The sequence below is a fragment of the Gluconobacter sphaericus NBRC 12467 genome (assembly GCF_006539125.1).
In the GTDB taxonomy this organism is placed as follows: Bacteria; Pseudomonadota; Alphaproteobacteria; order Acetobacterales; family Acetobacteraceae; genus Gluconobacter; species Gluconobacter sphaericus.
In genome coordinates, this window is record NZ_BJMK01000006.1 from 1 (window position 1) to 56379 (window position 56379).

56 protein-coding genes and 1 pseudogene (1 of these 57 only partly in view) are annotated in these 56379 nt (G+C 59.4%); 33 read left to right on the forward strand and 24 right to left on the reverse strand.

The features are described 5' to 3' along the window. From GSP01_RS05845 to GSP01_RS05855, 3 genes and pseudogenes are all read right to left on the reverse strand, one after another. Window positions 1–574: MIP/aquaporin family protein (locus GSP01_RS05845; protein ID WP_141351676.1), on the reverse strand; the 574-nt coding region annotated here is incomplete at its 3' end. A gap of 36 nt (window positions 575–610) precedes the next feature. Further along, window positions 611–2191: a glycerol-3-phosphate dehydrogenase gene (gene glpD, locus GSP01_RS05850; RefSeq protein ID WP_141351679.1), complete on the reverse strand. Its 1581-nt coding sequence runs from the start codon at window positions 2189–2191 to the stop codon at window positions 611–613. A 118-nt stretch (window positions 2192–2309) separates the two neighbouring features. Next, window positions 2310–3097: pseudogene (locus tag GSP01_RS05855) on the reverse strand (DeoR/GlpR family DNA-binding transcription regulator). A 238-nt stretch (window positions 3098–3335) separates the two neighbouring features. Here GSP01_RS05855 and GSP01_RS05860 point away from each other — a divergent pair. After that, window positions 3336–3758, forward strand: coding sequence for an RcnB family protein (locus tag GSP01_RS05860; protein ID WP_141351681.1), 423 nt, complete (start codon window positions 3336–3338; stop codon window positions 3756–3758). Between the two features lie 103 nt (window positions 3759–3861). On the opposite strand, the gene GSP01_RS05865 is transcribed toward GSP01_RS05860, so the two are convergent. Continuing rightward, window positions 3862–4806, reverse strand: coding sequence for a ribokinase (locus tag GSP01_RS05865; RefSeq protein WP_141351683.1), 945 nt, complete (start codon window positions 4804–4806; stop codon window positions 3862–3864). A gap of 85 nt (window positions 4807–4891) precedes the next feature. Next, entirely contained in the window at window positions 4892–5446 is a 555-nt protein-coding gene (locus GSP01_RS05870) for a YceI family protein (protein WP_141351685.1), read from the reverse strand. A 161-nt stretch (window positions 5447–5607) separates the two neighbouring features. On the opposite strand from GSP01_RS05870, the gene GSP01_RS05875 reads away from it, so the two are divergent. Genes GSP01_RS05875 through GSP01_RS05890 form a run of 4 tightly spaced genes read left to right on the forward strand, consistent with a single transcriptional unit; the run spans window position 5608 to window position 10367 of the window. Further along, window positions 5608–5883 (forward strand): YtcA family lipoprotein, encoded by a 276-nt coding sequence (locus GSP01_RS05875; RefSeq protein ID WP_141351687.1) that lies wholly within the window; start codon window positions 5608–5610, stop codon window positions 5881–5883. Window positions 5884–5885: 2 nt separating this feature from the next. Next, window positions 5886–6935, forward strand: coding sequence for a multidrug transporter subunit MdtN (gene mdtN / locus GSP01_RS05880; protein WP_141351689.1), 1050 nt, complete (start codon window positions 5886–5888; stop codon window positions 6933–6935). A gap of 37 nt (window positions 6936–6972) precedes the next feature. Beyond that, window positions 6973–8748, forward strand: coding sequence for an FUSC family protein (locus GSP01_RS05885; protein WP_373320078.1), 1776 nt, complete (start codon window positions 6973–6975; stop codon window positions 8746–8748). Beyond that, window positions 8745–10367: a TolC family protein gene (locus GSP01_RS05890; protein WP_141351691.1), complete on the forward strand. Its 1623-nt coding sequence runs from the start codon at window positions 8745–8747 to the stop codon at window positions 10365–10367. The genes GSP01_RS05885 and GSP01_RS05890 overlap by 4 nt, the downstream gene beginning before the upstream one ends. 103 nt (window positions 10368–10470) lie before the next feature. Here GSP01_RS05890 and GSP01_RS15425 read toward each other — a convergent pair whose 3' ends face one another. Continuing rightward, the gene (locus GSP01_RS15425) at window positions 10471–10569 is read right to left on the reverse strand and encodes a con-10 family general stress protein (protein WP_141351928.1); all 99 of its coding nucleotides are present in this window, start codon (window positions 10567–10569) and stop codon (window positions 10471–10473) included. Between the two features lie 265 nt (window positions 10570–10834). Here GSP01_RS15425 and GSP01_RS14695 point away from each other — a divergent pair, with 265 nt between their 5' ends. The 3 genes from GSP01_RS14695 to GSP01_RS05900 all read left to right on the forward strand — a co-directional run bounded on the left by GSP01_RS14695 (window position 10835) and on the right by GSP01_RS05900 (window position 13581). Further along, window positions 10835–10990: a hypothetical protein gene (locus GSP01_RS14695; RefSeq protein ID WP_167495480.1), complete on the forward strand. Its 156-nt coding sequence runs from the start codon at window positions 10835–10837 to the stop codon at window positions 10988–10990. A 127-nt stretch (window positions 10991–11117) separates the two neighbouring features. Then, window positions 11118–11525, forward strand: coding sequence for a hypothetical protein (locus tag GSP01_RS15095; RefSeq protein WP_228123642.1), 408 nt, complete (start codon window positions 11118–11120; stop codon window positions 11523–11525). Further along, on the forward strand, window positions 11428–13581 hold the full coding sequence (locus GSP01_RS05900) for a TonB-dependent receptor (protein WP_228123643.1): 2154 nt from the start codon (window positions 11428–11430) through the stop codon (window positions 13579–13581). Before GSP01_RS15095 ends, GSP01_RS05900 begins: the two co-directional genes overlap by 98 nt. Window positions 13582–13600: 19 nt before the next feature. On the opposite strand, the gene GSP01_RS05905 is transcribed toward GSP01_RS05900, so the two are convergent. Together GSP01_RS05905 and GSP01_RS05910 are read right to left on the reverse strand one after the other, a co-directional pair. Continuing rightward, window positions 13601–14230 carry a TetR family transcriptional regulator gene (locus GSP01_RS05905; RefSeq protein ID WP_141351695.1) on the reverse strand — a complete coding sequence of 210 codons (630 nt, stop codon included), beginning with the start codon at window positions 14228–14230 and terminating at the stop codon, window positions 13601–13603. After that, window positions 14220–14693 (reverse strand): hypothetical protein, encoded by a 474-nt coding sequence (locus tag GSP01_RS05910; RefSeq protein WP_141351697.1) that lies wholly within the window; start codon window positions 14691–14693, stop codon window positions 14220–14222. Before GSP01_RS05910 ends, GSP01_RS05905 begins: the two co-directional genes overlap by 11 nt. A 129-nt stretch (window positions 14694–14822) precedes the next feature. On the opposite strand from GSP01_RS05910, the gene metH reads away from it, so the two are divergent. From metH to GSP01_RS05940, 6 genes are all read left to right on the forward strand, one after another. After that, window positions 14823–18329: a methionine synthase gene (metH, locus tag GSP01_RS05915; protein WP_141351699.1), complete on the forward strand. Its 3507-nt coding sequence runs from the start codon at window positions 14823–14825 to the stop codon at window positions 18327–18329. A 39-nt stretch (window positions 18330–18368) separates the two neighbouring features. Continuing rightward, entirely contained in the window at window positions 18369–19247 is an 879-nt protein-coding gene (purU, locus tag GSP01_RS05920; protein WP_141351701.1) for a formyltetrahydrofolate deformylase, read from the forward strand. Between the two features lie 101 nt (window positions 19248–19348). Next, window positions 19349–19795, forward strand: a complete 447-nt coding sequence (locus tag GSP01_RS05925) for a hypothetical protein (RefSeq protein ID WP_141351703.1) — start codon at window positions 19349–19351, stop codon at window positions 19793–19795. Window positions 19796–19938: 143 nt separating this feature from the next. Next, window positions 19939–21357 (forward strand): FAD-binding oxidoreductase, encoded by a 1419-nt coding sequence (locus GSP01_RS05930; protein WP_141351705.1) that lies wholly within the window; start codon window positions 19939–19941, stop codon window positions 21355–21357. Between the two features lie 56 nt (window positions 21358–21413). Further along, window positions 21414–22913, forward strand: coding sequence for a malate dehydrogenase (quinone) (gene mqo / locus GSP01_RS05935; protein ID WP_141351707.1), 1500 nt, complete (start codon window positions 21414–21416; stop codon window positions 22911–22913). Between the two features lie 121 nt (window positions 22914–23034). Continuing rightward, entirely contained in the window at window positions 23035–23853 is an 819-nt protein-coding gene (locus tag GSP01_RS05940) for a DeoR/GlpR family DNA-binding transcription regulator (RefSeq protein ID WP_141351709.1), read from the forward strand. 12 nt (window positions 23854–23865) lie between these two features. On the opposite strand, the gene mntR is transcribed toward GSP01_RS05940, so the two are convergent. Beyond that, on the reverse strand, window positions 23866–24357 hold the full coding sequence (gene mntR, locus GSP01_RS05945) for a manganese-binding transcriptional regulator MntR (RefSeq protein ID WP_141351711.1): 492 nt from the start codon (window positions 24355–24357) through the stop codon (window positions 23866–23868). 169 nt (window positions 24358–24526) lie between these two features. Here mntR and GSP01_RS05950 point away from each other — a divergent pair, with 169 nt between their 5' ends. Further along, window positions 24527–25861 carry an Nramp family divalent metal transporter gene (locus GSP01_RS05950; protein ID WP_141351713.1) on the forward strand — a complete coding sequence of 445 codons (1335 nt, stop codon included), beginning with the start codon at window positions 24527–24529 and terminating at the stop codon, window positions 25859–25861. 3 nt (window positions 25862–25864) lie between these two features. On the opposite strand, the gene GSP01_RS05955 is transcribed toward GSP01_RS05950, so the two are convergent. The 3 genes from GSP01_RS05955 to GSP01_RS05965 all read right to left on the reverse strand — a co-directional run bounded on the left by GSP01_RS05955 (window position 25865) and on the right by GSP01_RS05965 (window position 28755). Beyond that, window positions 25865–26821 (reverse strand): glutaminase, encoded by a 957-nt coding sequence (locus GSP01_RS05955; RefSeq protein WP_141351715.1) that lies wholly within the window; start codon window positions 26819–26821, stop codon window positions 25865–25867. Between the two features lie 153 nt (window positions 26822–26974). After that, window positions 26975–28396 carry a siroheme synthase CysG gene (gene cysG, locus GSP01_RS05960; protein WP_141351717.1) on the reverse strand — a complete coding sequence of 474 codons (1422 nt, stop codon included), beginning with the start codon at window positions 28394–28396 and terminating at the stop codon, window positions 26975–26977. A 140-nt stretch (window positions 28397–28536) separates the two neighbouring features. After that, on the reverse strand, window positions 28537–28755 hold the full coding sequence (locus GSP01_RS05965; protein WP_176582809.1) for a hypothetical protein: 219 nt from the start codon (window positions 28753–28755) through the stop codon (window positions 28537–28539). A 208-nt stretch (window positions 28756–28963) separates the two neighbouring features. Between GSP01_RS05965 and GSP01_RS15100 the strand changes: the two genes are divergently transcribed. From GSP01_RS15100 to GSP01_RS05975, 3 genes are all read left to right on the forward strand, one after another. Next, entirely contained in the window at window positions 28964–29089 is a 126-nt protein-coding gene (locus GSP01_RS15100; RefSeq protein WP_255320869.1) for a hypothetical protein, read from the forward strand. A 48-nt stretch (window positions 29090–29137) separates the two neighbouring features. Continuing rightward, window positions 29138–29725, forward strand: a complete 588-nt coding sequence (locus GSP01_RS05970; RefSeq protein WP_141351721.1) for an HD domain-containing protein — start codon at window positions 29138–29140, stop codon at window positions 29723–29725. Window positions 29726–29921: 196 nt separating this feature from the next. After that, a complete protein-coding gene (locus GSP01_RS05975; protein ID WP_141351723.1) occupies window positions 29922–30140 on the forward strand; it encodes a hypothetical protein in 219 nt (72 codons plus the stop codon). A 316-nt stretch (window positions 30141–30456) separates the two neighbouring features. On the opposite strand, the gene alr is transcribed toward GSP01_RS05975, so the two are convergent. Next, a complete protein-coding gene (gene alr / locus GSP01_RS05980) occupies window positions 30457–31560 on the reverse strand; it encodes an alanine racemase (protein ID WP_141351725.1) in 1104 nt (367 codons plus the stop codon). A 297-nt stretch (window positions 31561–31857) separates the two neighbouring features. Here alr and GSP01_RS05985 point away from each other — a divergent pair, with 297 nt between their 5' ends. The 5 genes from GSP01_RS05985 (at window position 31858) to spt (ending at window position 37680) form a co-directional block, all read left to right on the forward strand. Further along, window positions 31858–33168 carry a lipopolysaccharide biosynthesis protein gene (locus GSP01_RS05985; protein WP_228123644.1) on the forward strand — a complete coding sequence of 437 codons (1311 nt, stop codon included), beginning with the start codon at window positions 31858–31860 and terminating at the stop codon, window positions 33166–33168. Then, a complete protein-coding gene (locus tag GSP01_RS05990; RefSeq protein ID WP_141351729.1) occupies window positions 33165–34295 on the forward strand; it encodes a sensor domain-containing protein in 1131 nt (376 codons plus the stop codon). The genes GSP01_RS05985 and GSP01_RS05990 overlap by 4 nt, the downstream gene beginning before the upstream one ends. A 31-nt stretch (window positions 34296–34326) precedes the next feature. Beyond that, window positions 34327–36105 (forward strand): fatty acyl-AMP ligase, encoded by a 1779-nt coding sequence (locus tag GSP01_RS05995; protein ID WP_141351731.1) that lies wholly within the window; start codon window positions 34327–34329, stop codon window positions 36103–36105. Window positions 36106–36235: 130 nt separating this feature from the next. Further along, window positions 36236–36490, forward strand: a complete 255-nt coding sequence (locus tag GSP01_RS06000; RefSeq protein ID WP_141351733.1) for an acyl carrier protein — start codon at window positions 36236–36238, stop codon at window positions 36488–36490. Beyond that, window positions 36487–37680 carry a serine palmitoyltransferase gene (spt, locus tag GSP01_RS06005; protein ID WP_141351734.1) on the forward strand — a complete coding sequence of 398 codons (1194 nt, stop codon included), beginning with the start codon at window positions 36487–36489 and terminating at the stop codon, window positions 37678–37680. Before GSP01_RS06000 ends, spt begins: the two co-directional genes overlap by 4 nt. 41 nt (window positions 37681–37721) lie before the next feature. On the opposite strand, the gene GSP01_RS06010 is transcribed toward spt, so the two are convergent. Continuing rightward, complete coding sequence (locus GSP01_RS06010; protein WP_141351736.1) at window positions 37722–38660, reverse strand: hypothetical protein; 939 nt, start codon at window positions 38658–38660, stop codon at window positions 37722–37724. Beyond that, a complete protein-coding gene (locus tag GSP01_RS06015; RefSeq protein ID WP_141351738.1) occupies window positions 38653–39600 on the reverse strand; it encodes a diacylglycerol/lipid kinase family protein in 948 nt (315 codons plus the stop codon). Before GSP01_RS06015 ends, GSP01_RS06010 begins: the two co-directional genes overlap by 8 nt. Before the next feature lie 139 nt (window positions 39601–39739). On the opposite strand from GSP01_RS06015, the gene GSP01_RS06020 reads away from it, so the two are divergent. From GSP01_RS06020 to GSP01_RS06045, 6 genes are read left to right on the forward strand one after another with little or no spacing between them, the layout of a single operon-like run. Next, window positions 39740–40693 carry a metallophosphoesterase family protein gene (locus GSP01_RS06020; protein ID WP_141351740.1) on the forward strand — a complete coding sequence of 318 codons (954 nt, stop codon included), beginning with the start codon at window positions 39740–39742 and terminating at the stop codon, window positions 40691–40693. Then, window positions 40690–41844, forward strand: a complete 1155-nt coding sequence (locus tag GSP01_RS06025; RefSeq protein WP_141351742.1) for an LptF/LptG family permease — start codon at window positions 40690–40692, stop codon at window positions 41842–41844. Before GSP01_RS06020 ends, GSP01_RS06025 begins: the two co-directional genes overlap by 4 nt. Beyond that, the gene (locus GSP01_RS06030) at window positions 41841–42950 is read left to right on the forward strand and encodes an LptF/LptG family permease (RefSeq protein ID WP_174787555.1); all 1110 of its coding nucleotides are present in this window, start codon (window positions 41841–41843) and stop codon (window positions 42948–42950) included. The genes GSP01_RS06025 and GSP01_RS06030 overlap by 4 nt, the downstream gene beginning before the upstream one ends. Continuing rightward, on the forward strand, window positions 42947–43747 hold the full coding sequence (locus GSP01_RS06035) for a sterol desaturase family protein (protein ID WP_141351744.1): 801 nt from the start codon (window positions 42947–42949) through the stop codon (window positions 43745–43747). Before GSP01_RS06030 ends, GSP01_RS06035 begins: the two co-directional genes overlap by 4 nt. After that, window positions 43744–44499 carry a nucleotidyltransferase family protein gene (locus GSP01_RS06040; RefSeq protein ID WP_141351747.1) on the forward strand — a complete coding sequence of 252 codons (756 nt, stop codon included), beginning with the start codon at window positions 43744–43746 and terminating at the stop codon, window positions 44497–44499. The genes GSP01_RS06035 and GSP01_RS06040 overlap by 4 nt, the downstream gene beginning before the upstream one ends. After that, on the forward strand, window positions 44496–45566 hold the full coding sequence (locus GSP01_RS06045) for a glycosyltransferase (RefSeq protein ID WP_141351749.1): 1071 nt from the start codon (window positions 44496–44498) through the stop codon (window positions 45564–45566). The genes GSP01_RS06040 and GSP01_RS06045 overlap by 4 nt, the downstream gene beginning before the upstream one ends. 20 nt (window positions 45567–45586) lie before the next feature. On the opposite strand, the gene GSP01_RS06050 is transcribed toward GSP01_RS06045, so the two are convergent. Then, window positions 45587–46477 carry a glucosamine inositolphosphorylceramide transferase family protein gene (locus GSP01_RS06050; RefSeq protein WP_141351751.1) on the reverse strand — a complete coding sequence of 297 codons (891 nt, stop codon included), beginning with the start codon at window positions 46475–46477 and terminating at the stop codon, window positions 45587–45589. An 81-nt stretch (window positions 46478–46558) separates the two neighbouring features. Between GSP01_RS06050 and GSP01_RS06055 the strand changes: the two genes are divergently transcribed. From GSP01_RS06055 to GSP01_RS06065, 3 genes are all read left to right on the forward strand, one after another. Then, a complete protein-coding gene (locus GSP01_RS06055; RefSeq protein ID WP_141351753.1) occupies window positions 46559–47098 on the forward strand; it encodes an MmcB family DNA repair protein in 540 nt (179 codons plus the stop codon). Window positions 47099–47107: 9 nt separating this feature from the next. Further along, complete coding sequence (locus GSP01_RS06060; RefSeq protein WP_141351755.1) at window positions 47108–47896, forward strand: inositol monophosphatase family protein; 789 nt, start codon at window positions 47108–47110, stop codon at window positions 47894–47896. Window positions 47897–47984: 88 nt separating this feature from the next. Beyond that, window positions 47985–48869 (forward strand): lipid-binding SYLF domain-containing protein, encoded by an 885-nt coding sequence (locus tag GSP01_RS06065; RefSeq protein ID WP_141351758.1) that lies wholly within the window; start codon window positions 47985–47987, stop codon window positions 48867–48869. Window positions 48870–48903: 34 nt separating this feature from the next. Here the strand turns inward: GSP01_RS06065 and mltG are convergent, their stop codons facing one another. The 7 genes from mltG to GSP01_RS06100 form a co-directional block, all read right to left on the reverse strand. Beyond that, window positions 48904–49953 (reverse strand): endolytic transglycosylase MltG, encoded by a 1050-nt coding sequence (mltG, locus tag GSP01_RS06070; protein ID WP_141351760.1) that lies wholly within the window; start codon window positions 49951–49953, stop codon window positions 48904–48906. Between the two features lie 17 nt (window positions 49954–49970). Continuing rightward, entirely contained in the window at window positions 49971–51257 is a 1287-nt protein-coding gene (gene fabF / locus GSP01_RS06075) for a beta-ketoacyl-ACP synthase II (RefSeq protein WP_141351765.1), read from the reverse strand. A gap of 134 nt (window positions 51258–51391) precedes the next feature. After that, the gene (locus GSP01_RS06080; protein WP_011253554.1) at window positions 51392–51631 is read right to left on the reverse strand and encodes an acyl carrier protein; all 240 of its coding nucleotides are present in this window, start codon (window positions 51629–51631) and stop codon (window positions 51392–51394) included. A 222-nt stretch (window positions 51632–51853) separates the two neighbouring features. Further along, window positions 51854–52594: a 3-oxoacyl-[acyl-carrier-protein] reductase gene (gene fabG / locus GSP01_RS06085; protein ID WP_141351767.1), complete on the reverse strand. Its 741-nt coding sequence runs from the start codon at window positions 52592–52594 to the stop codon at window positions 51854–51856. 12 nt (window positions 52595–52606) lie between these two features. Further along, window positions 52607–53551, reverse strand: coding sequence for an ACP S-malonyltransferase (gene fabD, locus GSP01_RS06090; RefSeq protein WP_141351769.1), 945 nt, complete (start codon window positions 53549–53551; stop codon window positions 52607–52609). A gap of 72 nt (window positions 53552–53623) precedes the next feature. Then, the gene (locus GSP01_RS06095) at window positions 53624–54370 is read right to left on the reverse strand and encodes a hypothetical protein (protein WP_141351771.1); all 747 of its coding nucleotides are present in this window, start codon (window positions 54368–54370) and stop codon (window positions 53624–53626) included. A 41-nt stretch (window positions 54371–54411) separates the two neighbouring features. Then, the gene (locus GSP01_RS06100) at window positions 54412–55290 is read right to left on the reverse strand and encodes a class I SAM-dependent methyltransferase (protein ID WP_141351774.1); all 879 of its coding nucleotides are present in this window, start codon (window positions 55288–55290) and stop codon (window positions 54412–54414) included. Window positions 55291–55631: 341 nt separating this feature from the next. Between GSP01_RS06100 and GSP01_RS06105 the strand changes: the two genes are divergently transcribed. Continuing rightward, window positions 55632–55787: a hypothetical protein gene (locus GSP01_RS06105; RefSeq protein ID WP_174787556.1), complete on the forward strand. Its 156-nt coding sequence runs from the start codon at window positions 55632–55634 to the stop codon at window positions 55785–55787. 97 nt (window positions 55788–55884) lie between these two features. On the opposite strand, the gene GSP01_RS06110 is transcribed toward GSP01_RS06105, so the two are convergent. Beyond that, window positions 55885–56379, reverse strand: partial view of a glycine betaine ABC transporter substrate-binding protein gene (locus GSP01_RS06110; protein ID WP_141351777.1) — the 3' portion only. It continues 231 nt past the right edge of the window; only the last 495 of its 726 coding nucleotides appear in the window; its start codon lies off the right edge, out of view — the gene reads right to left on this strand; it ends in the stop codon at window positions 55885–55887.

Here is a 56379-nt window from a genome sequence, read left to right on the forward strand (position 1 = left end):
AAATCGCGACCAGAAGACCAATGATGAGCGCGCTGGAGTTCGCCTGTGGCGCCTGCGTATTGTACTGGCAGGTAATCGCGAAGATCCCGAAGACCAAAGCTGCTGTCAGAACCAGTTCGTCCCAGAACGCATGCGCCACCGTCACGAAATCACCCGGATGAGTGAAGAACACGCCAGCCGAGCCACCATCGACGGCGCGCGTCAGGTTATGCGTTATGTTGAAGTGGTCGATAACCGGCACGTAAAGCGAGTACACCAGCGCGGCACCAGCAAATCCACCGAGCACTTGAGCGCTCATGTAAGGAATCACTTTCTTCCACGAGAAACCACGGAACATGGCTAGCGAAAGGGTGACCGCCGGGTTTGCATGAGTACCGCTGATCGCGCCGGTGGCATAGATCGCCACCGTCACGCCCAGACCCCAGACAATGCACACGCCCCAGTAGGCCGATTTGTACGGACTGGGATCGTAGAGCGAATACATTGCCGCAACCCCATCTCCGAAGAGGATGATGATTGCGACGGCGAAGAACTCCGAAAGGAGTTCACCAAGGTAACGCCTGTTTTCTGACATGACTGGCATCCGCCATGAAAAAGGAAGCGATAAGACTCAGGCGACGTTCTGACGTGCGACCTGACCTGGGTTAGAAAGAGAGGTGACATCCCCTTTCAGACGACCGTCTATATAGGTCTGAAGGGCTGCGCGATCGGCATCACTAACAAACAGACCAAGCCGCGAGCGGCGCCACAGGATGTCCTCAGCAGTACGGGCCCATTCGTTGCCGATGAGATAGTCCACTTCACGGGCACTGAGCGTGTCGCCGAACATCTGCCCCATCTCTTCAGGCGTGGACGTAGCGATAATATAGGCGCGCAGGCCGTAATTGCGCATCAGGCGCCAGGACGTGCGTTCGGACAGATGCGGCGCGTGAGCCCGGAAACGGCTGAGCTGGGCGTCGAAATCCTTCGGCGCGAACTCGCCGCCCGGAAGCGGTGTGCCGTCCGTCCAGCCCGGATTGCGTAGGACCGGAAGATGGGGCGCGAGCTTCTCAACTGCGTGTTCGGCCAGCTTGCGGAAGGTTGTGATCTTTCCACCAAAGACCGACAGGATCGGCGCGGCAGTCGCATCCACATCCAGAACGTAATCGCGTGTGACAGCCGAAGCATTGCCCGAATTGTCATCATAAAGCGGACGTACGCCCGCATACGTCCAAACGACATCTTCAGGACGGATAGTCTTCGTGAAATAGCGATTCACGCTCTCGCACAGATAAGTAATTTCGTCAGGCGAAATCTCGACATGACCCGGATCCTGCTCCCACGGAACATCCGTGGTGCCAATCAGGGTAAAATCCTGTTCGTAAGGGATGGCAAAGACGATCCGCTTGTCCGGGTTCTGGAAAATGTAAGCCTGCGAACCTTCGAAAACGCGCGGAACCACGATGTGGCTGCCCTTGACCAGACGCACGCGATTGCGGCTCGGCACATTCAGGCGATCCTTCAGCAGTTCCGCAACCCACGGACCTGCCGCATTAACGAGAACCTTGGCCTGAACCGTGCTCTGCTCACCCGTGCGGGTGTTTTCAAGCGTGGCGGTCCAACCCTGCGGTCCACGCACGGCTTTGACGAGGCGGGTCCGCGTTTCGATCTTCGCGCCAACGCGGACGGCGTCCATGGCATTGAGAACCACGAGCCGGCTGTCCTGCACCCAGCCATCCGAATATTCGAACCCACGCACATATTCCGAACGCAACGACTTCCCTGCGAGAGCTGTTCGCAGGTTCAGCGCCTTCGTTCGCGGCAACGTCATGTTCGGGCACAGATGATCGTACAGGAACAATCCCGTCCGCAGCAGCCAGGCCGGCCGCAGCATTTTGGAATGCGGCAGCACGAAGCGCATCGGCCAGATGATGTGCGGTGCGATCTTCAGCAGACGCTCGCGCTCCATCAGCGCCTCACGGACCAGCCGGAATTCATAATATTCGAGATAACGCAGGCCGCCGTGAATCAGCTTGGTGCTTGCGGAGGACGTATGGCTGGCAAGGTCATCCTGCTCGACGAGAAGCACACTTGCCCCCCTGCCCGCGGCATCCCTCGCAATTCCACAGCCGTTGATCCCGCCGCCCACAACCAGCAGGTCGTAAGACGCGGATGCGCCGGCTGGGGATGAAACCTCGTGAATCGATGACATCACACTCTCCTGTCATCACGCTCCAAAACGAGCGGTCGATGTTCGTTTTGGAGCATGTTGAACGATAAAGAAAGTATTTTATGTGATTCGTAACGCAATAGTGTGGAGCTAAAAGGAATTAGACGTTATTTTCAGCCACATGGAGCGTGACACCTGCCGCGTCCAGATAGCGCTGAAACGCCTCGGAGACCGGCCGGTCGGTAATCAGGTCGTCAATATCCTCAAGATTACCAACCCTCCCCATCGGGCGGCGACTGAACTTGGTGTGATCGGCCAAAAGCAGGACGCGGCGCGAATGCCGGATGATGGTCCGCGCGCACTGGATCTCGCTCAAATCGAAATCCAGCAGAGTTCCGCCTTCCTCGATTCCGCTGATCCCGATCACGCCGAATTCCGTGCGAAACGACGAAAGCGTCTCAATGGCGGTCGCCCCAAGAATGGCCCCGTCCCGTGGTCGCAACTGTCCGCCGGCAAGAACGGTATGAAAATCTGCCCGCCCCGAAACCAGCGATGCGACATGCAGATTGTTCGTCACAATCCGCAGATCTCTATGATTTGTCAGCGCGCGGGCGAAGGCTTCCGTCGTAGTGCCAATATTGATGAACAGCGAAGACCGGTCTGGAATCAGGGCGGCAGCATAACGCCCGATTGCAGTCTTTGACGCAGAATTCAGAATCTGACGCGCGTCATAATCCAGGTTCTCAACCGTCGAAACTGGTGTCGCACCGCCATGATGCCGGGACAGAAGACCCAACCCGGCGAGATAGGTCACATCCCGGCGAATGGTCTGGACCGCCACACCGAAATGCTGGGCCATGTCCTCATTGGCCATATATAACCCTGGCTACGAACCAGACGCACGATCTGCTCCTGTCGGGGGCTTGTCTGAAGGGTCTCATGAGACATGGTGCGCTCCGGACAGCGAATGTGAGAAAACGAACATAAGCGCACATTGTATCACACAGAAACCCGATGAAGACCCTCCCGCCTTTTCATCATACAAAAAAAGCCTGAGCTCTTCCGGGCCGTCATATCGCCCGGTCCAGAAGCCATATTCCAGCCATGCTTGAAGGGCTTTATGATAGCTCAGAGCATGCCCCGGCCATTTCACCCGGGAGATCATGACTGGGTTTGAAGGTGCGTTATGAAGACAAGACTCTTTGCGGGACTGATGGCGACCTGCTTCCTCGCCGCGACTCCTCTCGCCTCTGCTGATCCGCGTAGCGGTGGCCCGGGTGGCCCAGGCGGCCGTCATGGAGATTTCCGTGGTGGTGGCCATGGAGGCGGACAAAACCGCATCTGGCGTCGTGGCGACCGTTATGACGGTCCGCGTGGTGACCGCTGGGCCGTGAACAACTGGCGCAGTTATCGTGGCCTTTATGCTCCGCCCCGCGGCTATTACTGGATGCGCTACGGCAACCAGTTCCTGCTGACGGCCCTGGCAACCGGCCTCATCGCCGGCGTCGTAACGGCCAACAGCGGAGTGATGCAGCCGGGCGTTCCCGTAGCACCCCCGCCGCCCCCGCCAGGTACCGTAGCTCCGGGATATGGTCCCGGACCATACTGATCACGCCCCGTTCCCGATAAAAAAAGCAGGACTCCCACGGGGTCCTGCTTTTTTTGTGCCGAAGCACCTCCACCAAAAAACAGACGGCGCAAGCAGGGTTTTTTCAAACCCGGATCAGAGCTTCAACCTCATTCCATTCCGGCGCAGCATCGGCCGCGCCACGACGTGTCGTAGCGAGAGCTCCGCAGGCGGACGCAATCCGTGCAGCATCGGGCAGACTTTCTCCACTGGCCAATGCCACGGCCAACCCAGCGTTGAAGCAGTCTCCGGCCGCCACGGTATCGATCGGAACAACCCGGAATGGCGGTAGATGACCTGATCCGGTCCCATCATGCCAAAACACGCCCTTCGCCCCCATCTTCACCAAAACCGCCCGAACACCTTTCGCCAGCAGAATTTCCGCAGCCTTGCGCGCCTCTTCCACTGTTGTGGGACGGATGCCGGTCAGGCTAAAGGTTTCGCTTTCATTGGGCGTGAGAATATCGATCTCGGACCACAGCGCTTCGGGCAGTCCATGCTCCGGCGCAGGAGCCGGGTCCAGCACGACAAGGCCACCCGCGCTCCGGGTCCGACGCGCCGCAGCCAAAACGGCAGACTGGGGGATTTCAAGCTGAAGCAGCAGGACTTTCGCCCGATCTAGCCAGGGCGCCGCGGCCACGATATCCGTTTCATCCACCGCCATGTTCGCGCCACCCGCAACAGTGATGCAGTTTTCGGCCGCGGCATCTATCCCGATCAGGGCAATCCCCGTCGGGTGGTCCGCATCATCCCGCAGGGGCGACAGATCCACCCCGAACCCCGCAAGACTGGCCTGGGCCTGAGCCCCGAACGCATCGCACCCCACACGCCCTGCCAATGCAACGTCCACGTCGAATGCCTGCGCCAGTCTCGCCGCCGCGGCAGCCTGGTTGCTCCCCTTGCCGCCCAGACCGATCGCATAGCTATCGGCATGAACGGTCTCGCCCGGACGCGGAAGCCGCTGACACCGGGCCGTCAGATCAATATTGATGCTACCGAAGGAAAGAATCAGGGGCGTCCGCAAGGTCATGTCCAAAGGGCCAGAAGCTGGAGAAACAGGGATTTTTCCAATCCTGCTTATCGAATGGTCCGCAGCCCTTCAAGCATGACGCAGATTACTTCATGAGGATCACGGTCTCGACACGGACCATGGGATCCACCGAATGAAGAAGCGTGCTCATACCCCATTGCCGCTGATCAAAACTACCATGACTGACAATGCGCATCAGGGTATTGCCCTGGAACTGAAGCTCCGTCGTCAAAAGCAGCGGGTGCGTCTGTCCGCGCATCGTCAGTTTTCCCGCAAGCTCCATCCGGAGTTGCCCCCTGACGACCCTAGGACGGCAGTCTCCCACATATTTCATGACGGGATGGGCATCGCTGTCGAGCATAATTCCCGAAAGCATGACCTGCTTCAGAACAGCACTACCGACCTTGAGGGAACCGACATTCATGGTCATATCCACATGGCAGCTCTGTTGGTCCAGATCGTAAGTCAGTGCTCCGGAGACGTCTCCAAAGTTTCCATCAATATCCGTCAGGGCCGAGCGCGCATGCAGAAGAGCCTGAGTATTGACCGGCGACAGGACAAGGTCCTGCCGGGCCGCGAAAGCCGGCCCACTTGCCAGCAGCCCCAAAAGAAACATTGCAGAGAAAAACCTGTCCGTCATTGTTCCACACCATTGTCTTCACAGTATCCTGTCTACTGAAACTTCCGCGCGACACTCCGGTTTTCTTTTCCGACTCCCCCTCCGCTGAACTGTGGTTTTCGGAAAAGGATGTGATAGGCTCCGAATCCCTGTTATGGCCGCGCGAAAGTTTTCATTCCCTCATGCGACCTACCCGCCTTAGCCCCTGCCTTTCCGGCCTCGTCTTTCTGGCAACAGCGGGATGTTCTCTTCGTGGCGCTCCGTCCTTTCCAATTGCCGGCGCCTATTTTCCGGACTGGATGGTCTGCGGACTCGTTGGTGTCGCCACATCCATTGGGCTGCGAGTCCTCTTTCTGCTGACGGGGCTCGATGCCCTGCTCAGTTTCCGTCTCTTCACCTATGTCGCCCTGGGCGTCATCGCCGCACTGAGCGTGTGGACCCTGGTATTCGGACCCTGACCGTGCAGCGCATTCAAGCCTCCAGCAAAAAGCCGATCGGCATTGTCATAGTGGTTGTCTGCGTGGGGGTGGCCGTCCTGTTCGGCGTTCACGTCTCCCACGAAGACAGCACCCACCCCTCCTCCGACAGCGGAAGCATCGACGCGGAAATGGTGCATGTCGCCTCAACCGTAGGCGGGCGGCTCAGGGAACTGGACGTTTCAGTCAACCAACATGTCCACAAAGGCGACGTGCTGTACCAGCTGGATCCTGAACCCTACGAACTGATCGTCCGGCAGGCGCAGGCCAATCTGGATCTGGCCAGCGCGGAAGTCGAAAACCAGACACGCCTGCTGAGCATCAAGACATCCAATGCTGCTACTGCCGACGATCAGGTCGTCCGGGCCCAGACCAACCGTGATCTTGCAGCCCGCACGGTGCAGCGGCTTCAGCCTCTGGCAGGGAAATCCTACATCCCCTGGCAGCAGTATGATCAGGCCCGTGTTGCTCTGCATGATGCCGAAGTTTCTCTGGCCCAGTCCCGCAACCAGTCGGCTGCCGCGACCACCGCAATCGGGGATCTGAAAAGCTCGATCGCCGCGCGCGATGCGAGTCAGGCGGCACTCGATCATGCACGTTATGAACTGCGACAGACCACGGTGATCGCTCCGGTTGACGGTTACGTCACCAGCCTGCGGGTTAAACCGGGCGAAGTCCTGGCGCCGTCGCAGGTCCTGTTCACGCTGATTGCGGATGATGAATGGTACGCAACAGCCAATATCCGCGAGATCAATCTCAACGCCGTGCAGATTGGGGACTGCGTGACGGTCCATTCCATGATCGACCGGCGCACACCGCTTCGGGGACGTGTCGAGAGCATTGGATGGGGTGTGCTCTCGGCGGATTCCGCTGGAATTGCGCGCTCCCTGCCCATCGTGCCACGACAGATGGACTGGGTGCATGTCGCGCAGCGTTTCCCGGTTCGAATCCGACTGGAAAAGGCAAATCCCCTTCTGCTGCGGCTTGGCGCCACCGCGACGGTTGAGATCCGGCATGGCGCTGCCTGTCCCTGAAACCGCCCATTCAATGGAGGACCCACGTCCGGACCTGATGCGCCCCGGGCTGAGTCTTTCGCGCATCTGGCATCTGGTATGCAATCCCGCTCCGGGACGCATGGGCTATGCGCTTTGCATGGCGGCCGGATGTACAACGACGGTGCTGGTTGGGGAAATCTGGCAGGTTCCAGAACTCTCCGTCCCGGCCCTCACGACGATGGCACTGTGGCAAAAAGACCGCGTTACCAATGCGCTTACCGGCGTAGGGGTAAATATCGCGATTCTGATCCTGCTGGCCATCATCTACGGGCTGATCCGCCTGACGCTGGATCATCCGATGGGACTGGTGATCGTCATCGCCCTGCTATCCTTCATGTTTTTCTTTCTGGGCTCGGCCAGCAAGCTTAAGCCTGTGGCCTATATGCTTGGGCTGGTCACGGTGTACGGCCTGATTGCGATCGACGAGGTCCCGGTCGGCGAAGTCGTGACGCGCGCGCTGCTTTATACGGACCTGTTTCTCGCGGTTCCAGGCGCGGTCATGGTCGTGCTTGGCCTGCTGATCTGCCCGTCACCGCGCCGGATCCTGACTGATAGCATTGCCGCGCGTCTTCGCATGGCATGCCGTCTCCTGAGCAATCCGGACGAGCGCATCCGCGAACAGGCTACGGACATGCTACGCGCCGGCACGGCAGACATGATGAAATCGGCGAAAATGGCCGGGCTGGAAAAAATCTGGTCCCCCCACGATCTGGCTTGCCTCAGACAGGCCGCCAATAGCAGCGTGGCCGTCCTCGCCCTGGCCGACGAAGCCAGCCGAAGCGGCCTATCGCAGCCCGATGCCGCCTGCCTGATCCAGCCCCTTGAAGACATGGCCGTTATTTTCACGGATGGGGACTATCCGGCCGCCATAGAGCGCCCCGCCATCAGCAAGGCATCCCTCACCGCCTGCGCTCTCGCGGATCTGCTGCCGGATTTTGCTACGCCTCCTGCGGATGATGCAAAAGCACCCCCACAGGAGAAAAAATCCGGATTCCTGGCCGATGATGCCTTCAGCAATCCGGACCATGTCCGCTTTGCCGTCAAAGGCACGGCGGCGGTCATGCTAAGCTATCTGACTTTCAAGGTTTTGGACTGGCCGGGCATTCATACCTGCATCATCACCTGCTTTATCGTCGCCCTTCCGACGATGGGGGAAATGATCTCCAAGCTGACCCTTCGCATTTCAGGTGCTCTCGTGGGGGGCGCGCTCGGGATTTCTGCCATCGTTTTCGTCATGCCACACCTGAATGGCATCACTGGATTTCTGGTGCTGGTCTTCTTGGTTTCCCTGATCGCAGCCTGGGTCAAGACCGGCGATGAACGCATTGCCTATGCCGGTTTCCAGATCGGGCTGGCTTTCTACTTAACGGACCTGAAAGGCTACGGCCCCACCGCCGACATGGCGACTGCCCGGGACCGGATCGTGGGAATCATGCTGGGGAATTTCATCACTTACGCCATGTTCACGAGCTTCTGGCCCGCCAGCGCCTTCGACAGGATTGGAGAGGGATTACGCAAGCTTGTGGAAGCTCTGAACGGACAGGCAAACGCCTCAACGCCACAGGCCCGATCAGAAGCCGTCGCTCGTACTCAGTCCGCCCTTCTGGAAAGCGAACGCACACTGGAATATGCCATGTCAGAACCCGTTCATATGCGCGCCGACCTACCCCGGCTTGAAGCAACGCGCCGCGCGCTCGACGACGCCGCAGAACTTTCAGAAGAACTGCTCGTCACGCCTGACCGAGCCGATGTTTCTGGCCGCATGGCACGACTGGAACAGATTGCCCGATGACCCGCCCTGTCCGTCCTTTTCCAGGCCTGATCCGGGTCACACTGTATTCGGCCCCTCTGCTACTTTCGGCCTGCGCCACACAGGCTCTGGACAGCGCGCCCGCAGCACCCGACCGACCGTGGCAGCCCAATATCGCGGCCAATGGTGAAATTCTGCCCGGCAAACACAATCCGCATGCCCTGAACCTACCGGCCGGATACACCTTGCCATCAAATACGCAAATCCGCGTGCGTCCCCCTGCCCCGAAAATTACGGTGCAGAACGGGCATGCCTATTCGCTGGCGGAACTGATCGATATTGCGCAGTCCGCTAATCCGGAAACACGCCGGGCCTGGAACCTTGCCCGGGATTCTGCTCTGGCAGTTGGCATTGCCCGTAGCGCCTACCTGCCCCGCCTGACCGCAACCGTGGTGGGCGGCTATAGTCACAGTCGCAATGACGGCGCAAACCCGACAATCAGCAATGCAGGCGCGGCCGAAGGGATCGTCAATTCGGGCCTGAGCGGGCTGGAAAATGCGCTGGGCGGCGTGCGCAACAACACTTCGGGCGCAGGTGAAGTTCAGACGCTTGGCATGGAGTGGCTGCTGTTCGATTTCGGTAAGCGCGAAGCCGTCATCGAGGCCACGAAACAGGCACAGATCGCCAGCAACGTTCTGTTTACCGCCGCCCATCAGAAGATCATCTACGGCGTGACAACGGCCTATTACACCCACGCTGCCGCCGCAGGCCGGGTGCGGCTCCTGCGTCAGGCGCGGGACAATGCGCGTTTTGTGGAAGCCTCCGCGGAAGCCCGACTGCATCAGGGCCAGGGTACGATCGTCGATGTCTCACAGGCACGGCAGGCGACGGCCCAGACGGAACTACGGCTCGTCCAGGCTGAAGGTGACGAGGAAAATACCCGGCTGGAATTACTCAACGCCATCGGCATTTCTCCTGCCACGAATCTGGAAACGCTGGATATTTCCGGCCGCCCCCTCGCTTTGGATGACATGCGCCTGACAGATGCGTTCGTACAGCAGGCTGTCTCGCGCAGGCCGGACGTTCTGGCCGCCTATGCCAATGCCAAGGCCGCAAAAAGTCGGGTTCAGGCAGCGCGCAGCGAGTTCCTGCCGAAAATCTTCATGACGGGCAACGTAGCCTACACCACCGGACGTCTGGCGCTGTCTTCCATTCCCGGCGTGGGGAGCGAGGCGCCGCCGACGCTCAACCTGTCCAGCAATGCCTTCAGCAGCCTGATCCTCGGCGGCATTACCGTACCAATCTTTGACGGCGGAACCCGGGCCGCCCTTCTGAAACAGGCACAGGACCAGTCTGACAGTGCGGATGCGACCCTGCGGCAGACTGTGGACAGTTCAGTCAAGCAGATCGTCGCTGCGGAAAATGCCCTCCGCACCAGCCTGAGCGCCTATGCCGCATCTGGCAGGCTCGAAACGGCCGCGCGCACCAGTTTTGAGGCCTCGTCCGCCGCCTATCGCAGCGGCGTAGGCTCCCTGACCCAGACCAGCATTGCCCAGAACGGCTATCTGGACGCGACCCTCAGTCATTCGGATGCCTATTATGCCGCGCTGATTGCGGCGGCCGGACTGGCCTTCGGGACGGGATCGCTCAGCAGGGAGTAAGGCTCCAACGCACAAAGCCTGCCGGGGGGGGGTAGCCCCACGGCAGATTTTTCCGCCGTCGCGCAGAGAGACAGAGTTGCTTCCTACCTGAACGCAGGTCGGTTCAAGACTTATGAGAAGCCTGTCCGCCCTTACGACCGGCTTCCGAGGTCCTTTTATAATTACTTAAATATAAAAAATAATATTTATTATGGATTAATATTTAAAATATCAAACCAACAACAAACAACTCATTTAAATGAAGTATTTATTTTCGTCACTCCTAATAACCACCTCTTTACCTTACTTCCCGAACGTCCTATGATCTCCTTCCACCTGCGTCTAGCCGTCAATATGGATGGTGTCCTAGCCAATGCAGCCTCTGCACAACGTGCTCAGTTCCGCAAAACCGCGGCTATGAGTGGAGCGATGTCGAACTGCGCGGACGCCGCTTCAGGGATCTTGTGTTTCCTAAAGACTATGCGGTCATGGGAACCGTGCTGCATCAGGGAGATTTCTTTGCTTCACTCATCGGCATGCCCGGCGCAAAGGATGCCATTTCTATCCTGTGTGAGACCTACAAAATGTTCATCACAACCGCCGCCATGGAATATTCGACGTCCTGTACGACCAAATTCGCCTGACTGAAGGAATACTCTTCCTGCATTTTACCGCTGAACATCGTTTTGTACGGCGGCAAGAGCATTCTGGCCGGCCGATGCGGCGATCAATAATAACCAGCGCCACTTCAGGCGGTTTTACGGTCAGAGCATGCTTTTCACTGCCTTTCACAACGCACTAAAAACCAGAAGCCCGCGCACGGATAACTGGCAGGATGTTCTGAAGAGCATGGATCGGATTGATGAAGACCGAAAAAATCGGCCACATCTGTGTCTTTCAGGAAACAGCCAGGGACAAAGCGCATTAGATGAAGCACTGAAGCAGGCGAATCATTTTGACACTGAGTGCCAAAATGTAGAGAGGGGAGTCCAGCTACACGATATAGATCGATCGGGACTGACCGCTTATGAAATCCGCACGCCTGCTGCTTTGTCTCTTCTCCGGATCTGTATTGAGCAGTATGCCAGCCTTTGCAGCGGAGACACAACCGGCTTCCAAGCAAAAAGCGGCAAATTCCGCTATACCGACCAAAGCCGCCCCTGCCGCCCCGAAAGCTGAGAACATCACGGTTCATAGCCGCAACGGCACCGGTACAGCCGCCGATTACCGAACCAAGAACGTAGCACTCGGACCGCTTGGAACGCGCTCTGTTCTTGATACACCCATGTCCATCATGGTTGTTCCACATGATGTGCTGGTGAACCAGCAGGCGCGCAACATCAACGATCTCGTGGCCTACGTCCCGTCCGCACAGCTTGAGATGCGCGGCGATCCAAACACCAGCCGTCCGCAATCCCGCGGTTTTGAAGGTGATGTGATTTCCAACACCCGCATGGACGGGCTGAACATGGTCATTACCACACCTTATGCGGCCGAGCAGTTCGACAGCCTTCAGGTTCTCAACGGTCTGGCGGGCGCGCTTTACGGCCCCCAGAACCCGGCCGGCACATTCGATTTCACGCTCAAGCGCCCCACGGACCGCATGACCGAGCGCTTCGTCGTAGGTACGGATTCCATTGGGGCGCCCATGGAAAGCGCCGATGTCTCCGGGCGAGTCGGCAAAAACAAGTGGTTCGGCTATCGCCTGAACCTGCTGAACCAGAACGGCGAAGGCTATGTCGAAGGCTCGCATCTACGGCGTGATCTCGTCAGCGGCGATTTCGACATTCACCTGTCGCCCAAGACCGTTATCCAGATCGATGCCAGCCAGTACACCTATGCCGAACGCGGCTATCCGGGTGGTTTTGCCTACAGCACTGCGATCCAGCTGCCCCAGGCACCGGATCTGAGTCAAAAGGGTTATGGCCAGCCGCAGGCGGGCTACAACATGGAAACCGATACGGCCATGGCCAAGATCATCCATAACTTCAACGACAACTGGAGCCTCAAGCTCGGCGGCCTTTGGCAGAACGCCGCACGTAACGTGTTCAGCACGTCCAACCAGCTGCTCAATTCCGCAGGTCTGTACAAACAGACGATCTCCGCGGCCCTTACGGCTAATGATTTCGTCGCGGGCAGCAACATGGCCTACCTGAACGGCAAGTTCCGCACCGGTCCCCTGCGCCACCAGATCGAGGTTGGCACAAACGGCTACATGATGGGGAACTACAACCCCACCTCCTCCACCGGAACCCTGACTTTGGGTGAGGCCACGATCGGTCATCCCAAGAGCTTCGCCAGCGCGCAGCCTTATTATTCCGGTCGGTACAAATCCGCCGACACGATGAACCAGTCGCTTCTCGCAGGCGATACCATTTCGCTTGGAAAACACTGGTCGATCATGGGCTCTCTCGCCTGGACCTGGCTGAGCACGAACAACTATGCCAAGACGGGCACCAAGACGTCCAGCTACACCCGCTCAGCGGCATTCAGCCCGATGACGAGCCTTCTCTATAAGCCGACTGACAACCAGACCATCTATTTCACCTGGGGCAAATCGCTGCAGGCCGGTACCATCGCACCTGCCGGATCGGTCAACGTCAATGAAGTGACGGCGCCGCTGCGTTCGGAAGAATATGAAGTTGGCTACAAGATCCTGATCGCCAAGCGCATGCAGGTGAACATCGCCGGCTTCCGCATGTCTCGTCCGTACGGCTTCACAGACCCCGTCACGAAGGTCTATGCCAATTACGGTCTGCAGCGGAACTACGGTGTCGAGTTCCAGGCTTCCGGCAACATCACCGACGATCTGACCTTCCTCGGTGGTATGACCTGGCTGGATGCGCAGATGCTGGGTACGGGATCATCACTGACGACCAACAAGCAGGTCGTGGGCGTACCACCGCTGATGGCGAACGCACTGCTGGATTACCGCCTGCCGTTTCTTAAAGGTGCCGCAGTCAACGCCAATGTCCATTACATGGGCCGCCGTGCCGCCAACGTGTACAACACGACCTTCGCGCCGTCCTATGTCACGCTGGATCTGGGTGCACGTTATGCAACCCATGCTTACGGCCAGCCCCTGGTGTTCCGTTTCGGCGTGAACAACGTGACGAACCAGAGCTACTGGGCATCCGTCTATCCTTCGAGCATCAATGGTGTAAGCACGGCCACGAACTCGGCGGTCGCCGGTCTGCCACGCACCTATCACTTCAGCATCGAACTGGACCTTTGAGGAGGTCCAGCCCAAACTTTCAGCCGGAACTCAGGGGGAAGTCGTCCTGCCATAGCAGGGGCTGGAGCGTGAACGTCTGACGCAGGATGGCTTCCAGATCGGATTTGCCTTCGGTTTTCATCCATTCGTCCAGTGCGGTCCGGAACGTCGCAATCGCCGTCCGAGCCAAAAGACGGGCCACGAGGGACGGCATTTCGGTCGCGGGCAAGCGGGCGATCAGGGCATTGGCCAGCGTCTCTTCCCATTCGGAATATCGGCGCAGGGCCATATCTCTCAGGGCCGGCGTCCCTTCCACGAGCCTGACAACAGCATAAGCATCCATTCTGTCGGACGAATAACACGCCACGACTGGCACCAGTCCGGCCAGAACGGCATCCTGCAACGAAACATCCAGCGGTACATCGCGTATGGCCTCGGTCAGGATCGTGGTCACGCTGCTGGTCCAGGCCAGGATGATGTCCGCCTTGCCTGGGAAATAACGAAACAGCGTCCGCCGCGAAATTTGCGCGGCTTCCGCAATCTCGTCGACCGATGTTTCCTCGTAACCATAGGTCGAGAACAGGCGCATGGCCTCCCGCACCAGTGCGGCGTGGGTGCGGTCCTTCTTGCGCTGCCGGAGCGGCCCATCCTGTTCTGCGTCAGTCGTCATGCCGTCCAGTTATCCCGAAGTCCCCAAGGAGCATAGACCCGATCTGAAAAACCCTTCCGGGCACAAGCCTGTAACGGGCGCGCACGAGAACGTCATTTTCAAGCTGTTGCCGGACCGCCACAAGATCTCCGATCCCGGGCAAAACTGCGACTTCGCGGAAAAACGGGCGCCTGCCAACCACACGATCCTGAAACACCTGCGCCAGAACCATGGCCACCGGGTCACGCGTACAGCAAAGACAGCCAGCCGCATGCTGTTTCATGAAAGGCGAGGCTGTCGGAATATCGACCACATCCCCCCACCCACCATCCACCCCCGGATCACCGATGAGCAGGGCGTCGCGTCTGCGCTCTTTGGACCACTCCGCCGGATCGGACAGGAGGGTCAGCGGGATCAGTGCAGTGCCGGAAGACGTCATACGATCTTCTGTAGCAGCCTTGCGTAGCGCGGGCAGTATTTTCATGGTGCTGCCTCTTTGCCGGAGGAGAGCCGTTTTGCTACACCCTCCTGTCCCTGACCGTGTATAGAAGCGCAAGCCCGATCCCGGCTCCGATATCCATTCCCTCATCCACAACTACAGAGCGTTCTGCCCATGTCCTCACGTCCCCATCTGCTTGACGCCCTCGCCGATCAGGTCCTGCTGTGTGATGGCGGGATGGGATCGCGTGTGCAGATGCTGGATTTGGAAGTCGAGCGTGATTACTGGGGACAGGAAAACTGCACGGAAATCCTGAACCTTTCGCGCCCCGAGCTCGTCCGCGAAATCCATCGCGGCTATTTCGAAGCCGGCGCGGACATGGTGGAGACGAACACGTTCGGTGGCTCCATCGTCACGCTGGCGGAGTTCGGGCTGCAGGACCGTACACGCGAAATCAACCGTACGGCTGCGACGCTGGCCCGCGAAGCCGCTGAGACGTTTTCGGATAGCCGCCACCGCTATGTCATGGGCTCCATCGGTCCGGGCACGAAACTGCCGACGCTGGGCAACATTTCCTATGACGATCTGGAATCCGGTCTGGTCGAACAGTGCCGCGGCCTGATTGATGGCGGCGTTGACGGGTTCCTGATCGAAACGTGTCAGGACACACTTCAGATCAAGGCAGCCGTGAACGCCGCCAAGATTGCGCGGATCGAACTCGGTTCGGATGCACCGATCTTCGTGCAGGTCACGGTCGAGACCACGGGCACGCTACTGGTCGGCCCCGATATCGCCGCGGCCGCCACCACCGTTCAGGCGCTGGACGTCCCCTCGCTCGGCCTGAACTGCGCGACCGGCCCGCAGGAAATGGGCGAGCATGTGCGCTGGCTGTCCGAAAACTGGCCTGGCCTGATTTCCATGCAGCCCAATGCCGGCCTGCCCGAGCTTGTGGACGGCAAGACCGTCTACCCGCTCAGCCCCGAAGAAATGGCTGTCTGGATGGAGCGTTTCGTCAAGGAGGACGGGCTCAACCTGATCGGCGGCTGCTGTGGCACATCCACACCGCATATTCAGGCACTGGACGGGATGCTGCATCGCCTTGGCGGCACGAAACTGCGCCCTGCCCCGGTCAAGCGCAGTACGATCTGGATGCCGTCGGTCTCCAGCCTCTATACGCAAACGCCGCTGCGTCAGGAGAACAGCTATTTCTCCATCGGCGAGCGCTGCAATGCGAACGGCTCCAAGAAATGGCGTGAGCTTCAGGAAGCCAATGACTGGGACGGCTGCGTCGCCATCGGGCGTGAGCAGGCCGCCGAAGGCTCCAACGCGCTCGATATTTGCACGGCATTCGTGGGACGCGATGAAGTCCGCGAAATGAACGAGGTCGTCACGCGCTTCACGTCGTCCGTGAATGCGCCACTGGTGATTGACTCGACTGAGACCCCCGTCATTGAAGCCGCGCTCAAGCTGCATGGCGGCAAGCCGATCATCAACTCGATCAATTTCGAAGACGGTGAAGAACAGGCGCATGCCCGCATGAAGCTGGCCCGCAAGTTCGGCGCGGCGATGATTGCACTGACGATCGATGAAGTCGGCATGGCGAAGGAGCCTCAGGACAAGCTGCGTATCGCCGAGCGACTGGTTGATTTCGCCTGCACCCAGTATGGCCTGCCGCAATCCGATCTGATGATCGACCCGCTGACCTTCACCATCGCGACGGGCGTGGAAGACGATCGCAAGCTCGGACAGTGGACGCTTGAAGGCATCAAGCTAATCCGCGACAAGTTCCCCGACATCCAGATCATTCTCGGCCTGTCGAATATTTCCTTCGGCCTGAATCCGGCCGCGCGTGCTGTGCTGAATTCGGTGTTCCTCGACCATGCCGTCAAGGCGGGCATGACGGGCGCGATCGTGCATGTCTCCAAGATCCGTCCGCTGCATCTGATTGCGGCGGAAGAGGTCAAGGTCGCGGAAGACCTGATCTTCGACCGTCGCACCGAAGACTACGATCCGCTCCAGAAGCTGCTGGAACTCTTTGCTGGCCGTAAAGCCGCCGATGCCGTCAAGAAGCGTCGTGCGGAAACCCCTGCGGAACGTCTGAAAGACCGGATCGTGGATGGTGACCGCAAGGGCATCGAACAGGATCTCGAAGACGCGATGGCGGAAATGCCGCCGCTCGATATCATCAACAATGTTCTGCTCGACGGCATGAAGGTCGTGGGCGAGCTGTTTGGTTCGGGCAAAATGCAGCTCCCGTTCGTGTTGCAGTCCGCCGAAACGATGAAGACCGCCGTCGCCTGGCTTGAACCACATATGGAGCGCACGGAAGGCCAGCATCGCGGCACGATGGTGCTCGCCACCGTCAAGGGTGACGTGCACGATATCGGCAAAAACCTCGTGGATATCATCCTGACTAATAACGGCTACCAGGTTATCAATCTGGGCATCAAAGTACCGCTTGCGGACATGATTGCGGCCGTGAAGGAACATAAGGCCGATGCGTTGGGCATGTCCGGGCTTTTGGTAAAGTCCACGGTCATTATGCGTGAAAATCTTGCAGAAATGCACCGTCAGGGCTTTGACGTTCCGGTCATCCTCGGTGGCGCGGCGCTGACGCGCAATTACGTCGAGGAAGAATGCGCGCGCTCCTATGGCGCAGGTGAGCCGGGACGCGTGGCCTATGCGCGCGACGCGTTCGATGGTCTGGGCCTGATGGACAAGATCGCCAATAAGGAAATCGACAGCTATCTCGGCGCGATCCAGACGCGCCGGGCCAGTCAGGCAAGCCGCAAGACCGAACGTGCGCCCGAAACTGCTGAGACGCGCGGCTTCGGCATTGTAGACCGTGAGGCCGCGAAGGCGCGGCGTGAGCGTATTTCCGGCTCCGAACCTGTGATCACGCCGCCGTTCTGGGGTGCACGCGTTTTGGAAGCCACCCCGAATGCGGTTCTGCCGTTCCTGAATGAGCGCTCGCTATACCAGTTTCAGTGGGGCTTTCGTAAACAGGGCCGCTCGCTCGACGAATTCATGGAATATGCCAAGATCGAGCTGCGCCCCGTTCTCAAGCGCATGCTGACGCTGAGTGCTGAACAGGACATCATCAAGCCGCAGGCGATTTACGGGTACTGGAAGGCAGCGGGCGACGGGAACGATCTCGTGCTGTTTGAAGAGGACGGCAAGACAGAAGCTGCACGTTTCACCATGCCGCGCCAGCCCAAGGATGACGGCGAGTGCATCGCCGATTTCGTCCGCGATATCAGCGATGACGTACGCGATGTGGTCGGGCTTCAGGTCGTAACCGTTGGGCAGAAAGCGTCCGATCTGGCGCGCGTGTGGTTCGAGGAAAACCGCTATCAGGACTATCTGTACCTGCATGGTCTGTCGGTCGAAATGGCGGAAGCCATGGCGGAATACACCCACAAGCGCATCCGCGCCGAACTGGGTTTTGCCAGCGAAGACGATCGCGACATGGAGAAGCTGCTGTCGCAGTCCTATCGCGGCTCGCGCTATTCCTTCGGCTATCCCGCCTGTCCGCGGCTTGAGGATCAGGAACCGATCCTGAAAATGCTCGATGCCGAACGCATCGGCGTGTCGCTCTCGGACGGCTATCAGCTTCATCCCGAACAGTCGACATCCGCGCTTGTAATGCTGAACCCGCGGGCGAAATACTTCACCGTCTGAGGACGGCAGACTTTAAATAAAGACGAGAAAAGACACTCCATGACGGCCCCATCAGTTCCGCAGACCACCTATGTCCTGACGCTTTCCTGCCCCAACCGACCCGGCATCGTGGCGGCAATCAGCGGCAGGCTTGCGGAATTGAACGCCAACATCACCGAAGCCCAGCAGTTTGATGATCGGGACAGCACGATCTTTTTCATGCGGATCGTCTTCGAGATCACTGACGGCCGGACCAGCATGCAGCAGCTTCGCGACGCGCTGGCTGTTCTGGGTAAGACGTTCAGCATGGACTGGGCGCTGCATGACCGGAGTGTAAAGCCAAAGGTCCTGCTGATGGTCTCGCGTTTTGATCACTGCCTGGTCGATCTGCTGTATCGTTGGCGTATTGGGGAACTGCCGATCGAGCCGGTCGGAATCGTATCGAACCATCCGCGCGAGGTTTTCGCGGATCTGGATTTCTACGGCATTCCGTTCCACCACCTCCCCGTCACGAAAGACACGAAACCTAAGCAGGAAGCCCATATTCTGGAGCTCTTTGCCGCGAGCGGAGCCGAACTGGTCATCCTCGCGCGTTACATGCAGGTCCTGTCCAATGACATGGCCGCCAGCCTGTCAGGGCGGTGCATCAATATCCACCATTCCTTCCTCCCCGGCTTCAAGGGCGCGCGGCCCTACCATCAGGCCTTTGCGCGGGGTGTGAAGCTGATTGGTGCGACCGCCCATTACGTCACGCGCGATCTGGATGAAGGCCCGATCATCGAACAGGATGTGGAGCGGATTTCCCATGCCGACACGCCCGATGACCTGATCCGCAAAGGGCGCGATATCGAACGCCGCGTGCTGGCGCGTGCTGTCCGGTATCACATTGAACGCCGGACCATCATCAACGGCAACAGGACAGTCGTCTTCACGCCCTGAGCCCTGCTTTTCGTCGACAGGACATGAATATTTCGCACGACACCCGGAATATTCTCTCCTAGGCTCGACCCGGCATATTCACAGCCGGCAGCAATATTCAGATGACCGTCCGCAAAACCCTTCTTTCACTTGCCCTGTTCACGTCGCTGGTCGCGCAGACTGCCTGTTCCGGTGATCTGGTCCTTGAGAAGCGGCTGACCCCGGCGGATACCCTGCGTGAGACCACAAACCGGACCGTCGTGCCCGGCACGTTCGTCATGACCGTGAAAAGCGTTAATGTCTTTAACAAGATGGTCTTCCTCAATTCAGAAGACACCTATCTGGACCGGGCCAATGTGGCCGTGCAGATTACGTCCGCCGTGGCCTACAACGCCGATATTCGTTTCGGCGGTGATTTCCGCAAGATGGTCCTGAACCGCAAGGTCCTGGTGATCGGATCGGCCATGAAGGTTGGTGCGGATCTGGAACAGGGGATCATCGTAAACAACAAGGACGATTACCGGACCTATATCTTCGTAAGCCGAGCGAGCAATATTTTCTTGAGATAGTCACAGATAATATCTGATCTTACATCGTACATTCATTTTCCGACAGATTATTCCATTTTCTCGCTCCATATTGATCTGAAGATATTTCCCAGGGCTCCGATCCGGCTTATGAAGGGCAGCCTTTCTGCATACCGGAGCCAGTCATGACCACCTCTTCCACTTCTGCTCCGGATCGCCTTCAAGCCGTTCTCAAAGCCCTCCAGCCCGTCATGGGCGAGCGGATCAGCACGGCCCCCTCCGTTCGTGAGGAACACAGCCACGGCGAGGCCATGAACGCCTCCCGCCTGCCCGAGGCAGTAGTATTCGCGGAAAGTACGCAGGATGTCTCAACCGTTCTGCGGCACTGTCATGAATGGCGGGTTCCGGTTGTGGCATTTGGGGCCGGTACCTCCGTCGAAGGGCATGTCATCCCGCCAGAACAGGCCATCAGCCTCGACCTGTCACGCATGACCGCCATCATCGAACTGAATGCCGAGGATCTGGACTGCCGGGTTCAGGCAGGGATCACGCGCCAGACACTGAATGTGGAAATCCGCGATACCGGCCTGTTTTTTCCGGTCGATCCGGGTGGAGAAGCGACGATCGGCGGCATGTGCGCCACCCGCGCTTCAGGCACAGCCGCCGTGCGTTACGGCACAATGAAAGAAAATGTACTAGGCCTGACGGTCGTGCTTGCAACCGGCGAAATCATCCACACAGGTGGCCGCGTCCGTAAATCCTCCACCGGCTATGACCTGACATCTCTGTTCGTCGGCTCGGAAGGTACACTTGGGATTATCACGGAGATCCAGCTCCGGCTGCACGGACGCCCTGAAAGGGTTTTAGCCGCGATCTGCCAGTTCGGGAACCTGCACGACGCCATCCAGACTGCTATGGAAATCATTCAGTGCGGAATCCCCATTACCCGCGTGGAACTGATGGACAGCGTGCAGATGGCAGCTTCCATCCAGTATTCCGGCCTGAACGAATACCAGCCACTGACAACGTTGTTTTTCGAGTTCACGGGCTCGCCCGCAGCCGTGCGCGAGCAGGTCGAAACGACCGAAGCTATTGCATCCGGCAATAACGGGCTTGGTTTCTCTTGGGCCGAAAGCCCCGAGGACCGTACCCGTCTGTGGAAGGCGCGTCATGATGCCTACTGGGCGGCGAAAGCCATCGTTCCGGGCGCACGCGTCATTTCCACCGATTGCATTGTCCCGATTTCCCGTCTGGGTGAACTGATCGAGGGCGTGCATCGCGACATCGAGACTTCTGGCCTGCGCGCACCTCTGCTTGGCCATGTGGGCGACGGCAATTTCCATACGCTCATCATCACGGACGACACACCCGAAGGCCATCAACAGGCGCTTGATTTGGACCGCAAAATCGTCGCCCGTGCTCTGCCCCTGAACGGGTCGTGCAGCGGGGAACATGGTGTCGGCATGGGCAAACTGGAGTTTCTGGAAACCGAGCATGGGCCTGGAAATCTCAGCGTGATGCGCGCACTGAAGAACACGATGGATCCGCACCATATTCTCAACCCCGGCAAGCTCCTGCCACCCGGCCCTGTTTACAGAGGCTGAGCTTTCAGAGATCTTTCAGCCAGCTTTCTTTTCAGTCCCTGCCGGATTTCAGCATCATGACGTCACTCTCCAGCCTCTGTCCCGATATCGTCCTGATCGGCGCCGGGATTATGAGCTCCACGCTTGCCGCCCTGCTGCGCGAGCTGGATCCGTCGCTCTCGATGGTGATGTTCGAAACTCTGGCCGATTGCGGACAGGAAAGTTCCTATGCCTGGAACAATGCCGGAACCGGACATGCGGGCAACTGCGAACTGAACTACACCCCCCAGCGCGCGGATGGCAGCGTCGACATCTCTAAGGCCTTGGCCGTCAACACGGAGTTCGATCTTTCCCGGCAACTCTGGGCCCACTGGGTCCGTGCAGGCCGTATTGCCGATCCGGCGGCGTTCGTTCAGCCGTGCCCGCATATCAGTCTGGTCTGGGGTGCGGAAAATATGGCGTTCCTCAAGGCCCGCTATGAGGCCATGGTCGCCCATCACTGCTTTGCCGACATGGAATATACCGATGATCCAGCGGTCATAGCGCATTGGGCCCCGCTCGCCATGGCCGGACGCGATACGACTCAGCCCGTCGCGGCTACGCGCATCAAAGAAGGCACGGACGTCAATTTCGGATCACTGACACATGCCTTAACCGCATCGCTCAAGACGGATCGTAACGTTTCCATCCACTACAACCATCGCGTGACGGGTCTGACCCGAACCGAAGATGGCCGCTGGCGCGTCACGGCCACCGATACCGAAAACGGTCACGCCACAACAGTCCTGACGCGCTTCGTGTTCATCGGCGCGGGCGGCAATGCCCTGCCGCTTCTTCAAAAATCCGGCATCCCCGAGGCGACACAGTACGCGGGCTTCCCGGTCAGCGGGCTCTGGCTGCGTTGCACCGCTCCAACCATCACGCGCCAGCACCACGCCAAAGTTTATGGCAAAGCCCCGGTCGGCTCTCCGCCCATGTCCGTTCCGCATCTCGATACCCGCGTGATCGACGGAAAATCCTGCCTGCTGTTCGGGCCTTATGCCGGTTTTTCCACGAAGTTTCTCAAGAGCGGGTCGTGGACGGATTATTTTCGCTCCATCACAACGAAAAATATCATCCCGGCCCTGACCGCCGGAAAAGATAATCTCGATCTTCTGGATTATCTCGTAAAGCAGGTCATCCAGACCAAAGAGGCGCGTTTCCGGGCGCTTTTGGACTTTTATCCAAACGCGCGCCCCGAAGACTGGAGCAAGGTCGTAGCCGGGCAACGGGTGCAGATCATCCGGCCTGACAGCGGTCTACATGGGAAACTGCGCTTCGGTACCGAGCTCGTCAAAAACGCTGACCGGTCCCTCGTCGCTGTACTGGGCGCTTCTCCCGGTGCATCGATTGCGGCGTCCGTGGCACTTCAGGTCGTTCAGGGCTGCTTCCCTGAACGACTTGTCGAAGGCGACTGGCTGCCACGCCTGCGTCAGGTTTTCCCTGCCTATGGCGTGGATCTGACGCAGGACGCAGCAGCCTGCGCAACGCTTCGCCGGGACACGGCGCAAGTGCTGGGCATTGCGAGTGAGACCTGATGATCACCTTTTTGGGGTGAGATTATATTCATGAGGCGTTACAGAGCGGTTCCGGCCTGATATGGTAGATGTGATTTTACATTCATCTGTTTGCATTCACGCTCAGGAATCGATTTGAGACATGACTGATGGTCCGGGCTCCGTGATCCCCACCGCCTTGCCGCAGAGTTCAAAACGACGGGATAATTCGGCCCGACAGAAACAGATCCTCGACGTTCTTCTCGAAAACGGCAGCGCTACGATCGAAGGTCTGGCCGAGCGTTTCGATGTCAGCCGCATGACGATCCATCGCGATGCGCATGCGCTGGTCCAGCAGGGTCTGATTGACAAGCTGCATGGCAGCATCGTTCTGCGCAACAAGGTTACAACACAGAAAACCGTCAATTTCCGCCGCTCACGCGCTACGGATCTAAAAGACGCCATCATCCAGCGGGCCATCTCGCTGATTCAGCCCGAACAGGTTCTGGTTCTGGACGATTCCACGACCGTCGCGGCGATGCTGCCCCTGCTCCCCGCTTTGGCCCCCCTGACGATCATCACGAACGCCGTCGGCGTAATCCAGGCACTGTCGCCCTACCCCAACCTGAAGCTGATCTGCCTGGGCGGCGATTATAACCCGCCGCGCAACGCATTTTTCGGCTTGGTCTGTGAGCAGGCGGCGCAGTCACTGCGGGCGAACATGATGTTCCTCTCGACATCTATCATCCACAATGGCACCGCGTTCCAGAACGATCAGGACGTGGTGAAGGTCAAGCGGGTTATGATGGACATCGCGGATCAGTGCGTACTGCTGGTGGACAGTACGAAATTCCGCAAGGGCGGCCTGCACCGTCTGGCGTCCCTGTCGGAATTCGATCGGGTTCTGACGGATTCCCATCTCAAGCCGTCCGTCGCCAAGGCTCTGGCGCAGGACGACGTGAATCTCGAAATCTGCACCTGACTGCCGCCGCTTTCAGGCGTCCGGCAGCGCCTGCATGAACTGTTTCAGATTTCCGCGGAGCGCCTTTTCAAACAGGGTCAGGGTCTCGCTTCCCACATAGTGCTCCACGCCTTCGGCATCAACGCGGGCATTTTCCTCGCTCACACCCAGCGCGAGCAGGAATGCCTCCACGATCCGATGGCGGTGCCGCGCCCTGTCCGCCATCTCCTGCCCGGCGGGCGTAAGAAAAACACCCCGATAGGGTTTTTGTGTCACGTAGCCTTCCGTCGCAAGGCGGGCGAGCATCTTCGCCACCGTCGGCTGTGACACGCCCAGACGTCCTGCGATATCGACCTGCCGGGCCTCCTGCCCCTCAGACAGCAGGTCCGAGATCAGCTCTACATAGTCCTCGACCAACACATTGCGCCGCGCCTCGCGGTTGGCACGGAACCCTTCGGAATGGGTTTCGACGTCAGGCAGCGTCTCCTTGGGAGCGATATCCCTGAGACGTCTTTTCCGTTCCATGCTCCGCCCTGTACCTCCATGCAGAAAACATTATTCACGGCGGAATAAAACATTCCCGACATGTATGCCAGTAGGATCCATCACGTTTTCCCGACATCCCGTTTTTTCATGAGGCTCATCAATATAGCATATTGAATATTCATTCCCGATAGGATTGAATATACTCCTCATGTCAGACACTCCTTCACCCCGCACACCGTCTCAGGAGATACGCCCTAGCCTGCCCGATGCCTTTTCCAGCATCCGGGTTCCGGGAGCGGATGCGTCCTGGTTCAGGCGCTTCCTGGCTTTTGTGGGGCCAGGGTTCATGGTGTCGGTCGGTTATATGGATCCAGGCAACTGGGCCACGGACCTGCAGGGCGGGTCGCGCTACGGCTATACGCTGCTCTGCGTCATCATGCTGTCGAACCTGATGGCCATCCTGCTTCAGGCTCTTTCCGCTCGCCTCGGAATCGCAACGGGACGCGATCTGGCGCAGGCCTGCCGGGATTATTTCTCGCCGGTTGTGAACATCGTGCTGTGGCTGGCCTGCGAACTGGCCATCATTGCCTGCGACCTGGCGGAAGTGATCGGTACGGCGGTAGCGCTTCAGCTTCTGTTCGGATTACCGCTTCTGGGTGGCGCGCTGCTCTCCATTCTGGATGCGCTGATCGTCCTGCTGTTGATGAACCGGGGGTTCCGGTATCTGGAAGCCTTCGTGATCGCGCTTTTAGGCATTATCGCCCTCTGTTTCGGGATTCAGCTCGTCGCGGCAGCCCCGCCCGTCCACAGCATTCTGGCAGGCCTGCTCCCCGATCCGAAGATCGTGACGACACCGGGAATGCTCTATGTCGCCATCGGCATCATCGGTGCCACGGTCATGCCACATAACCTGTATCTGCATTCCTCGATCGTGCAGACCCGAGCCTATGAACGCACCCCAGCCGGGCGGCGGGATGCGATCCGCTGGACGACCTGGGACAGCACGATCGCCCTGACCTTGGCGCTGTTCATCAATGCGGCGATCCTGATTGTGGCGGCAGCGGCGTTCCACAATTCCGGCCATCAGGATGTGGCGGAAATTCAGGATGCCTACAGACTGCTCTCCCCGATCCTCGGGCTTGGCATCGCCTCCACACTATTTGCCCTGGCACTTCTCGCGGCAGGTACGAACTCGACGATCACCGGCACACTCGCCGGACAGATCATTATGGAAGGCTTTTTGCACCTTCGCATCCCGCACTGGGCGCGACGACTGCTGACACGCGGGCTGGCGATCATTCCCGTGGCGATCGTCACGTTGATCTATGGCAACCGGGGCGTGGGCGATCTGTTGATGGCCAGTCAGGTCATCCTGTCGCTGCAATTGCCCTTTGCCGTCATTCCGCTCGTCATGTTCGTCTCAGATCGGCGCAAGATGGGCGAATTCGTGATTTCCATGCCCATCCGCGTCCTGTCATGGGGCGTGGCGGGGCTGATCCTGCTGCTGAACTTCAAGCTGCTTTACGACACTTTGGCGGGCTAAAAGTCAGGTTGGATTGACGACCCACGGGCCGGCGCGAAACACCGACCATCCCGTATGCTGCACAAGCCGCTCCAGAGCGCGCGTCCCCAGCAGGGAATTGCCCTGTGCGTTCAACCCCGGCGACCACACGGCGATGGACGCCACGCCTGGTGCAATGGCGAGGATTCCGCCCCCCACACCGGATTTTCCTGGCAATCCGACACGGATGGCAAAGGCACCGGAGCCGTCATAATGGCCGCACATCATCATCAGCGCGAGGATCGTCTGAGCATTGCGTTCTGACATGACGCGCTCGCCCGTAAGCGGGTTACGGCCGCCTGTCATCAGGCAGGTCCCGACCTGCGCCAGCTGGTGGCAGCTCATGGTCAGCGCGCATTGATGGAAATAGAAATCCAGCGTGTCCTCGACCACATTACGGATATTCCCGAAAGTCCGCATGTAGTTCGCCAGCGCCATGTTACGAAAACCGGTCTCACGCTCCTGCCGGGCGACATCGGTATCGATATCAATCGAAGACGGATCGCTCACCAGCGGACGCAGGAACTCCAGCAGGCGCGTCTGGGCATTCTCGCGACCATAACGCGAGACCAGAATGTCGGCGATGACGATGGCGCCCGCATTGATGAACGGATTGCGGGGAATACCGTGTTCGTTTTCAAGCTGGACGATGGAGTTGAAGGCGCTGCCCGAAGGCTCCTGACGCACCCGCCCCCACAGTTCGTCACCCATGGCATTGAGCGCCATGCTCAGGCTGAACACCTTGGACACACTCTGGACTGAGAACGGGACTTCCGCATCCCCGACCGTATGCGTCTCCCCATCCATGCCCACAACGGCCATGCCGAACCGGTTCAGATCTACCCGTGCGAGCGGGGGAATATAATTGGCGACTGTGCCCCGCTCGGAGGCCGTGCGCATTTCCTCTGCGATCGAGACGATAATGGACGCAACTGTGCTCATTGGGGCCCTGGAATGTGAAACGCGATGTGGATGAGAGATCAGGAGTTTCACAGGCAGGCGAGCCCGTGAGCAACCCGCAGGATCATACGAAGCGATATGCATTCAAAGCATGCCTGAAAGGGCATGTCTTCCAGCCATGCAGCCCGCGACACATCAGGACGAGACGACCCGGTGCCGGACCACCTGCCCGACGATCACCAGCGCGGGCGATTTCACCTGCGCATCGGCCGCCTGCTGCGCGATGGTGGACAGCGTCCCGGTAAAAACCCGTTGCCGCGGCTGCGTACCCCGCTCCACGATCGCCACTGGCCAGTCAACCGGCAGTCCTTTTCCCAGAAGCCCAGCTGCAAGCTGCGGCAGGGTGGAAATACCCATATAAATCACGACCGTCTGGCGTCGGTCGGCCATGTCATCCCAAGGCAGATCAAGAACACCATCCGCCTTTGCATGTCCGGTCACAAACAGACAGGCCTGCGCACAGTCACGATGCGTCAGCGGAATGCCGGAATAAGCTGCGCAGCCATTGGCAGCGGAAATACCCGGTACCAGCCGGAACGCAACCCCAGCCTCGACAAGAGCTTCGACTTCCTCACCGCCACGCCCAAAAATGAACGGGTCTCCACCCTTGAGACGCAAAACGCGCTCGCCAGCCTGCGCACGGCGGACCATCTCGCGGTTGATCTCGCCCTGCGGCAAGGCATGACGATCCCGCTGCTTGCCGACGAAGACGAGTTCGGCGTCCCGGCGCACCATGTCCAGCAGGGCTGGCGAGACCAGATTGTCATAAAGAACGGAATCCGCGTTCTGCATCAGATGTAGCGCCTTGAGGGTCAGGAGATCCGGATCTCCAGGCCCCGCCCCCACCAACCAGACTTCCCCCGACTTGCGCTCCCCGTCCAGCAGTGCCTCCAGTCGCGTATCCGCCCGACTTTCATCTCCAGAACGCGCTGCTTCCGCCCCGGGACCATCCAGAAAATCCTCCCAGATACGTTTGCGGTCCTGAACATTGGGATAGCGGCCCGAAACGAGTGCCCGGCGTGACTGCATATAGGCGGCCAGACGGCCCGTGCCTTCGGGCAGCAGTGTCTCGATCTGTTCACGCAGGCGGCGCGCCAGGACAGGAGCCGCTCCTCCCGTGGAGACAGCCACACGCACCATGCCCCGGCGCACCTGAGCTGGCGTAATGAAACTGGAAGGTCCGGGATCATCGACGGCGCAGACGGGGATATTCAGTTCGTCAGCGAGAGCCGCGACCTGACGGTTGGCGTCCCGGCTGTCGGTCGCGGCATAGACCAGCCGACAGCCCGGAAGCAGACGACGCAACACCGCCTCATCCGCGCGCTCGCCTACATGGCGCACCCTGCCGTTCTCGACCCAACTCTGTACGACCGGGTGCAGTTTTTCGGCCAGGACGTCGATCCGAGCTCCGTGATCGAGCAGCAGCCGTCCCTTGTTGACGGCGATTTCTCCGCCACCCACGAGCAGGACCCGCGCGCCCGAAAGACGGATGGAAATAGGGAACCAGCCGCCCCCCTGAGGAGAATTAGGGCTGGAATGGTGATGCTGGGTGTTCATCGAGGCACGGATTTTCCGGATCGGGGGAGATGCTTGCGTGGCGCATTCAGCGACAGGCCGACCAGAAGGTCAAATCCGACAGTTCCGTACCTTCAAAGTTGCGGGACCTACCTTTACCCGGCACGTCCCGCCGGACGCTGTTACCAGCCGCCCTGCCCGCCGCCCATGCCGCCGCTGTTCATGCCGCCCATGCCCTGACCACCCATACCTTGGCCACCCATACCACCCTGACCGTAACCTCGGCCACCGCCACCATGATGGTGATGCCCGCCACCGCGACGGTCATCATAAGGGCCGTCACAGGCGGTCAAAGACAGGGTCAGGCCGGCTCCCAAAACCAGAGCAAGAATCTTTTTCATGAAATGCTCCATCAGCGATGTTTCGGTTTCGAGGATGCCTGATGAAATGTGGTATTCTCAAGGACAGGAACGTAACGGACAATGACAGAACCCGATTTTACGCAGATATTCCGGCGGACGGATGCGGGGAAATGCTATAACCGGTCATGAACAGAAGTCTTGTTGACTAGCGTTCCCGGACTGCACTTCTGTTCAGGAAGGAGGTTTTATGGCTCAGTTGATGGTAAAAATCTTCAAGTCCATTCAGGAGGGGCCCGGTTTTCTCGTGTTGCTCGGGCTTCTGGTCGCTGCGGTCTTTGTAGGATATGAAGTCCTGCGTGCGCTGCTCGAATAAGGCTTTCGCCACCGCCGCGATGCGCATCGCCACAGACAGGACCCCAACATGACAAAAGGCGATCTTGAAAAGCGTCTCGACTTTCTCCGGGAAGCGTCGCGCCTCAAGGACATCCTGAGGCGGACCTACACCCGTGACGGCCAGACCGAGAGCACGGCGGAGCATACCTGGGCGCTCTGCCTGCTGGTCATGACCTTCGCTGATCAACTTGAAGGCATCGACCTTCTGAAGCTTCTGAAAATCTGCATCCTGCATGACCTCGGGGAAGCCATTCACGGTGATGTGCCCGCAATCTCGCTGCATGCCTCGGCCAACAAGTCCGCGCAGGAACGCGAGGATCTGCTGACGATCATGACGCCGCTGCCTGACGAGCTTCAGGGCGAATTTCTAGCGCTGTGGGACGAATATGAAAACGCAGCCTCTCCTGAAGCCCGGCTGGCCAAGGCCTTCGACAAGATCGAAACAATCAGCCAGCATAATGCCGGCCTCAACCCGGATGATTTCGACCATACGTTCAACCTGACTTATGGCCGCAAATATACCGATGCCACGGAACTGACGCGCCGGATCCGCGCCATTCTTGATGAAGAAACGCGCCGGAACATGATACGCAGCCAAAACATGGTTCCGGGTTAAACAGCCCTTCATACTCGACACCGTCACATAAATCCGCCAGCGCCGTGCCGGGCGATGCCAAGCCGATGAAATCCGCTCTTATGTCGTCGATACCGCAGCGGATTTACTGGCGGCCATTGCGCCCGAAAACCGTTCAGGATACGGCGCAGCCGGCAACACGCCAGTCGTCCTGTTGAACGGCAAGCACATTTCGAGCATGCAGGAAGTCAAACATCTTCTTTTTGAGCCCATTGCACGAGCCGAAACCTTCACCGAGGAAAAAGCCCTGCGCTACGGCTTTCCGGACAACAAGCGCATGGTGAACATCATCACCGTGAAGAATTTCCGAGCTGTGAGAATGCGGGCCTATGAAAGCACATCCACGGATGGCAGGAGGCTCGACCCGGCAGCCCATATCCTGGATCCAGCTCGGTAAACGATCGGACAGCAGCGCCCAGCACCACCAGTCTCATCGCCCCGCAGATCGAGCCCCCGTACCGACAGCCTGTTCTTCAGCGATCTGGCAACCGTGGATATGACGACCTTCGCCAATCTGGACCAAATCCTACGCCGGCAGAACCGAAACTGAGCCCAGAATTTCCAGATCATGGTCTGGACCAGAAACCTGTTCACCCGCCGCATCCGCACCCGCAATGGCTAGAACATCACGCTTTCCGGCTATGAACCCGCCTTTCTGTATCCGATCGGACAGAGAATTTTGTTTCCACTGGCACCAATCGGTCTGATTCGGATCAGACATCCGGCATATAAACACGGTGAAAACGGCTTCCCAGCGCCGTCAGGACCTCGTAGCCGATCGTCCCTGCCGAGCACGCCAGTGCATCCACATCCTGCGCCGGCCCCAGAACCGACAACACGTCCCCTGCTTTCAGACTGACGGGCGCATCAGTCAGATCCACGGAAATGCTGTCCATCGAGACGCGGCCAATGACTGGAAGCCGGGTCTGGCCATACCAGACAGCCCCCTGCCCGGCCTGGGCACGGAAGAACCCGTCCGCATAACCCAGCCCGAGCGTAGCGATCCGGGTAGGCTTCGTCGCCGTCCAGCCCAGTCCGTACCCGACGCGGTCTCCGCCCTGCACCGTCCGGATCTGTACGATCCTCGCATCGAGCGAGACGACCGGTTTTAGGGTGCGACTTCCTTCGAAAGGTGCAATCCCATAAAGGGCAGCACCCGGACGGATCAGTTCAAAATGATAGTCCGGCCCAAGGAAAATCCCTGAAGAGGCCGCCAAGGAGCGCGGCACGCCCGGAAAGCAGGCGGCCATTTCCACAAAACGCTTCCGCTGCATCGCATTGGCGGGATTGTCCGGTGTATCCGCGCAGGCCAGATGGCTCATCACCAGTTGCAGGTTCAGCCCTTCGAAAACCGAACGCTCCTGAAGGTCCTGATCACTCAGGCCAAACCGGGACATCCCGGTATCGAACTGGAGGGCTGCGGGAAAGGTACAGCCCTTTTCGATGCAAAGCCGCTGCCAACTGCGAACCTGTTCGAGATCGTTGAGAACGGGAATCAGGCCATGAGCCTGCATGCTACCTTCACAACCCGGCATGAAACCGTGCAACACGAAAATGCGGACTTCCGGAAGCGTGGCCCGCAAGGCGATCCCCTCGTCGAGATGCGCCACGAAAAATGTTTCCGCCCCGCGTGCCGCCAGAATAGGCGCCACACGATCCGCGCCCAGCCCATAGGCATCGGCCTTGACGACGGCCGCACATTCCGCGCCGGCACGAAAAGCGGCAACAAGACTATAATTTTCTGCGATAGCCCGCAGGCTGACACCCAGCCAGGCTCCAGCCCGTGCCGATGCTGTATCCTGGAAAACTGTTTGCATGAGGCTGCCTAAAAGACTGCGATGTCCTCTTATGGCACTCCAGTCCCATGAAGCAACGTCATGCCCCTGTTTTTCACACGGGACTTTTCACATCGGAAATTCTGCGCAACAAGACGCCATGCACTGCATGCGAATGCAATCTTCGGTCACAAAAAGTGAGTTCAGATTTCCGGGGAAACGCCTATTTCTGGTGCCCAATTGGGTTAATAGCAAGACTGTCACGAAAGTTTCCACAAATTGATGTCAGACGACTCATCGTCTTCTCAGGCTGCAAGACCCGGCGGTATCCGACGCGTCATGAGCAACCTGGGCGTCCTTCTGGGAGGACGCGCAGTCAATGCTCCGCTGAGCCTCATCCATATCTGGATGGCGACCCATCTTCTGGGAAGCTACGGCTTCGGACTCGTCGCGATGATGTATGCGTTCGCACGAACGATGGGCGACATAGTCGATTTCCAGTCTTGGCAGACCGTTCTGCATTACGGACTGCGCCCCCTAACGCAGGGTGACCGTCGCAGTTTCCAGAAAATCGTCTCCTTCAGTCTGCTGCTGGACAGTGTCGGCGGTCTACTGGGTTTTGGCGGAGGCGTCCTCATCAGCCTTCTGGCCATGAATTTTCTAGGCTGGCCGCCTGAGATCCATACCATCGGCGTGGTCTACTGCGTCTCCATCCTTTTCATGGCATCCGCCACCGCAACGGGCCTGCTGCGAGTTTTCGACCGATACGACCTGCTGGCCGTACAGGGCACCGTGGCCACCATCGTCCGGGTGATCGGTACGGCCTCCATGGCTCTGGGCTGGGCGTCCGTGACGGCGCTTGCCAGTGTCTGGATCGCAGCGGAAGTGGCAGCCTGGGGCACGATTTTTTTTATGGCGGCCCGCGAGATGTATCGCCGGGATCTGGTTCGCGGCCTCTTTCATGAAATGCGCGGTATTTTACCCGAGATCCTGAGCGGACAGTTTTTCCGTACCTATCCGGGTATCTGGCGTTTCGCGCTGAATACGAACCTCAATTCCACGCTCGCCCTCGCCTTTGGCCATATCGGCACCCTCGTGGTCGGCGCCTTCGTCGGTCCGACGAGTGCCGGCTATTACCGGATCGCAAGCCAGATCGCTGCCGGGATCGCCAAACCTGCGACCCTGATCCAAACGACCGTCTATCCCGAAATGGCCCGGCTGTGGCGCGACAGGGCCATGAACCGGCTGTATCGCCTGACGGGCCAAATTGCCCTGATGGCTGGCGGAATCGGAACGGCCCTGCTCCTGCTGACGCTGTTTGCCGGACGGCCGCTTCTTCAACTTTATATCGGTCACAAGGGTGCGACAGCAGCTCTTCCCGTCACGCTGTGGCTGCTGGCCGCGGAAGTGGTCACCGTCTGGGGCCTGCCGCTTGAGCCGCTGCTGTTCACAACGAACCGCTCTGACGCCGCGATCGGAGCCCGTATTCTGGAATGTACCTTCTTTCTGCCGGCCCTGGTGATGATGGTTCGTCATTACGGACTGAGCGGCGTGGGGCCAGCGACATTATGTGGCGTCACCCTTCTGATCACGATCCAGCTTTTCTTCGTGATCCGCACAGCCCGTAGCCCACGGGGACTTGCGGCATGAAGGTGGCATTCCCTCTCATCGGCCAGCGACACCAGACCCTCCACGCCCTGCCAATCGCGCTGGAAGTTTCCGCGCGCCATCCGGACGTTGCGGTCCATGTCTCGTGCCTGACCGTGAGCCATCTCGAGCTGGCACGCTCGCTGGCGACACTCTATCCGGAGGCCCGGGTGCAGTTCGACCTGCTCCCGATCTCCCCCAAGCTCCGTCGTCGGATCGAACTGCACGGGCTTCGGGTGATGGATCGCCTGATCGGGCTTTTCGCCTCCCGGCATTATTTCCGGACCTTCGATGCGATCATCGTGCCGGAAGCGACATCCCTGCAGCTCCGCCGCATGGGCGTACGGCGACCGAAAATGATCTGGACGGGCCATGGCGCCGGTGACCGGGCGATCGGTTTTGCCCGGCATCTCGGAAAATTCGATTTTCTGCTGGTTCCCGGACGCAAGGTGGAACAGCGCATGCTCGAAAAGGGCATCATCCGCCCCGGCACCTATCATCGCGGCACCTATGCCAAGTTTGATCTCGTGCGGCGCATGGATGCGAAACGACCGAAACTCTTCAACAACAACCGGTCGACGATCCTGTATAATCCGCATTTCCTGCGCCGCCTGTCTTCATGGCCGGAAATGGGGCATCAGGTCCTGCAGTTCTTTGCCACGCAGGATCGCTATAACCTTGTTTTCGCACCTCATTTCCGTCTCTTCGACAATCACCGCGAAGAGGGGGAAGCCCTGAGACGCCAGTATGGGCATCTGCCGCACATGCTGATCGACCCGGGCAGCCACCGGAGCATCGACATGACCTATACGATGGGGGCAGACCTCTATCTGGGTGATGTCAGCAGCCAGGTGGCCGAGTTCATGATCCGCCCGCGCCCTTGTCTCTTTCTCAACGCCCACCATGTCAAATGGCATGGAAATCCGGATTACCAGTTCTGGACGCTAGGACCAGTGACTGAAAATATGTCGGATCTGGGCGACAAGATCGAGAATGCTTTCGAAACGCATCCTCGTTTTCTTGAGGCGCAGCGCCAATATGTATTAGAGACATTCGAAACACTGGGCGATGAGCCCACTGCTCCCGCTGCTGCGGATGCAATTGTCGATTTTCTGAAAAGGGCTGCCTGATGTCAGGTAACCAAACGGAGCTAGTCCAGGTTTGACCGAGGCCAACCAGAACCCAACCGCCAATCCCGTTCCGACGCCAAGCCGCTCTGGCCTGGAAAGACGCTACGGAGATTTCCCCAGCTTTGCGGCCGCCCTTGATTACGCGGCCCAGGGTGAGAGCGGATTCAACATCTATTCCGGCCGGGGGCAGCTTCTCGAGGCATTGCCATACCGTCTGCTACGCGAGCAGGCCCGTTCCATGGCCTGCCGCCTGCTGGGTCTTGGTCTGGTCCCGGGCGATCGCGTTGCGATCGTGGCAGAAAGCGATGGCGACTTCGCCCGGATTTTCTTTGGCTGCCAGTATGCAGGTCTGGTCCCGGCACCACTCCCCCTTCCCGTCGCATTCGGCGGAAAGGAAGGGTATGTGGGAACCCTGCGCGGCATGATCCAGGTCGCCGCCGCCCGTGCCGTTGTCGTGCCGGACGTGATCGGAAGCTGGACGACGGACATTGTTGAGGGTCTTGATCTGGTCTTCGGCGGTTCGCCGGCCGATCTGTACCGTCACGCCGAAGCCCATGTCGAACTACCGGAAATCTCCCCGACAGCCCTGTCCTATCTTCAGTTCTCCTCGGGCAGCACACGCTTTCCGATGGGCGTTTCGGTCACGCAGGCAGCTGGCATGGCCAATGCGCGTGCTATCGCCCGGGATGGTCTTCACGTCCATCCGGCAGAAGATCCGCGCGATGACCGCTGCGTCTCCTGGCTGCCGCTCTATCACGACATGGGACTGGTCGGTTTCTTCCTGACCCCTCTGACATGTCAGCTTTCCGTTGACCTGCTGCCCACCCGCGAATTCGCGCGTCGTCCCCATGTCTGGCTCGACCTGATTTCCCGCAATCGCGGCACGATCGCTTACAGCCCGTCCTTCGGTTACGAACTCTGCTCACGCAGGAACGGTCAGGCCGATCTGGACCTGTCATGCTGGCGCGTTGCAGGCATTGGCGGCGACATGATCCGCCATCACATCCTAGAAGGTTTTGCAGAGCGTTTCGCGTCCAACGGTTTCCGGGCCAGCGCCTTTGTTGCAAGCTATGGCATGGCGGAAGCGACCCTCGCCATCAGCTTTGCCCCGCTCGACACTGGCATCCAGACCGACACGATCGATCTGCGTCGCCTTGAGCAGGATGGGATTGCCGAGCCTTCCAACGATCCGTCCCACCCGCTACGGACCTTCGTTCTGTGCGGCGAAGCCCTTCCAGACCATCAGATCGAGGTCCGCGATGCAGCAGGTCATGATCTGGCGGACCGGCAGGTCGGCACAGTTTATGTGCGCGGCCCGAGTCTGATGTGCGGCTATTTCCGCCGCCCTGACGAGACCGGAGATGTCCTTGATGCTGATGGCTGGCTGAACACGGGCGATCTTGGTTATCATCTCAACGGCCAGATCGTCGTCACCGGACGCGCCAAGGATCTCATCATCATCAATGGCCGCAATATCTGGCCGCAGGATCTGGAATGGTCTGCCGAAAGTGAGATCCCTACCCTGCGTTCGCGTGACGTGGCAGTGTTCTCCGTGGATGGCGAAGAAGGCGAGAAAATCGTAGCACTCGTCCAGTGCCGCGCGACCGAGGATGAGAGCCGCAACCAGCTCCGCGATGAGGTCACAAGCCTGTTCCGCCGCCAGCATGGCGTGGATGTCGACGTCATTCTTGTGCCGCCCCGCACACTTCCACAGACCTCTTCAGGTAAACTGACCCGTGCGAAGGCCAAGACCATGCTGCTCTCCGGTCAGTTCGAGCAGCAACCCGAAACAACGTCTTCGGTCGCCTGATACTCCACCGGCCCTGCCTGCCTGAACGCCTGAAAAGGCGAAGGGGTGGCGAACGGGGTCGGTTTGGAGCATAAGGCTTGCTCAAGATTGCACAGACCCAAGCGTACACAGACATCGAGAGTTGAAGTCCATGACTGACAGCGTCGCCGGTATTTCCGGAATGATCATTGAGAAACTGCTTGCCAACCCGAAAGTTCCCCGGGACATCGATGGTAACAGCAAGATTGTCGAAGACCTGGCCTTTGACAGTCTGGCCGTCATGAACTTCGTCATGGAAATCGAAGACGAACTCGACGTCTCCGTCCCGCTCGACAAACTGGCCGATATTCGCACCATCAACGACCTTGCCGCCTGCCTGCACACGCTGAAGGCAGCCCACGCGTGACGGATATTTTCGCCAAGCACCAGGGGCTGCGCGAGGCCTATGAAGGCCTTACAACTGCCTCCCCGCGTAATCCGTTCGAGGTCGTGATCGAGCGTCCGATCTCCGCAAGCGTCGGGATCATCGAAGGGCGTGAGACGCTGCTCTTCGGGACCAACAACTATCTTGGTCTCAGCCAGTCGAAGAAGGCCATCGAAGCAGCCGTAGAAACGGCCGAGACGATGGGCGTCGGCACGACGGGCTCCCGCATTGCAAACGGCACCTTCGGTCTACACCGAAAGCTGGAGGCAAAACTCGCAGAGTTCTTCCGCCGCAAGCACTGCATGGTGTTCTCGACCGGATATCAGGCCAATCTGGGCACGATTTCGGCTCTGGTGAACAAGGACGACATCCTGCTGCTCGATGCGGACAGCCATGCCAGCATCTATGACGGCGCCAAACTGTCCGGAGCGCAGGTCATCCGCTTCCGGCACAATGATCCGGTCGATCTGGAAAAGCGTCTGGCCCGCCTGAAGGACCATACGGGCGCCAAGCTCATCATCGCCGAGGGCATCTACTCCATGACGGGCAATGTCGCCCCGCTGGACAAGTTCGTCGACATCAAGACGCGCCATGGTGCGTATCTGATGGCTGATGAAGCCCATTCTTTCGGTGTTCTGGGTGCGCATGGTCGCGGTGTTGCGGAAATGCAGGGCTGCGAGGACGGGATCGACTTCGTGGTCGGGACCTTCTCCAAGTCTCTCGGAACCGTGGGCGGATACTGCGTCACGGACCATGACGGCGTGGACCTGATGCGCCTGTGCTCGCGTCCCTACATGTTCACGGCATCCCTGCCCCCCGAAATCATCGCAGCCACCATGGCCGCGCTTGAAGACATGCAGGCCCGCCCGGAACTACGGACAAAGCTTCAGGAAAACGCAGCCCGTCTGCATGCTGGCCTCCAGAAGGTCGGCCTGAAAACGGGCGAGCATGTCTCCCCGGTCGTCGCCGTGACGCTGGAAACCGTGGATCAGGCCGTAGGATTCTGGAACGCGCTGCTGGAAAACGGGGTCTATGTTAACCTCTCGCTTCCGCCGGCCACGCCTGACAACCGGCCGCTGCTGCGCTGCTCGGTCATGGCGGCCCATTCTCCCGAGGAAATTGACCGCGCCGTCGCCGTCTTCGGCGAAGTTGCCAAGCATTTCGGGCTGTAATCCATAAAAAGGGGTGATCTATCGGATCCCCCCTTTTTTATTCAGACTTTCGGACGCTTCAGAAGCTTCCGGGCCCGCCACAAAAGCAATGGCAGCATCACAAGCGGATGCCGGCTCTCAAATGGCGACAACTTCATGTCAAAGCCCGTATGGCGCTGGATCTTCCAGGCCAGATAGGGTGCGCCGTTTTCAAATGTGAAAGCGGCTTTCAGCAGTCTGGCCACATTGCGTGGTCGTCCGGATGCCTGAATCAGTGCCCAGCGACGTGCCGCTTTCCGGCGCAACTCCTCGTGGATAACGGGTTCAAGCCTGTCGCCATGAGCCGAGAACTGAAGGTGCGCTCGCGCCCACCCCAACGTTAGCAGGGTAGCGTAACGCGCCTCCTGCCCTTCCAGAATGCTGTTGCCCCTACCCTTCTTCTCAACCCGGAGTTCGGACGCATAGGTATGGGCAAAAAGGGCCTGCCAGAACTCCTGCGTCGTCATGGACACATCACCCAGCAAAGCCGCCCAGCACGCCGCCGTCGCCACACAACCTGCGATCAGCGACAGAATGGCATCCGCGCTTTGTGGATCCCGCACCCAGACCAACCGTACCGGCTGACAGAACCGTGCCCAGATCGTCGTATCGAGCGCGCCGAGCCCCGTTCGGACTTCGAACTGCGCCCGTGACAACACCGCAATCTTTGCTCTCAGAGCCCGGCCGTCATATCGGAATTCGGAATAACGGACATTGGGCGGCAGGACGAGATTTCCGGTCCGGGCCACCAATCCACCCGCAAAACCCGTAGTATTTTCGGTTATGATGTAGAAGTCGAGAATACCGTCTGGATCTGCTTTGCGCAGAAGCGAGCCATAAAACAGTACACCCAGCGGAAGGACGGGGCAGGCACGGGCCAGCGCATCGGCAAAGGCAACCACACCCGGATCGACCGGTGTCGTCAATTCACTGATCAGACGCTGTTCAAGGACGTCAGGCATGCAGGAACCGGAAGCGGGACGCACGTTCCAGACGCAACACGCCGTCCGGCGCCGCGCTGAAAACCTCACCATCGAGCACGAAATCACTTTCCGTAACCAGCGTCATGTCGTCCGTCCGTCCGCTGACGTAATCCTGGTGACGACGCAGCCAGCGCGGTGCGCGTCCACACAGAAGGGCCGCTGTTGCCCGGAGCAGACTGTCCGGCCAGGCACTTACGTCCAGATAACGCAGTCCTTCAACATTTGGCTCGGCATCCCAAAATGGCCAGATCCCACGCGACAGGTGCGACAGCCCTGTTGTCAGGAACATGAAGCTCTGCCCGTCATAGACATGACCGCCGGTCTCAATCCGAAGCGGATCGCCCCGTAGCCATTCCTCGCGGCTTTTGCGGAACATGAGGCTAACGAATGTCGAGAGCAGGGTGATTCCGACCGCAAGATCATGGGGGGCAAAACGCAGAACGGTCGGCGAGTGGGCAATGCGGACGGCACGCGCATACCCCGCGCAGCCACCGAACAGGCCAAGCACTGGCATCCGGTCGGTTCCGGGCCAGGACAGGCGGATGGGCGTCCGCACGCTGGAACGCAGATCACCCTGCCGCAGACGCTGGATCGCCTCCATCCCGCGCAGACCGAAACCAACATCCCCCGCAATCAGATTCGTATTGCCAGACGCCAGGACCACGATATCCGGAAGCCTGTCCGCAGGATAAGCGCGTGCGATGGCGGTCAGGGCCGTGCTGACCGTCCCATCACCACCATCGATAAGAATAGTGTCGATCCCACGCTCATAAAGCTGACGAACATGTTCGGTTGTTCCCTCCCGAGTATCAGAAGGCACGAAATCCTTCCCCAGAAGGGCCTGGGCCTCGACAGCAAAACTGGAACCGTTCCGGCGGTTTTTCCGGCTACGGGCATTATGGATCAAGGCAATGCGCACTAGGTGATGCAATCTTCGTATGGCGTTCGGCTATGCGGGCGGGTCTAGCACGGCTATGATGGAACTGCCAGAACACGGCATCCCAGCGCGTCTGGATGCCATGTTCTGACATGGATACTGACAAGGCCCTTTTCTGATCATGACCTCTGACCTGCCCGCAGACCCCATCTCGTCGCGGCAAACGTCCCCTGTCATCACGCCTACGCCCGCCGTCTCCCCCACTGTTACGCTAGCCCATATTTCGGACCCGCACCTGCCCCCGCCCCCGGTCCACTGGCGTGAAGCGCTCAACAAGCGCGCCCTGAGCCTTCTGTCATGGAAGAAACATCGTCGGTACGTCCATCTGGAACAAACCTGCTCCGCCCTGCTGAAGGATATCGAACGCTCGGACGTGGACACCGTCCTCATCAGCGGGGATCTGACCAATTTCGGAACGCCCGACGAGTTTGCCTCAGCCGCACGTTGGCTCGATGCCCTGCCCGCTCAGGCACTCGTGATTCCCGGCAATCATGACTGCATGGTCCGCCAGCCGGCCTCGGCCGGTCTGCACCAATGGGAACGCTGGTCGGCCCGGCAGTATCCGTATGTCCGCATCCAGAACGGGGTTGCGATCGTCGGCGTCAATTCCGGCATTCCGACTGCGCCGTTCATGGCTTACGGGCGCGTCGGACACCGGCAGCGTGAGCGACTTGAGGCGCTACTGGAAGAGCTTGGTCGGGAAGGGCTGTGCCGGGTCGTGATGATCCATCACCCTCCCCGGCGGGGGCTCGTGCCCTGGCGGAAATCCCTGCTCGATCACCGCGAGGTCGCCGCCGTTTTCAGGCGGGCCGGAGCGGAAATCGTGTTGCATGGACATTCCCATGACGCAACGCTGACCCATATTGCCGGAACGGACATTCCGCTGCTCGGGGTGGCGTCCGCCTCGCTGACGGATGAACGCCCGCACCGTCAGGCCTGCTGGAATCGCCTGAACATCCACCCATATAGGAAGGGATGGACAATCACTCTGGCACGTCACCGGCCCGATGGCTCCGTCAGTGAACGGGCGTCATGGAGCCGCCCAGTGAACCATACGGGAAGGACAGAGGCGTGAAACAGCGGGCCCATATTCTGGACCAGTATCTGCTGACACAGATGGCACCGCCCTTTGCAATCGCTCTTTTAGCGATGCTGGTCGCGCTGTTGCTGGAACGGCTGCTGTCACTCTTCGATTATCTGGCTTCGGCAGGAAGTTCGCTCGGGACATGCATCGCCCTCCTGACGGATCTTCTGCCTCATTATTTTGGTATCGCACTGCCCGCGGCGCTGTGTATCGCGGTGTTCCTCACCATCCGGGGCATGAGCGACAACAACGAGATCGACGCGCTTCAGGCCGGCCGAGTTTCGCTGATGCGAATCAGTCGCCCTTTCATGATCGTGGGGCTGCTTCTCGGGGCAGCCAGCGTGTTCCTGTACGGCTATATCCAGCCCGTCGCCCGCTATAATTATCGTGCAGGCTTCTATTTTGCCGAACATACCGGCTGGGCCCCTCATCTTCAGGCAGGAATGTTCGCATCCACATCCAGCAAGGCCGTCATGACGGCTGATAGCGTTAGCCATGCCGGCACGCGCCTCCGACGGGTCTTCATCCGGGAAGTGAATGCCAATGGCGTGGCCCACATCATCACGGCCCGGACCGGCGCGTTGACCATTTCGGAAAAGACCCGCAGTACGCGCCTCGACCTGTGGAACGGGGAAATCGTGGATGATCCGTTCCAGGCCACCAAACCCCACAAACCAACCGTGACACATTTCGAACATGTCGTCCGGGTTGTCGACCGGCCCGACAAGGAAACTTCCTTCCGCTCTCGTGGGGCCGACGAGCGCGAACTGACCCTGTTCGAACTGGCACATGACCTGCGTTATGGCCTGCCCGGCATCGAATACCGCACCCTTCGGGCCGAAATGGACTTCCGCATGGCCCGCGCCATCGCCATTCCGTTCATTCCGCCGCTTGCTGTCGCGTTGGCCATCGGCGCCCGGCGAAGAAAATCCGTCTGGGGGCTGATTGCGGTGGCCGTGATCCTTATCTCCTTCGATCAAGTGCTCATGTTCGGCCACAGCCTCGCCTCGACCGGGCGCCTCCCGATCTGGCTAGCGATCTGGGTGCCAGAACTCCTGTTCTGCATAGGATGTCTGGCAGCCCTGCTACGCCGGTCCCGTGGATCTTGGAGACGGCGCAAGCTCGCAAAGGCGGCGGCATGAGCAGCTCCACACCCAGCATGCCCCGCCATGTCCTGATCAAAGCACTCAACCGTGCCCTCCTGGGGCGCTTTTTGCTATGCGGGGCCGTCCTCGTCTCGTTACTGGAAATCCTGGCGCTCCTTGAAAAGACGACGCCGATCCTGAACCGCCATCTCGGCTTTCGCGGCATTCTGACCTTCGCCTTGCTGCACCTGCCTGCCCTAAGCATCGACATCCTGCCGCTCGCTTTCATGGTGGGCGCGCTGTTTCTGCTCACACAGATGACCCTGTCGAGCGAAATCTCGGCCCTGCGAGCAGCCGGACTTTCAACCCCGGCATTGTACCGACTTCTCCTGCCCGCAGTGCTGATCGCAGGGATCGGAGGCACCTGCGCCCAGTACTGGCTGGTCCCGGCCTGCGAGAACGCCCTCACGACATGGTGGAACCGCACGGATCCGCTTGCGGGGCAGGACGGGCAGCCAGAAGACAATATCTTATGGTTTCGCGCGGGTCCCATGCTGGTCCGGATTGGGCAGATTGCCCAGGGCGGCACATTCCTGCGAGACGTGACGATCTATCACCGAGACAATACCGGGCTGCTGACAGGGACCGAACACACGAACGTTCTGACATACCGCAACGGACAGTGGCATCCCGATGGGGCGCAGGATCTTTCCCTGTCCGATGACAAGTCATACGTGAATATTACAAAGGGCGACAACACCTTCGTCATTCCGGCCACTCCCTCCGTCATCATGACGCTCTCACAGAACGGAGCCACTGTCACGCCGGCGCAGATCAGCGCCATTCTTCACAAGGGCGCACCTGCAAGTCTACCCCGGGCCACGTATCGTATGGCCCTCTTCAGCGGCATGATTTTACCTGTCGAAATTGCAGTAATGCTTCTATTGACGCTCCCGGTGATCTATATCCCTCCCCGTGCAGGACTTCGAAATCCGCTGCCGGTGTATGTTCTGGCCGCTGGAATGGGTTTCGTCATCCTGCAGGGAATGATTTCCGCACTTGGAAACGCGGGGACGCTGCCAGCTCCGCTGGCCGTCAGCGTCGGACCGCTCCTGGGCACCCTTCTCGGGCTGACCTGGCTTTTGCGGATGGAGGAACGATGAGCAACTTCAAGGCGCCCTGGCGCAACATGTCCGCTATCAGGACGGGTCGCAGCTTCGATCTAGGAAAGATGAACCTCCAACAGCTGTGGTTCGCCTATCTGACCTATCCGACGATCCTGCTCTATTTCGCGCTGATCGTAGTATCCGCCTGGGCCGCCCTGCATTTTTCGACCGCGCTCTGGGCCACACTCATTCCCGTTCCCGTCGTGATCGTCGTCTATCCACTGGCCTGGTATGCGATACACCGCTTCATCCTTCACGGACGCTGGCTGTACCGCAACCACTGGACCGCTTCCCTGTGGAAACGCATTCATTTCGACCATCATCAGGATCCGCACCTTCTGGACGTGCTGTTTGGCTCCCCGCTGAATACGGTGCCGACCATGGCGATCATCACAATGCCGATCGGCGGACTGATCGCGGGATGGAGCGGTGCGTTCTGTGCCCTTTCGACAGCGTTAATCATGACCTGCATCTACGAATTCTTCCACTGCATCCAGCATCTGGCCTACAAGCCACGCTGGAAATGGGTGGCGGACATCAAGCAGCTTCACGTCCTGCACCATTTCCACGATGAGGACGGCAATTACGGCATCACGAATTATGTGCCCGACCGTCTATTCAGTAGTTTTTACCGCGAAGCCCGCGACCGGCCCCGCAGCAAGCATGTCTTCAACCTCGGTTACGACGTCGAGGAAGCCCATCGTTATCCCTGGGTGATGGACCTGACAGGCTCTCCCCCGCGCGACCGTCCTGATGGTGCACGTCCGGCAGCAGACCGTAACCGCGCGACATGACGCTTCCAGTTCTGGTTCTCGCCGGGTCCAGAGACGGCGAGAACGATGTACTTGCTAAACTCGGTCAGGTTTCCCACAAGGCGCTGCTTCCCGTTGGCGGGCAGCCCATGTTGGCCCGCGTGCTCGATACGATTGCCCACACGCCCGGCCTTGGCCCCATCACGATCAGCATCGAAAATCCCGATTGCATCAGGGATCTCGCAGGTGATGCCACGATCCTTCGCTCTGCCCCCTCTCCCAGCGAGAGCGTGGCCGAAGCCATTGCCCGGATCGGCACGCCCTGTCTGGTGACGACAGCCGATCACGCCCTCCTGCGTCCGGAATGGATTCAGGACTTCCTCGCCAAAGCACAGGACTGCGACCTTGCTGCCGGTGTGGCTCTGCGTACGACAGTTGAGCGCGACGTGCCCGGCACGAAACGGACCTATATCCACCTGTCTGATATGAGCTTTTCCGGCTGCAACCTGTTTCTGATCGGCACACCGAAGGGGCGAAATGTCATCGAGCTGTGGAAGCGCCTCCAGCAGAACCGCAAACGGCCGCTGCGAATGGCCTTGACACTTGGGATCGGCACCCTGCTGCGGGCAGTGACCCGTACACTCGATTCCACAGCCCTGTATCGCCGCATTCAGGCGTTGACGGGCGCAAATGTGCGCCTGGTAACACTCTCGGACGGGCGCGCGGCCGTGGACGTGGACAAACCCTCAGACCTGACGCTGGCTGAAAAAATTCTGGCCCAGACGATCCCATGAAAATCGCCTACATCATCAATTCCCTCGAATGTGGCGGCGCACAGCTTCCCATTCCGGACATCGTATCCGTTCTGAAGGCCCGCGGCGGGGACGTTACCGTCTTCGCCCTGGCCCGCAAGGACGGCCTCGCCATCCCGCTGATCGAAGCCGCCGGCATCCCCGTGCGCGTCCGGGAGGGTACGACGCGGGACCATATCGCCGCCTATCGCTGGCTGCGGGACGAAATGGAGGCGTTTCAGCCAGACCTGATCTGGACGTCGCTGAGCCGCGCCACACTTCTGGGACAACTGGTTGCCCTGCGCCACAAGACCCCGACGGTTCACTGGCAGCATTGCGGACGGCTAAAGAAGGTCAATGCCTTCCTGCTGAGGCTGTGCCGCCCCTACACGACGCTCTGGGTCGCCGACTCCCAGTCCGTCATCACCTTTGCGGCGAAAGAACTGGGCCTCACCGACAATTTCGTCGCCTGGCCCATTTTCCGGGCCGATCCGGACGCCCCTGTGGCCATGCCGTGGAAAGACGGCGAGGTCGTGCGTGTCGGGTCACTGGGACGCCTGAACCCCGTCAAAGCGTATGATATTCTGTGCGAGGCCGTGTCTCTCCTGAAAGACCATCCGGACCTGCCGCTGTTCCGTTTTCAGATCGCAGGCGATGGCCCCGAACACGCAACACTTCAGGATCGCATCACGGCCGCTAACCTGCCGATCGACCTTCTGGGCTACGAGTCAAAGCCGTTTGATTTCCTGAAGACGCTGCATCTTTACGTCCAGTCGTCGCACTGGGAGGGCATGTGTGTCGCGGGGCATGAAGCCATGTCCTGTGGCCTTCCGGTCGTTTCCACCCCTGCGGGCGAACTGGCGTCGAGCATTCTCGACGGTGAAACCGGACGTATCGTGCCGTTCGACAATGCCCCTGCCCTTGCGGCAGCGCTGGCGGACCTGATCGACAGAGCAGCCGATCTTGCGGCGATGGGCGCCCGCTCCCGCAAACGGGTTCTGGAACGCTTCGGGCCTGAAGCATTCATCAGGCATGGCAATGCTGTGCTGGATCGTATCCCCGGCTTCTGAGCACCTGGGATACGCGCTTCTCAGGCTCCGAATATCCGACGTTTCAGGTTAAGCAGGTCCCGCCTGGGGCCAATCCCAATTTTCTTGGCATCAATCAGCGTCACCTGCCCGGCTGCGGACAGGGTGTGCATCCCATCAGGATAGCGCTTCCGCAAAGACGCCGGGATAGCAATAGACAGGCCGGGGGTGATTTTCGGCAGCCCTCGCTCCAGCCCTTCGATTTCCAGCAGCCGAATCCCGCGTCCATATGTTCCGCGACAATCCTGAGTAGGCAGGAAGATCTTTCCATCCACAAGAACCGGCGTGCCACCAGGACGTGCGCCGGCCCGGTCGTTCAGGAAAAGCCCAAGGTTTTTCCAAGGCCCCATCAGGGTATCGGCTACGGAAATGTTCAGAAGACTCTGCCGTTCGTCCTTGCTCCCTGCTGGCGTCCAGAACATCCACCAACGATTGGCATACTGGAATGGCGTGGCATCGATTGCGGCTTCGGGGAAATCGAACGCATCGACCCGCTCCCATGTACGCGGAAACGATTTTGCCCGATAGAGCGAAAGACGCCCCGAAGCACTGGCTTCGGGCAGCATATAAACCTCGCCCTCATGTGCAAACACGAACGGGTAAGACAGATGCCAGGGCTCCCGCAAAACGGTTTCGCGAGACAGTAGACGGCCCGTTCCGTCATAGATCAGAACTTCGATCGTTCCCGTGGGACTGCGATAATCGAAGGCCTCGGCAAAAACGTGCAGCTTTCCGTCGCGCCAGAATCCGAACGGATCGGCCAGAAAGCAGTGATCCCCGATATCGGGCAGAGTCGTGATGGGAAAGCCGTTCAGACTGGCAGCTTCGACCACCTCAGCCAGAGGCGCGTGAACGATGGCGCATCGCCAATGATCCGTTCGCAAAAATGGCATGAGGCACTCTCCCGTAAAAATATAGCTTCAAAACAGCCTACCAGGGCAGACGTAGAGCCCAGATCGGAGCAGGATGGAACCATGAGTACGGTTCTTGCCGAAAATCCCACTGCAACATCCTGTGGCCTGCCGGAAACGCAGCTGGCCATCCGGCGCGCCGTCCTCGGATTGTGCCGGACAATGAACTGGGCCGCCATCAATGAATTCGCCCTTCCCGCCGCCAGACGGCGCGCGGATATCATGGCGCTCCTGCCCGATCATTCCCTGACCTGCATCGAGATCAAATCCGGCCTGCGCGATTTCCAGACCGATCAGAAATGGCCCGAATACCGGGACTGGTCCGATCGGTTGTTTTTTGCGGTGGATGATAGCTTTCCGCTGGATCTAATTCCGCCGGATGCGGGCCTGATCGTCGTCAGTGTCAGTGCCGCCCCTCCTGCCCTGCGCGACAGTATTTTGGCAGAATGCACGATCATTCGGGAACCCGCGCTTCACAAGCTGCCTCCCGCACGGCGACGCACGCTGCTGCATCTGTTTGCCACAACGGCCGCAAACCGTCTCATGAGCCTTGAAGATCCCGCCATTACGGCATCCCTCCGCGCTACACAGCGTAAAGACTAGGACAGTTCCATGACCTTCGATCCGATTGCCGTCCGCCTCGAAGCCGCCCGCTCCGTTGTGCGTGATGCGGCCCAGCTTGCTCTCTCCTTACGCCCTGCTCCGGGTGGCCCGACCGGAACCCTCAAGGGGCGACAGGACTACCTGACCGAGACGGATGGCGCCGTCGAAGCCTTTGTCAGCCGTCGCATCCAGGAGCTTTTTCCCGAGGATGGTTTTCAGGGCGAGGAAAATGGTGCAACGCGGCAGGGCGGTTTCCGCTGGGTCGTGGACCCGATTGACGGTACCTCCAACTATGCGCGTGGCCGTGACCGCTGGTGCGTGTCGCTCGGCCTGCTGGACGGAGACGAACCCGTTGCCGGCGTGATCGATGCGCCGGCGCTTTGTGAGGTCTTCACGGCCCAGAAGGGCAAGGGCGCGTTCCTGAACGGCAAGCCGATCAAGGCATCTCCCATCACGAACACGCAGGAAGCCATGATCGAGATGGGCTGGTCCGCGCGCGTGCCGACCGGAACCTTCAACGAGAAGATCGCAGCTATCATGGCGCTCGGCGCAATGCCCCGCTCCGGCGGATCGGGTGCGCTGGCCCTGGCCGACGTGGCCTGCGGGCGCTCCGACGGATATCTGGAAATTGTCATCCAGCTCTGGGATGTGGCAGCCGCACTGGTCATCCTTTCGGAAGCCGGGGCCACGGTATCGCCCTTCCTTCAGACAGGCGGCCTGACGGGCGGGGCAACTATTCTTGCCGCCGCGCCCGGCATTGCGAAGGCCCTGTCAGCCGCCGTTGACGTAGAAATCTGACATCCTCTCCCCCCGCACTCGTGATTTGGCCGCATTTGGCGCATAGTGCGGGGGAATATTCATACGATGACTGCAGAAGGTACCCTCCATGACCCTGTCCGGTCTCCTGCGTAAGACCATGCTCGTCGCTTCGGGCTGCGCCGCCCTGTCAGCCTGTTCCGATGCTCCCCAGACCACGGCCAGCCAGCAGCAGATCATTGTCGATCGCGCCACGCTGGCGGTTCAGGATCTCTTCATGGGAACAACAGCCCAGTCCCGCTCCCAGAAACTTCTGGCACAAGCCAAGGCCGTCATGATCTGCCCATCCGTGCTGAATATGTCATTCGGGATCGGTGGATCGGGTGGCCGCTGCCTGCTTCTGAGCCGCGATGCCCGCGGATCATGGTCAGATCCGGCATTCTACCGTCTTGGCACAGCCTCGATGGGGCTTCAGCTTGGTGTACAGAGCACGGAAACAATCCTGTTCATCATGTCCCAGCGCGGCATTCAAGCCATTCTGGACAGCCAGTTCAAGTTTGATGCCTCTGCGTCCGCTTCCTTCGCCAGCATCGGCACTGGTCTGGAGGACAGTACGGCTGGCGCGCACAATACCGATATCTACGCCGCCCAGAAAAACGAGGGTCTTTATGCCGGTGCAGCGCTGGGTGGTTCCAAGCTGACCGTCGATAGTGGCGCTAACCGGGCCTATTACAACCAGACCGTCGGCCCCGAGGACATTGTCGTGACAATGCGCGTCAACAACCCGTCTGCTGATCCACTGCGCCGCGCCCTGATGTCCGTAGCCAAGCTGACCACCAGCAGTACTGCTACAGCAACATCCCGTATGTCACAGGCTACTACCGCCGCGCGCACGACCGCCACGCAGGACGTCGTTGGCAACAACCCCTATCCGGCAACCTACGACGCCACTCGCCCATATTCAGCACAGGCATCCAGCGTGCAAAGCCAAACTCTCGCTCCGCTGAAGCACTGAGACCACGCTGCCCGTCCTCTGCGGAGGGCGGGTTTCAGTTCTGGTTCTGGGGAATCGCCGACAGATGCGCGTGATAGGCGCGGATGTTTTTATCCTGATCGGCGAGCGTCTCGGCGAAATTATGCCCGCCTTTCCCCGTAGCCACAAAATACAGCATCTTCCCGTCGGCCGGATGCGCTGCGGCGTCCAGTGAGCTCTGTCCGGGTGAGCAGATGGGCCCCGGAGGCAGCCCCGCCTGAAGATAGGTATTGTAAGGACCTGGGGCTTGCAGATCCTCATGAGTCAGCGGTGAGTCCAGCGTTCCCATTCCATTACTAAGCCCGTAAATGACGCTCGGATCCGTCTGAAGACGCATTCCCAGTTTCAGACGGTTCAGGAAGACGCGTGCCACCATTGGCCGCTCGGACGACACAGCCGTCTCACGCTCGATTAGCGATGCCAGAACCAGCAGTTCCTTTGGAGACTGGATCAGCCCGTCGAGCGCTTCGACATTGCGCCCGTCCCAGGCTGCGGCGAGCTTGACGGCCATCATTTTCTGCAATTTCTCGGCCAGAGCCTGGCGCGACGTTCCCCAGACGTAAGAGACCGTCTGCGGAAAGACGCTGCCCTCGGAAAGCGTGAGCACTTCACCGCTCAGCGCAGGAGCTTTGTTCAGAATGGCCGCAATCCTGATGGCCGTCAGTCCCTCGGGCACCGTAAGCTGATGAGAAACAGGCTTGCCGTGACGCAGGATCTCAAGGGTATGCGCGACCGAAACCCGGGCCGGAAACTGCAGTTCCGCAGCGTGGATCTGACCATCGCGATGCGTCAGGAACGCGGCAATCCGGAAAAACGTACCGGATGCCCATGTCGGAGAGAGGATCCCGTCATCCTGAAGCACTTTCGTCACACGAGCATTATTGCCATGCGGAATCACGAAAGTCTTTTCGTCCTGCAGCGGCCCGGGATCGGTATAGTGGCCGTAACCTGCGGCCAGCCCTGCAACGAGGAGCAGTGGCGCCCCGAAGAACGCCAGCTTACGGCCAGCCTTTGGCGGAAGAACAAGCTTCCGCGGTTCTTCGCTGTCAGACGGGCCTTCAGACATTCAGAATGAACCCTTCCTCAGTCCTTGAAGCGCTTGAGGATGATGCTCGCATTCGTACCGCCAAAGCCGAAGCTGTTGGACAGGGCAATGTCGATCTTGCGCTGCTGGGCCACGTGCGCAACGCGGTCGATGACACTTTCACGCGCCGGATTGTCCAGGTTCAACGTGGGCGGCACGACGCCATCACGGATGGCCTGAAGGCAAAAAATCGCCTCGACCGCACCGGCCGCACCCAGAAGATGGCCAATGGCCGACTTCGTAGAAGACATGACCAGACGCTTGGCGTCATCGCCGAAGAAGCGCTCGACCGCATCAAGCTCAAGATCATCCGCCATGGTGGAGGTGCCGTGGGCGTTGACATAATCGATGTCAGCCGTGGTCAAGCCACCACTGTTGCGCAGCGCGGCCTTCATGGCACGGAACGCACCCTCGTGACCTTCAGCCGGAGCCGTGATGTGATGGGCATCGCCGGACATACCGTAACCGCCAATTTCACCGTAGATCTTTGCACCGCGGCGCTTGGCGTGCTCAAGCTCTTCAAGCACGACCACACCGGCACCTTCACCCATGATAAAGCCGTCGCGATCCTTGTCCCAAGGGCGCGAAGCCTTGGTCGGATCATCGTTGGAGGCAGTGGACAGGGCACGGGCCGAGCAGAACCCGGCAATGCCGAGCGAGCAGATCGCAGCTTCCGCACCGCCGGCAATCATGACGTCCGCATCACCATACTGGATGAGACGCGAGGCGTCACCGATGGCGTGAACGCCGGTCGCGCAGGCCGTCACGACCGCATGGTTCGGTCCCTTGAAGCCGTAGCGGATCGAAAGGTGACCCGAAATAAGATTGATCAGGGCCGAAGGAATGAAGAACGGCGACAGACGGCGGGCCTTGCCGCTCGAAACCGTCAGGGAGCCGTCATAAATCGTCTGAAGACCGCCGATCCCCGAGCCGATCATCACGCCCGTGGCGCAGCGATCGTCTTCGTCCTCAGGCTTCCAGCCTGAATCCTCGACAGCCTGAATGGCTGCGGCAAGACCCAGATGGATGAAGCGATCCATCTTCTTCTGGTCCTTGACCGGCACCCAGTCGGACAACGTGAGACCACCTTCCGCCGTCGGGCCGTCCGGAACCTGTCCGGCGACCTGGGCAGGAAGTTCGGAGGGGTCGAAATGCGTAATCCGGCCAATGCCGGACTGTCCTTCGATCAGCCGCTTCCAGGTCAGTTCCGCGCCCACAGCCAGTGGGCTGACAACACCGATACCGGTTACGACGACGCGCCGCCCGTTAGTTGCAGTCCCGCTCATCGATGCCTCTTGTCTCACGTTATGTCCGGGTCTTGCAGCCGGGCCTCATGACAGGACCCGACTGGTCTTCCACCCCTGAACGGGATGGGAATCCGGGGTCGGAAAACCGCCCCCGGTCAGCTTGAGGACTGGCCTCAGGCTGCTTTCTGCTTTTCGATGTAGTCGATGGCATCCTTGACGGTTGCGATCTTCTCGGCTGCATCTTCCGGGATCTCGACGGAGAAGGCTTCTTCGAAAGCCATGACCAGCTCGACCGTGTCGAGGCTGTCTGCGCCCAGATCGTCGATGAACGACGCGTCCGGCGTTACCTTGCTTTCGTCCACACCGAGGTGCTCGACAACGATCTTCTTTACCTTGTCAGCAATGTCGCTCATCTGTTTGTTCCTTCTGCCCATCCGGGACCCTGTTGCCCGTCCGGTGCGTTACATCAAAACTCGTACTGCCGTCTGCCAGTCCGGAAGCCCAGTGGTTCCTCCAGAGCAGGGCCGCCCCCATGGAAGGGGAGGCGTTGCCGCCGGAAAAGCCGGACATCAGCCTTCAGCAGGCCGGGCAAAGCAGCGCGCGATTAGCATGCTTTAACCAAAAAGGCCAAGCATTCACACCATCGCCATGCCACCATTGACATGCAGGGTCGTACCGGTGACCCATGCTGCCTCTTCGGAAGCCAGATATACCACTGCGGACGCCACGTCACCAGTATTCCCCATCCGACCGAGCGGAATAGAGCCAACTAGCTTTTCACGCACCGCTTCCGGCAGCACATCCGTCATCGGCGTCTCGATGAAACCGGGGGCCACGACGTTGACCGTGACGCCACGCGGACCGGCTTCCTGCGCCAGAGACTTACTCATGCCCACGATGCCCGCTTTGGCGGCGGCATAGTTGGCCTGACCGGCATTGCCCGTCGTTCCCACCACGGAAGCGATCGAAATGATCCGCCCCGCACGACGACGCAGCATGCCCTTGAGCGCAGCACGGGCCAGACGGAACGGACTTTCCAAATCGACGGTCAGAACCTGCGACCAGTCACTGTCCTTCATGCGAATGGCTAGCGTATCGCGCGTCAGGCCGGCATTGTTAACCAGAATATCCAACGGAGCGCCTGCAACGGCTTCGGCCTTGGCCACGAGACCGTCGGCCTCGGCGGGATCGGACAGGTTGGCGACGGCGATATAGGCGCGCTCGCCCAAGCTGTCGGCGAGTTCCTGAAGAGCGGCCTCGCGCGTGCCGCTAAGCACGACCGTCGCACCCTGCGCATGAAGCTGACGGGCAATCGCAGCGCCAATACCGCCGGAGGCACCCGTGACGAGAGCAATCTTGCCGGAAAGAGAGAACATAATCGGTTGTCCTTAAAGGGTCTTGAGCAGGGCTTCGATTTCAGCGGGCGTTCCGGCATTGCTCGTGGCTAAATCAGGAGCGATACGACGTGCCAGACCGCAGAGGACCTTGCCTGCACCAAGCTCGTGCATGTTCGTCACACCCATCGCCACCATTGCTTGCACGCTCTCGCGCCAACGCACGGTGCCCGTCACCTGCTTCACGAGAAGTTCGCGAATGGTTGCCGGATCGGTCACCTTGGCGGCCGTGACGTTGGCGATGACTGGAACATACGGTGCGTTCAGTGTGGCAGTCGCCAACGCATCTTCCATCTCGCGTGCGGCAGGCGCCATCAGCGACGAATGGAAAGGTGCAGATACCGGCAGCTTCACGGCGCGTTTGATACCATGTTCCTTGGCAACGGCAATGGCGCGATCGATTGCGCTCATCACACCGGACACAACGATCTGACCACCGCCATTATCGTTGGCAATTTCCAGCGTCTCGCCCTGAGAGGCTTCATCACAGATCGCACGGGCCTGAGACGCATCCACACCTAGAAGGGCCGCCATGCCGCCCTCACCGGCCGGTACAGCGCGCTGCATGGCCTGACCACGCAAACGCAGCAAACGCGCACCTTCCGCGATCCCAAGCGTGCCCGCAGCGGCCAGCGCGGAATACTCGCCCAACGAATGCCCGGCCAGCAGAGCCGCCTTGTCCGCCAGTTTGAAGCCACCTTCGCTTTCCAGAGCACGCACGGCAGCGAGCGAGACCGCAAACAGCGCAGGCTGGGCGTTTTCGGTCCGCGTCAGTTCATCCGCATCGCCGGAAAACATCAGACGCGAGAGATGATCGCCGAGGGCCTCGTCCACTTCCTGAAAAACGGCGCGGGAGGATGCAAAAGCCTCATTCAGGGCCTGCCCCATCCCGACGGACTGGCTCCCCTGTCCCGGAAAGACGAACGCGTGAACCGACATGGATCCCCCTGCTGGCAGTGAATTTAAGGTTCCGCGTGATGCGTCCTTGCGGGCCATCTGTCAAATCCCGCGTCATTTTTTCCGTTTGAGCGTGAAAAACTCGTCCGTAGGCACCTTCACGCGGATCATGGAAAAAGGCCGATCGGAGCGAAACACCGTTCCATCCTGAAAATCCTGCGGCCGGAGAATAAAAGTGTAGGGCACCGCTCCCTGATTATCGACCAGAAGCCGCGCGGTCCCGTTCTCCAGCGCCTCAAAGCGCGCACCCGGAGCAACATCGACCTTCAGGCGATGGGCGTCCGGAGCCAGAAAAGCGAGAATCACACCAAAAAAATCCCGGATGGCGGCGTTGATCTCCCCCATCCAGATCCCGGCCTGTTCTTTCGTGAAAGAGGGCGCCGGCAGGGGGGCCACCTCGATCGCCAGCTCAAGCTGGACTTTCCGGTCCGGCGGCAGTGTCAGCAGAACGGGCGGGTTTTCGGCCAGAAGCGCATCGGAACGGGGAAAATGCACATCCCGGTCCTGCCCTACAAAAAGCGGGATATCGCCACCTTTGGCATGGAACACGACATGCGCTTCGGACGGCACGGCATGATCTGGCAGGATATCACCCAGAAAATGCAGCGAGAGGTCCTTCCGCGCGCTTTCAGGCAGACGGTCAAACCGATGATAGACCCAGTAAATGCCCTTGTAGCTACCGACAAGCATCGCATGCTGCCCGGTGACGGTTACAGTCTCCGTTGTCTGGGCAAGTGCAGCGGAGAAAAACATGAGCACGAGAGCTGCGAACCGGACCGTACCGATACTGGCTTTTCTCAAACCCCTCTCCTCACGTCCCGTCGTTTCATGACAAATGATGACTATCCGATCTTCTGCATCACGATCAGGACCTGCGGCAACCGCACAGGATTATCCATGTATTCGATCAGACGAAACAGACCGCCCCAGGCCTTGATGATGTAATTACGTGGAATGATCGCCTCGCCATAATGCGACTGGGGCTGCGGCGGTTTCGAGGACGCCGCATGCAGGAAGCGCCCGGCTTCGAATTCCGCGTTGGCTCGGGCTTCGTCGATAAAACTGTCTGCACAGGCTTCATGCCAAGGGTGTTCAAGCCTGATGCCAGACGCACGCTTGAGCCTCTGCTCGGCACAGAAGGCGATGAACCTGCGGCTCTGCGTCGTCATGACCAGCATGCCCCCTGGCTTGAGTAGACGATGGAACTCTCGCACCCAGTGTCCGGACAAAAATTCGTCCAGATGCGAAAACACAGACCATGACGTGATCAGGTCAAAGCTTTCGGGCATCAGGAGCATTGGCGGTACCAGACCGCTCCCCAAAAAGTTGAGCGCAGGATTGGCGCGCCGCGCCGCCACAAGAAAACGGTCCGTAGTTTCCGCGCCGTACAGATTGGTCGGCCGGATATCCTTCATAAACAGCCGTGCGATACGTCCCCAGCCGCAACCAAAATCCAGCAGCGTCGTCTCGGGGCGGACCGGCCGCCCAGCATAGGCGCAATACGCCTTGATTTCCCGAAAGAAAACATGCGCCTCATGGATGGAAATTTCTCCATGATGCCCATGAATTTCCCGTTGAAGATCATCCGGCGGAAATGAGGGCATCGTCACACCCTGGATTTCGGGGATATGGACGGACGACACCAAGACCTGAAGCCATTCCTCGTCGCTGATGCCACCAAAAGTCTCAAAAACGGCGCTAATGCTTTCCGGGTGGTTCATCAAGTCCTACCGAGGATTTTTAGTAACGTTTATTTAACGCATCCTCGCAGGCGCGGAAACAGATGGCCAGAGCAGGTTTGTGAAAATTATCCATACCCAATGCAGGCCCCGTCCCCTTTGACACAATTCTGTGTCAGGAGTGCCGAAAAGGCATTTTTTGAAATACAGAAAGCAAAGGGGCGATGAGTTCCGCCATCACGACAGTCAGATGTCGATGACGGGCAATCGAAGGGTCTTTTTTCAATGTCCCTTTCTAAAAAAACGCCGCAGCCACAGGAGCATCCCCAAAGCACCCTGACAAGGCCATTGCGCCTCGACTGACTAGAAATAGCGCGGATGTCATGCTGCTCGGCGTCAAGCGCATGGCCGAAATCACCGGTACGGAAATCGGCGCGATCTACAAGAAATATATAGAAAGAATCGCTCTTGGCCCTGCGAAGACGGCAGACGATGCCGCGGGCTTCGTCGCCTATCTGTCCAGCAGCGACGCCGATTAACCGATCCCATAACGGGTCGGCCCGTTCTAATCGACAGCGATCTCGGTTTCCGCTGAAATCACAAAAAAAGGGGGCCGGTTTCCCGCCCCCTTTTTTATCAGCGACCGATGAGACGGCCGCGCTGCCAGGCTTCGGCGGCCCCTTCCGGATCCTGCCCTTCAACGGAAATGACATAGTCCAGGGCGCTCATAACCCTGTTGCCGAGCATCATTTCCGAAAGCTCGTCAAGCAGATCGCTGTCTGCCTGGCGGGCCACATCTTCACGCATGATCATTCGTGCCGACATTTCCCCACCCAACAGATGGGCCGGATCCTCGATCACGGTCAGCAGATCCGTATGAAAAACCGCATGAGGCTGCGTCGCTACGACCAACGGCCTCTCGCCAGCATCGCGGGCCTTTTCCAGACGCCCGATCAGCGCCCCTTCCCCGATGCTTTCAATCGGTAGTACCGAGAGGGCCGGAAGCTGCTTGAGAGCGTCTTCCAGCGCCTGACGGCTGTCATCGCTGACGATGATGCGGTCCACATCCGCAGATGTCAGTGTCCCGACAGGACCCAACGGTGACAGGGACGCAAAACTGACGACAGGCTG

What these genes read in the sequence shown, in the direction of transcription:
- glpD (WP_141351679.1), bottom strand. Translation starts at nt 2,191, where the DNA reads ATGTCATCGATTCACGAGGTTTCATCCCCAGCCGGCGCATCCGCGTCT.
- GSP01_RS05860 (WP_141351681.1), top strand. Translation starts at nt 3,336, where the DNA reads ATGAAGACAAGACTCTTTGCGGGACTGATGGCGACCTGCTTCCTCGCC.
- GSP01_RS05865 (WP_141351683.1), bottom strand. Translation starts at nt 4,806, where the DNA reads ATGACCTTGCGGACGCCCCTGATTCTTTCCTTCGGTAGCATCAATATT.
- GSP01_RS05870 (WP_141351685.1), bottom strand. Translation starts at nt 5,446, where the DNA reads ATGACGGACAGGTTTTTCTCTGCAATGTTTCTTTTGGGGCTGCTGGCA.
- GSP01_RS05875 (WP_141351687.1), top strand. Translation starts at nt 5,608, where the DNA reads ATGCGACCTACCCGCCTTAGCCCCTGCCTTTCCGGCCTCGTCTTTCTG.
- GSP01_RS05885 (WP_373320078.1), top strand. Translation starts at nt 6,973, where the DNA reads ATGCGCCCCGGGCTGAGTCTTTCGCGCATCTGGCATCTGGTATGCAAT.
- GSP01_RS05890 (WP_141351691.1), top strand. Translation starts at nt 8,745, where the DNA reads ATGACCCGCCCTGTCCGTCCTTTTCCAGGCCTGATCCGGGTCACACTG.
- GSP01_RS14695 (WP_167495480.1), top strand. Translation starts at nt 10,835, where the DNA reads ATGGGAACCGTGCTGCATCAGGGAGATTTCTTTGCTTCACTCATCGGC.
- GSP01_RS15095 (WP_228123642.1), top strand. Translation starts at nt 11,118, where the DNA reads ATGCTTTTCACTGCCTTTCACAACGCACTAAAAACCAGAAGCCCGCGC.
- GSP01_RS05900 (WP_228123643.1), top strand. Translation starts at nt 11,428, where the DNA reads ATGCCAGCCTTTGCAGCGGAGACACAACCGGCTTCCAAGCAAAAAGCG.
- GSP01_RS05905 (WP_141351695.1), bottom strand. Translation starts at nt 14,230, where the DNA reads ATGACGACTGACGCAGAACAGGATGGGCCGCTCCGGCAGCGCAAGAAG.
- GSP01_RS05910 (WP_141351697.1), bottom strand. Translation starts at nt 14,693, where the DNA reads ATGAAAATACTGCCCGCGCTACGCAAGGCTGCTACAGAAGATCGTATG.
- metH (WP_141351699.1), top strand. Translation starts at nt 14,823, where the DNA reads ATGTCCTCACGTCCCCATCTGCTTGACGCCCTCGCCGATCAGGTCCTG.
- purU (WP_141351701.1), top strand. Translation starts at nt 18,369, where the DNA reads ATGACGGCCCCATCAGTTCCGCAGACCACCTATGTCCTGACGCTTTCC.
- GSP01_RS05925 (WP_141351703.1), top strand. Translation starts at nt 19,349, where the DNA reads ATGACCGTCCGCAAAACCCTTCTTTCACTTGCCCTGTTCACGTCGCTG.
- GSP01_RS05930 (WP_141351705.1), top strand. Translation starts at nt 19,939, where the DNA reads ATGACCACCTCTTCCACTTCTGCTCCGGATCGCCTTCAAGCCGTTCTC.
- mqo (WP_141351707.1), top strand. Translation starts at nt 21,414, where the DNA reads ATGACGTCACTCTCCAGCCTCTGTCCCGATATCGTCCTGATCGGCGCC.
- GSP01_RS05940 (WP_141351709.1), top strand. Translation starts at nt 23,035, where the DNA reads ATGACTGATGGTCCGGGCTCCGTGATCCCCACCGCCTTGCCGCAGAGT.
- mntR (WP_141351711.1), bottom strand. Translation starts at nt 24,357, where the DNA reads ATGGAACGGAAAAGACGTCTCAGGGATATCGCTCCCAAGGAGACGCTG.
- GSP01_RS05950 (WP_141351713.1), top strand. Translation starts at nt 24,527, where the DNA reads ATGTCAGACACTCCTTCACCCCGCACACCGTCTCAGGAGATACGCCCT.
- GSP01_RS05955 (WP_141351715.1), bottom strand. Translation starts at nt 26,821, where the DNA reads ATGAGCACAGTTGCGTCCATTATCGTCTCGATCGCAGAGGAAATGCGC.
- cysG (WP_141351717.1), bottom strand. Translation starts at nt 28,396, where the DNA reads ATGAACACCCAGCATCACCATTCCAGCCCTAATTCTCCTCAGGGGGGC.
- GSP01_RS05965 (WP_176582809.1), bottom strand. Translation starts at nt 28,755, where the DNA reads ATGAAAAAGATTCTTGCTCTGGTTTTGGGAGCCGGCCTGACCCTGTCT.
- GSP01_RS15100 (WP_255320869.1), top strand. Translation starts at nt 28,964, where the DNA reads ATGGCTCAGTTGATGGTAAAAATCTTCAAGTCCATTCAGGAGGGGCCC.
- GSP01_RS05970 (WP_141351721.1), top strand. Translation starts at nt 29,138, where the DNA reads ATGACAAAAGGCGATCTTGAAAAGCGTCTCGACTTTCTCCGGGAAGCG.
- GSP01_RS05975 (WP_141351723.1), top strand. Translation starts at nt 29,922, where the DNA reads ATGCAGGAAGTCAAACATCTTCTTTTTGAGCCCATTGCACGAGCCGAA.
- alr (WP_141351725.1), bottom strand. Translation starts at nt 31,560, where the DNA reads ATGCAAACAGTTTTCCAGGATACAGCATCGGCACGGGCTGGAGCCTGG.
- GSP01_RS05985 (WP_228123644.1), top strand. Translation starts at nt 31,858, where the DNA reads ATGAGCAACCTGGGCGTCCTTCTGGGAGGACGCGCAGTCAATGCTCCG.
- GSP01_RS05990 (WP_141351729.1), top strand. Translation starts at nt 33,165, where the DNA reads ATGAAGGTGGCATTCCCTCTCATCGGCCAGCGACACCAGACCCTCCAC.
- GSP01_RS06000 (WP_141351733.1), top strand. Translation starts at nt 36,236, where the DNA reads ATGACTGACAGCGTCGCCGGTATTTCCGGAATGATCATTGAGAAACTG.
- GSP01_RS06010 (WP_141351736.1), bottom strand. Translation starts at nt 38,660, where the DNA reads ATGCCTGACGTCCTTGAACAGCGTCTGATCAGTGAATTGACGACACCG.
- GSP01_RS06020 (WP_141351740.1), top strand. Translation starts at nt 39,740, where the DNA reads ATGACCTCTGACCTGCCCGCAGACCCCATCTCGTCGCGGCAAACGTCC.
- GSP01_RS06030 (WP_174787555.1), top strand. Translation starts at nt 41,841, where the DNA reads ATGAGCAGCTCCACACCCAGCATGCCCCGCCATGTCCTGATCAAAGCA.
- GSP01_RS06035 (WP_141351744.1), top strand. Translation starts at nt 42,947, where the DNA reads ATGAGCAACTTCAAGGCGCCCTGGCGCAACATGTCCGCTATCAGGACG.
- GSP01_RS06040 (WP_141351747.1), top strand. Translation starts at nt 43,744, where the DNA reads ATGACGCTTCCAGTTCTGGTTCTCGCCGGGTCCAGAGACGGCGAGAAC.
- GSP01_RS06045 (WP_141351749.1), top strand. Translation starts at nt 44,496, where the DNA reads ATGAAAATCGCCTACATCATCAATTCCCTCGAATGTGGCGGCGCACAG.
- GSP01_RS06050 (WP_141351751.1), bottom strand. Translation starts at nt 46,477, where the DNA reads ATGCCATTTTTGCGAACGGATCATTGGCGATGCGCCATCGTTCACGCG.
- GSP01_RS06055 (WP_141351753.1), top strand. Translation starts at nt 46,559, where the DNA reads ATGAGTACGGTTCTTGCCGAAAATCCCACTGCAACATCCTGTGGCCTG.
- GSP01_RS06060 (WP_141351755.1), top strand. Translation starts at nt 47,108, where the DNA reads ATGACCTTCGATCCGATTGCCGTCCGCCTCGAAGCCGCCCGCTCCGTT.
- GSP01_RS06065 (WP_141351758.1), top strand. Translation starts at nt 47,985, where the DNA reads ATGACCCTGTCCGGTCTCCTGCGTAAGACCATGCTCGTCGCTTCGGGC.
- mltG (WP_141351760.1), bottom strand. Translation starts at nt 49,953, where the DNA reads ATGTCTGAAGGCCCGTCTGACAGCGAAGAACCGCGGAAGCTTGTTCTT.
- fabF (WP_141351765.1), bottom strand. Translation starts at nt 51,257, where the DNA reads ATGAGCGGGACTGCAACTAACGGGCGGCGCGTCGTCGTAACCGGTATC.
- GSP01_RS06080 (WP_011253554.1), bottom strand. Translation starts at nt 51,631, where the DNA reads ATGAGCGACATTGCTGACAAGGTAAAGAAGATCGTTGTCGAGCACCTC.
- fabG (WP_141351767.1), bottom strand. Translation starts at nt 52,594, where the DNA reads ATGTTCTCTCTTTCCGGCAAGATTGCTCTCGTCACGGGTGCCTCCGGC.
- fabD (WP_141351769.1), bottom strand. Translation starts at nt 53,551, where the DNA reads ATGTCGGTTCACGCGTTCGTCTTTCCGGGACAGGGGAGCCAGTCCGTC.
- GSP01_RS06100 (WP_141351774.1), bottom strand. Translation starts at nt 55,290, where the DNA reads ATGAACCACCCGGAAAGCATTAGCGCCGTTTTTGAGACTTTTGGTGGC.
- GSP01_RS06105 (WP_174787556.1), top strand. Translation starts at nt 55,632, where the DNA reads ATGCTGCTCGGCGTCAAGCGCATGGCCGAAATCACCGGTACGGAAATC.